General features: G+C 36.0%; 54 protein-coding genes and 1 pseudogene (1 of these 55 running past the window's edge). 27 read left to right on the top strand and 28 right to left on the bottom strand.

The window, feature by feature from the left end:
• From C6H08_RS06650 to C6H08_RS06640, 3 genes are all read left to right on the top strand, one after another.
• On the top strand, positions 1-151 hold the end of the coding sequence (locus C6H08_RS06650; RefSeq protein ID WP_034580193.1) for a hypothetical protein. The gene continues 353 nt to the left of window position 1, outside the view; only the last 151 of its 504 coding nucleotides appear in the window; the start codon falls outside the window, past its left edge; its stop codon occupies positions 149-151.
• 208 nt (positions 152-359) lie between these two features.
• Positions 360-1,181 (top strand): septum site-determining protein MinD, encoded by an 822-nt coding sequence (minD, locus tag C6H08_RS06645; protein ID WP_004088580.1) that lies wholly within the window; start codon positions 360-362, stop codon positions 1,179-1,181.
• A gap of 9 nt (positions 1,182-1,190) precedes the next feature.
• Entirely contained in the window at positions 1,191-1,433 is a 243-nt protein-coding gene (locus tag C6H08_RS06640; protein ID WP_034565484.1) for a cell division topological specificity factor MinE, read from the top strand.
• A 266-nt stretch (positions 1,434-1,699) separates the two neighbouring features.
• Here C6H08_RS06640 and murA read toward each other — a convergent pair whose 3' ends face one another.
• On the bottom strand, positions 1,700-2,980 hold the full coding sequence (murA, locus tag C6H08_RS06635) for a UDP-N-acetylglucosamine 1-carboxyvinyltransferase (RefSeq protein ID WP_034565485.1): 1,281 nt from the start codon (positions 2,978-2,980) through the stop codon (positions 1,700-1,702).
• 230 nt (positions 2,981-3,210) lie between these two features.
• On the opposite strand from murA, the pseudogene C6H08_RS12560 reads away from it, so the two are divergent.
• The 4 genes and pseudogenes from C6H08_RS12560 to C6H08_RS06625 all read left to right on the top strand — a co-directional run.
• A pseudogene (locus C6H08_RS12560) lies at positions 3,211-3,978 on the top strand (methyl-accepting chemotaxis protein); the annotation flags it as partial.
• Positions 3,970-4,515 (top strand): CZB domain-containing protein, encoded by a 546-nt coding sequence (locus C6H08_RS12555; protein WP_411698102.1) that lies wholly within the window; start codon positions 3,970-3,972, stop codon positions 4,513-4,515. The pseudogene C6H08_RS12560 and the gene C6H08_RS12555, both read left to right, overlap by 9 nt.
• Before the next feature lie 225 nt (positions 4,516-4,740).
• Positions 4,741-4,959, top strand: coding sequence for a glycosyltransferase (locus tag C6H08_RS12315; RefSeq protein ID WP_267892888.1), 219 nt, complete (start codon positions 4,741-4,743; stop codon positions 4,957-4,959).
• A complete protein-coding gene (locus C6H08_RS06625) occupies positions 4,931-5,806 on the top strand; it encodes a glycosyltransferase (protein ID WP_324761517.1) in 876 nt (291 codons plus the stop codon). Before C6H08_RS12315 ends, C6H08_RS06625 begins: the two co-directional genes overlap by 29 nt.
• A gap of 109 nt (positions 5,807-5,915) precedes the next feature.
• On the opposite strand, the gene C6H08_RS06620 is transcribed toward C6H08_RS06625, so the two are convergent.
• Both C6H08_RS06620 and C6H08_RS06615 read right to left on the bottom strand, forming a co-directional pair.
• A complete protein-coding gene (locus C6H08_RS06620) occupies positions 5,916-7,070 on the bottom strand; it encodes a 4-hydroxythreonine-4-phosphate dehydrogenase PdxA (protein ID WP_080732270.1) in 1,155 nt (384 codons plus the stop codon).
• A 409-nt stretch (positions 7,071-7,479) separates the two neighbouring features.
• Entirely contained in the window at positions 7,480-7,998 is a 519-nt protein-coding gene (locus tag C6H08_RS06615; protein WP_034565489.1) for a hypothetical protein, read from the bottom strand.
• A gap of 107 nt (positions 7,999-8,105) precedes the next feature.
• Here C6H08_RS06615 and C6H08_RS06610 point away from each other — a divergent pair, with 107 nt between their 5' ends.
• Complete coding sequence (locus tag C6H08_RS06610) at positions 8,106-8,804, top strand: hypothetical protein (protein ID WP_034580194.1); 699 nt, start codon at positions 8,106-8,108, stop codon at positions 8,802-8,804.
• Between the two features lie 56 nt (positions 8,805-8,860).
• Here C6H08_RS06610 and C6H08_RS06605 read toward each other — a convergent pair whose 3' ends face one another.
• The 8 genes from C6H08_RS06605 to C6H08_RS06570 form a co-directional block, all read right to left on the bottom strand.
• Positions 8,861-9,298: a hypothetical protein gene (locus C6H08_RS06605; RefSeq protein ID WP_034565491.1), complete on the bottom strand. Its 438-nt coding sequence runs from the start codon at positions 9,296-9,298 to the stop codon at positions 8,861-8,863.
• Positions 9,299-9,538: 240 nt separating this feature from the next.
• Positions 9,539-10,513: an iron-sulfur cluster assembly scaffold protein NifU gene (locus C6H08_RS06600; protein ID WP_034565492.1), complete on the bottom strand. Its 975-nt coding sequence runs from the start codon at positions 10,511-10,513 to the stop codon at positions 9,539-9,541.
• 47 nt (positions 10,514-10,560) lie between these two features.
• Complete coding sequence (locus tag C6H08_RS06595) at positions 10,561-11,118, bottom strand: hypothetical protein (protein WP_034565493.1); 558 nt, start codon at positions 11,116-11,118, stop codon at positions 10,561-10,563.
• Positions 11,118-12,191 (bottom strand): hypothetical protein, encoded by a 1,074-nt coding sequence (locus C6H08_RS06590; RefSeq protein WP_034565495.1) that lies wholly within the window; start codon positions 12,189-12,191, stop codon positions 11,118-11,120. The genes C6H08_RS06595 and C6H08_RS06590 overlap by 1 nt, the downstream gene beginning before the upstream one ends.
• A 366-nt stretch (positions 12,192-12,557) precedes the next feature.
• Entirely contained in the window at positions 12,558-13,727 is a 1,170-nt protein-coding gene (locus C6H08_RS06585; protein WP_034580195.1) for a NifS family cysteine desulfurase, read from the bottom strand.
• Between the two features lie 234 nt (positions 13,728-13,961).
• Positions 13,962-14,540, bottom strand: coding sequence for a dCTP deaminase (gene dcd / locus C6H08_RS06580; protein WP_034565498.1), 579 nt, complete (start codon positions 14,538-14,540; stop codon positions 13,962-13,964).
• 72 nt (positions 14,541-14,612) lie between these two features.
• Positions 14,613-15,653 (bottom strand): radical SAM family heme chaperone HemW, encoded by a 1,041-nt coding sequence (hemW, locus tag C6H08_RS06575; protein ID WP_034580196.1) that lies wholly within the window; start codon positions 15,651-15,653, stop codon positions 14,613-14,615.
• Between the two features lie 186 nt (positions 15,654-15,839).
• Positions 15,840-16,547, bottom strand: a complete 708-nt coding sequence (locus C6H08_RS06570) for an alpha/beta fold hydrolase (RefSeq protein WP_034565500.1) — start codon at positions 16,545-16,547, stop codon at positions 15,840-15,842.
• Positions 16,548-16,650: 103 nt separating this feature from the next.
• Between C6H08_RS06570 and greA the strand changes: the two genes are divergently transcribed.
• The 5 genes from greA to C6H08_RS06545 all read left to right on the top strand — a co-directional run bounded on the left by greA (position 16,651) and on the right by C6H08_RS06545 (position 22,161).
• Positions 16,651-17,136, top strand: a complete 486-nt coding sequence (gene greA / locus C6H08_RS06565; RefSeq protein WP_004084148.1) for a transcription elongation factor GreA — start codon at positions 16,651-16,653, stop codon at positions 17,134-17,136.
• A gap of 75 nt (positions 17,137-17,211) precedes the next feature.
• Entirely contained in the window at positions 17,212-17,760 is a 549-nt protein-coding gene (gene hslV / locus C6H08_RS06560; RefSeq protein WP_004084149.1) for an ATP-dependent protease subunit HslV, read from the top strand.
• On the top strand, positions 17,757-19,094 hold the full coding sequence (gene hslU, locus C6H08_RS06555) for an HslU--HslV peptidase ATPase subunit (RefSeq protein WP_034580197.1): 1,338 nt from the start codon (positions 17,757-17,759) through the stop codon (positions 19,092-19,094). Before hslV ends, hslU begins: the two co-directional genes overlap by 4 nt.
• A 320-nt stretch (positions 19,095-19,414) precedes the next feature.
• Positions 19,415-21,910, top strand: coding sequence for a DNA topoisomerase (ATP-hydrolyzing) subunit A (gene gyrA / locus C6H08_RS06550; protein WP_034580198.1), 2,496 nt, complete (start codon positions 19,415-19,417; stop codon positions 21,908-21,910).
• Between the two features lie 29 nt (positions 21,911-21,939).
• Positions 21,940-22,161, top strand: coding sequence for a hypothetical protein (locus tag C6H08_RS06545; protein WP_004084153.1), 222 nt, complete (start codon positions 21,940-21,942; stop codon positions 22,159-22,161).
• Between the two features lie 189 nt (positions 22,162-22,350).
• Here C6H08_RS06545 and hemA read toward each other — a convergent pair whose 3' ends face one another.
• Together hemA and C6H08_RS06535 are read right to left on the bottom strand one after the other, a co-directional pair.
• Positions 22,351-23,826: a glutamyl-tRNA reductase gene (gene hemA / locus C6H08_RS06540; RefSeq protein ID WP_034565503.1), complete on the bottom strand. Its 1,476-nt coding sequence runs from the start codon at positions 23,824-23,826 to the stop codon at positions 22,351-22,353.
• A 13-nt stretch (positions 23,827-23,839) separates the two neighbouring features.
• Positions 23,840-24,916 carry a polyprenyl synthetase family protein gene (locus C6H08_RS06535; RefSeq protein WP_034565504.1) on the bottom strand — a complete coding sequence of 359 codons (1,077 nt, stop codon included), beginning with the start codon at positions 24,914-24,916 and terminating at the stop codon, positions 23,840-23,842.
• Between the two features lie 261 nt (positions 24,917-25,177).
• Here C6H08_RS06535 and C6H08_RS11965 point away from each other — a divergent pair, with 261 nt between their 5' ends.
• The 6 genes from C6H08_RS11965 (at position 25,178) to infB (ending at position 35,318) form a co-directional block, all read left to right on the top strand.
• A complete protein-coding gene (locus tag C6H08_RS11965; RefSeq protein ID WP_233708514.1) occupies positions 25,178-28,168 on the top strand; it encodes a Kae1-like domain-containing protein in 2,991 nt (996 codons plus the stop codon).
• A gap of 225 nt (positions 28,169-28,393) precedes the next feature.
• The gene (locus C6H08_RS06520) at positions 28,394-30,496 is read left to right on the top strand and encodes a TonB-dependent receptor domain-containing protein (protein ID WP_080745700.1); all 2,103 of its coding nucleotides are present in this window, start codon (positions 28,394-28,396) and stop codon (positions 30,494-30,496) included.
• A 250-nt stretch (positions 30,497-30,746) separates the two neighbouring features.
• On the top strand, positions 30,747-31,223 hold the full coding sequence (locus C6H08_RS06515; protein ID WP_034580199.1) for a hypothetical protein: 477 nt from the start codon (positions 30,747-30,749) through the stop codon (positions 31,221-31,223).
• Positions 31,224-31,314: 91 nt separating this feature from the next.
• Positions 31,315-32,208, top strand: coding sequence for a homoserine kinase (thrB, locus tag C6H08_RS06510; RefSeq protein ID WP_104686144.1), 894 nt, complete (start codon positions 31,315-31,317; stop codon positions 32,206-32,208).
• A 6-nt stretch (positions 32,209-32,214) separates the two neighbouring features.
• Entirely contained in the window at positions 32,215-32,478 is a 264-nt protein-coding gene (locus tag C6H08_RS06505) for a DUF448 domain-containing protein (RefSeq protein ID WP_052089079.1), read from the top strand.
• Complete coding sequence (gene infB, locus C6H08_RS06500) at positions 32,466-35,318, top strand: translation initiation factor IF-2 (protein ID WP_104686143.1); 2,853 nt, start codon at positions 32,466-32,468, stop codon at positions 35,316-35,318. The genes C6H08_RS06505 and infB overlap by 13 nt, the downstream gene beginning before the upstream one ends.
• Positions 35,319-35,460: 142 nt before the next feature.
• On the opposite strand, the gene panB is transcribed toward infB, so the two are convergent.
• A complete protein-coding gene (panB, locus tag C6H08_RS06495) occupies positions 35,461-36,255 on the bottom strand; it encodes a 3-methyl-2-oxobutanoate hydroxymethyltransferase (RefSeq protein ID WP_034562225.1) in 795 nt (264 codons plus the stop codon).
• Positions 36,256-36,311: 56 nt separating this feature from the next.
• Positions 36,312-36,950: a MarC family protein gene (locus C6H08_RS06490; protein ID WP_004084009.1), complete on the bottom strand. Its 639-nt coding sequence runs from the start codon at positions 36,948-36,950 to the stop codon at positions 36,312-36,314.
• Between the two features lie 151 nt (positions 36,951-37,101).
• Between C6H08_RS06490 and C6H08_RS06485 the strand changes: the two genes are divergently transcribed.
• Positions 37,102-38,481: an aminoacyl-tRNA hydrolase gene (locus C6H08_RS06485; RefSeq protein WP_034580042.1), complete on the top strand. Its 1,380-nt coding sequence runs from the start codon at positions 37,102-37,104 to the stop codon at positions 38,479-38,481.
• A 66-nt stretch (positions 38,482-38,547) separates the two neighbouring features.
• On the opposite strand, the gene C6H08_RS06480 is transcribed toward C6H08_RS06485, so the two are convergent.
• On the bottom strand, positions 38,548-39,639 hold the full coding sequence (locus tag C6H08_RS06480; protein ID WP_052100015.1) for a tRNA1(Val) (adenine(37)-N6)-methyltransferase: 1,092 nt from the start codon (positions 39,637-39,639) through the stop codon (positions 38,548-38,550).
• Positions 39,629-40,405: a glutamate racemase gene (gene murI / locus C6H08_RS06475; protein ID WP_034580043.1), complete on the bottom strand. Its 777-nt coding sequence runs from the start codon at positions 40,403-40,405 to the stop codon at positions 39,629-39,631. The genes C6H08_RS06480 and murI overlap by 11 nt, the downstream gene beginning before the upstream one ends.
• A gap of 53 nt (positions 40,406-40,458) precedes the next feature.
• Between murI and C6H08_RS06470 the strand changes: the two genes are divergently transcribed.
• Together C6H08_RS06470 and C6H08_RS06465 are read left to right on the top strand one after the other, a co-directional pair.
• Positions 40,459-40,980 (top strand): methylated-DNA--[protein]-cysteine S-methyltransferase, encoded by a 522-nt coding sequence (locus C6H08_RS06470; protein WP_034562232.1) that lies wholly within the window; start codon positions 40,459-40,461, stop codon positions 40,978-40,980.
• Between the two features lie 200 nt (positions 40,981-41,180).
• Positions 41,181-42,728 (top strand): peptidase U32 family protein, encoded by a 1,548-nt coding sequence (locus C6H08_RS06465; protein ID WP_034580044.1) that lies wholly within the window; start codon positions 41,181-41,183, stop codon positions 42,726-42,728.
• 128 nt (positions 42,729-42,856) lie between these two features.
• Here C6H08_RS06465 and C6H08_RS06460 read toward each other — a convergent pair whose 3' ends face one another.
• The 4 genes from C6H08_RS06460 to C6H08_RS11955 form a co-directional block, all read right to left on the bottom strand.
• Entirely contained in the window at positions 42,857-43,594 is a 738-nt protein-coding gene (locus C6H08_RS06460; RefSeq protein ID WP_233708513.1) for a hypothetical protein, read from the bottom strand.
• A gap of 36 nt (positions 43,595-43,630) precedes the next feature.
• Positions 43,631-43,927, bottom strand: coding sequence for a hypothetical protein (locus C6H08_RS06455; protein ID WP_034562239.1), 297 nt, complete (start codon positions 43,925-43,927; stop codon positions 43,631-43,633).
• Between the two features lie 405 nt (positions 43,928-44,332).
• Positions 44,333-44,752 carry a hypothetical protein gene (locus C6H08_RS11960; protein WP_034562242.1) on the bottom strand — a complete coding sequence of 140 codons (420 nt, stop codon included), beginning with the start codon at positions 44,750-44,752 and terminating at the stop codon, positions 44,333-44,335.
• On the bottom strand, positions 44,737-45,090 hold the full coding sequence (locus C6H08_RS11955; protein ID WP_034562244.1) for a hypothetical protein: 354 nt from the start codon (positions 45,088-45,090) through the stop codon (positions 44,737-44,739). Before C6H08_RS11955 ends, C6H08_RS11960 begins: the two co-directional genes overlap by 16 nt.
• Before the next feature lie 596 nt (positions 45,091-45,686).
• On the opposite strand from C6H08_RS11955, the gene C6H08_RS06445 reads away from it, so the two are divergent.
• The 4 genes from C6H08_RS06445 to acpS all read left to right on the top strand — a co-directional run bounded on the left by C6H08_RS06445 (position 45,687) and on the right by acpS (position 48,011).
• Entirely contained in the window at positions 45,687-46,415 is a 729-nt protein-coding gene (locus tag C6H08_RS06445) for an RsmD family RNA methyltransferase (protein ID WP_034562245.1), read from the top strand.
• A 10-nt stretch (positions 46,416-46,425) separates the two neighbouring features.
• Positions 46,426-46,980 carry a flagellar basal body-associated FliL family protein gene (locus C6H08_RS06440; RefSeq protein ID WP_034580046.1) on the top strand — a complete coding sequence of 185 codons (555 nt, stop codon included), beginning with the start codon at positions 46,426-46,428 and terminating at the stop codon, positions 46,978-46,980.
• Between the two features lie 66 nt (positions 46,981-47,046).
• Positions 47,047-47,460: a flagellar basal body-associated FliL family protein gene (locus tag C6H08_RS06435; protein ID WP_034562249.1), complete on the top strand. Its 414-nt coding sequence runs from the start codon at positions 47,047-47,049 to the stop codon at positions 47,458-47,460.
• A gap of 17 nt (positions 47,461-47,477) precedes the next feature.
• The gene (acpS, locus tag C6H08_RS06430) at positions 47,478-48,011 is read left to right on the top strand and encodes a holo-ACP synthase (protein ID WP_052100016.1); all 534 of its coding nucleotides are present in this window, start codon (positions 47,478-47,480) and stop codon (positions 48,009-48,011) included.
• Between the two features lie 246 nt (positions 48,012-48,257).
• Here acpS and C6H08_RS06425 read toward each other — a convergent pair whose 3' ends face one another.
• Genes C6H08_RS06425 through C6H08_RS06410 form a run of 4 tightly spaced genes read right to left on the bottom strand, consistent with a single transcriptional unit; the run spans position 48,258 to position 53,147 of the window.
• Positions 48,258-49,277, bottom strand: coding sequence for an LLM class flavin-dependent oxidoreductase (locus C6H08_RS06425; RefSeq protein ID WP_034580047.1), 1,020 nt, complete (start codon positions 49,275-49,277; stop codon positions 48,258-48,260).
• A gap of 10 nt (positions 49,278-49,287) precedes the next feature.
• Positions 49,288-50,364, bottom strand: a complete 1,077-nt coding sequence (locus C6H08_RS06420; RefSeq protein ID WP_034580048.1) for an ATP-grasp domain-containing protein — start codon at positions 50,362-50,364, stop codon at positions 49,288-49,290.
• 37 nt (positions 50,365-50,401) lie between these two features.
• Positions 50,402-51,685, bottom strand: a complete 1,284-nt coding sequence (locus tag C6H08_RS06415; protein WP_034580049.1) for an MFS transporter — start codon at positions 51,683-51,685, stop codon at positions 50,402-50,404.
• Between the two features lie 13 nt (positions 51,686-51,698).
• Positions 51,699-53,147, bottom strand: a complete 1,449-nt coding sequence (locus C6H08_RS06410; protein ID WP_034580050.1) for an LLM class flavin-dependent oxidoreductase — start codon at positions 53,145-53,147, stop codon at positions 51,699-51,701.
• A gap of 342 nt (positions 53,148-53,489) precedes the next feature.
• Here C6H08_RS06410 and C6H08_RS06405 point away from each other — a divergent pair, with 342 nt between their 5' ends.
• Positions 53,490-54,506 (top strand): glycosyltransferase family 9 protein, encoded by a 1,017-nt coding sequence (locus C6H08_RS06405; RefSeq protein ID WP_034562260.1) that lies wholly within the window; start codon positions 53,490-53,492, stop codon positions 54,504-54,506.
• Between the two features lie 348 nt (positions 54,507-54,854).
• On the opposite strand, the gene glmS is transcribed toward C6H08_RS06405, so the two are convergent.
• The 3 genes from glmS to C6H08_RS06395 all read right to left on the bottom strand — a co-directional run.
• Positions 54,855-56,651, bottom strand: a complete 1,797-nt coding sequence (glmS, locus tag C6H08_RS06400) for a glutamine--fructose-6-phosphate transaminase (isomerizing) (protein ID WP_034580051.1) — start codon at positions 56,649-56,651, stop codon at positions 54,855-54,857.
• A 513-nt stretch (positions 56,652-57,164) separates the two neighbouring features.
• Positions 57,165-57,257, bottom strand: a complete 93-nt coding sequence (locus tag C6H08_RS12550) for a hypothetical protein (protein WP_158656824.1) — start codon at positions 57,255-57,257, stop codon at positions 57,165-57,167.
• Positions 57,258-57,474: 217 nt separating this feature from the next.
• On the bottom strand, positions 57,475-57,671 hold a 197-nt coding region (locus C6H08_RS06395; RefSeq protein WP_199773192.1), incomplete at its 5' end, for a hypothetical protein.

Here is a 57,671-nt window from a genome sequence, read left to right as displayed (position 1 = left end):
GAATGTGTTAGAGTTAAATATCTTTGGGCAATCAAATGCAATGCAAGATTTTGATGAAACCAAAATACAAGAGATAAAATCAAATGAAGAAGAAGCATTATTAGAAAGCTCTAGAAATGCTATCCTATCAAATCCAAACAATAGATTCTAAAACAAATAAAGAGATTAACCCAAATTATGTAGAATCTAGTCATTATACATTCCAAAAAGATTCTATAACACAAGCTATAAGCTAACATATTTTAAGCATTTGTCAAGCTACAATATTTTCTCAAAGTTTCATAGTAATTTATATAAAGTATTAAAAGTTTAGTTAGAATACACTTTTCAATAATACACAGCAAGATGAAAGGGCATAAATGGGAAACAAGCAAGGCATTGTTATCGCTATCACTTCAGGTAAAGGTGGTGTTGGCAAATCTACTGCTACTGCAAATATCGGTGTTGGTTTAAGTGAGAGTGGTAAAAAAGTCATTGCAGTAGATTTTGATATTGGCTTGCGGAATCTTGACATGATACTTGGACTTGAACGCCGCATTGTCTATGATGTGATCGATGTGATGGAGAATAAATGCAATCTTTCTCAAGCCATAGTCAATCACAAAAGGGCAAAAAATCTCTACTTTCTACCCGCAAGCCAAACAAAAGATAAAACAATACTTGATAAAGATAAGGTCAAAGAGTTGCTTGAGAAGCTGAAACTAGAGTTTGATTATATCTTGCTTGATAGTCCTGCAGGTATTGAAAGTGGTTTTGAGCATACGATATTTTGGGCTGATAGGGCGATCATTGTGGTAACACCTGAAGTTAGCTCAGTAAGAGATAGCGATCGTGTTGTTGGAATCATAGATTCTAAAAGTGATAAGGCAAAGCAAGGCAGTGAGCTAGAAAAACATATTATTGTCAATCGTTTGCGACCAGAATTAGTCGCAAAACAAGACATGCTATCATGCGATGATGTTTTGCAGATCTTAGCCTTACCCTTGATTGGTATCGTGCCAGAAGATGAAAAGGTGATTGGGGCTACAAATAGCGGTGAGCCAACTATTTTTTCAAAAACAGAGAGTGGTTTAGCCTATGAGAGAATCTCGCGTAGAATCTTAGGGGAAGAAGTGCCATTTGAGACCTTTAAGCAATCAAATGGTTTTATCAGTAATTTAAAGAAATTTTTTGGTTTTTAGGGGGCTATTATGTTATTTCTTTTTAGAAACAAAAGTGAAAGTAGCGGTACCGCCACACTTGCAAAAAATAGACTAAATAATGTGTTAATGAATGAAAGAGGTTTGCAGATTAACTACCTTGATAATCTCAAAAAAGATATTGCAAACCTCATGAAACAATATGCCAAAACACCACATATCGTAGTCAATGCAACAGCACATAGGGATAATACCCTTGATGTTAAAATTTACATTGGAAAGGACGAACAATAATCTTTATTAGTTTTTAGAGTTTTAGACTATAAAATTGGCATACAAGTGGTAATTGTAATAAAAACAAGATTCTAAAAATCAGAATGTTATAAATTTTCTATATTTTCAACAGAAGTTTAGACAATATATTTCCCTTATACTGCAGAATAACTCTTAGTCTCCAGTACAAAATATTTAAAGTATTCTTTTTACAAGATATAGGTTTAAAAGAAGTGCCAAGGTAATACTACAACATAATAGCACTAACCCGATTGATTACTTTTTCGCTATTCGCTCAAGCGGCGTATTTTTGCACCAAGTGAGCTAAGCTTTACTTCAAGTTGCTCATATCCTCTGTCTAAATGATAGATTCTATGCACTCTAGTGATACCTTTTGCTACAAGAGCGGCAAGCACAAGGGCAGATGAAGCACGCAAATCTGTTGCCATCACATCTGCACCTATGAGTTCGCTTTTCCCATTAATCTGTGCGACATTGCCATCGATAGCTATATTTGCACCTAGTCTTTGTAACTCATTTACATGCATGAAGCGATTTTCAAATAAAGTTTCTTTAATAAAACTTGATCCATTACATTGTGTGCTTAAAGCCATAAATTGTGCTTGCATATCAGTCGGAAAGCCCGGATATTCTGTTGTTGTAATGCGGAATGCTTTTAACGGGGTCTTGCATGGATATATCGTTATCGCTTTGTTTGTATCACTAGAGCAAAACTCTGTCTCAAAACCTATTTCATGTAGCTTCAGCACAATGCTTTCAATATGGTCTTCACATACATCATGTAGCGTAATCTGTGAGTTTGTAATCGCGCCAATACACAGATAAGTCCCCGCTTCAATCCTATCTGGTATCACTCTAGTTGGTTTTAAATCAAGTAATTCCCCGCCCCTCCCCTCGATAATAATCTCTGAAGTGCCAATGCCTTGTATCTGCAATCCACTCTCTTGCAATATTTGACATAACTGCACGACTTCTGGCTCTTTTGCCGCATTAATAATACGCGTTTTGCCTTTTGCAAGGGCGGCTGCCATGACTACATTGCTTGTGCCTGTAACGGTTATCTTATCAAACACTATATCAGCACCTTTTAGCCCATCTTTTGCATGAGTGATGATATAGCCCCCTTGCACCTCTATATTTGCCCCAAGCTTTTGCATAGCTTTTATATGTAAATCAACGGGTCTAGCCCCTATCGCACAACCTCCGGGCAAACTCACCTCGCAATGCCCAAAACGCGTTAAAAGCGGTCCTAAAACAAGGATTGAAGCACGCATTTTACGCACAATATCATATACTGCCTTTGTGTCATTCACACTTGTAGTATCTATGATTCTATGTCCTTTGCCCTCTGTTGTAATATTTGCCCCAAGCATTGTAAGCAAACGCATAAAAGTATTAATATCAGCAACTTCAGGTAGATTATAAAACTCCATAGGCTGCCTAGAAAGCAGTGATAGAGCAAGTAGTGGCAATGCTGCATTTTTTGCACCAGAGATTCTCACACTCCCATGCAATGTGCTTCCGCCTTCAATTTCTAAATAATCCATAAAAAAGCCCTTTTGATTCCAATATGTATGATAAAAGTCGCTATTGTAGCATATTTTAATAGAATCTATAATACAAGTCTATTTGGAATCCAACTTGCAAAATAAAACAATCTCAAAGATAATATAATGAATGCTAAAGTAAAAAAATAAATATTTGTGTTGAAATTACACAAAACAATAAAATTGTGATAAAATGCGGGAATTTATTTTAATCTTTAAGGTAATTTTGTATGTTTTCATCTTCAAAAACATTGCGACAAGAGTTGCAAACTAAGGAACAAGAGAATAAAGCTTTGGCACAAGAGGTTGAATTTTATCGTCAAGTGAGCGCATTTGCATTTGAAGAGATTATTTTTGGTATCTCTCAGGGTGAAATCGTTTTTCGCAATACAAACGCAGAGTCTATAAAGGATACAAAGTCCTTATTGACACAATTAGCAAATAAAAGTGCGGTTATAACGCTAGATGATGTGTCCTACATAGCAAAACATAAGAGAGTGCAGGATACAGACTTATATTGTCTCAAAAAATGTTCGTTTAGAGATAAGGATTTAGGTGGGCTTGATATTATGCATTTGCATCATGTTGCCCTAAAGGGTGGGCTTGGTGCAGCACAAGAATCCTTTGTTGCAATCTTTAATGACTTAGGACAGATTCTAAAAAGCTCAGAAGCGGCAGCAGACATTTCTCAACAAGGGCTTGATATCACAAGAAAGTCTTTGTCTGACATTGGTGAGTTATGCGATAAAATGCAGCATGCACAGACCTTAGCACAATCTCTTAGCGGAAGAAGCAATGACATTACAAATGTTATTTCACTTATTGATGATATTGCAGAGCAGACCAACTTACTAGCATTGAATGCAGCAATTGAAGCAGCAAGGGCTGGAGAGCATGGCAGAGGCTTTGCAGTTGTTGCAGATGAGGTGAGAAAGCTTGCAGAGAAAACGCAAAAAGCCACAAAAGATATTGCAATCGTTGTAAAAGCAATGCAGCAAGAAAGCGGCGATATACATGTAAATACCGAAGAGATTAATACGATTTCAGAATCTATGCGTTGCAATGTTGATGATATAGTAGGTATGATGCAAGACTTATCATCATCTTCTGTTAGATCCAAATACATGCTTAGCATTATAAACAATCTTGTGTTCTGTTCTCTTGCGAAATTAGACCATGTGATTTACAAAAATAATCTCTACTCATTCATACTTGGCACTTCCGATGAGTTTGGTATCACAGACCATAAGGGTTGTCGTCTTGGTAAATGGTATTATGAAGGTGATGGACATAAAAACTTTAGAGATACTCAAGGCTATAAAGACTTGGAAAAAGAGCATGCAACCGTGCATTCTTATGCAAATGCAATTGCTGTGCCTATGAAAGAAAAACAAATGGTAAGCAAAGATTTTGTAGATAAAAATCTGAGCATATTTGAAGAAGGCACAAAAGGCGTTGTGCGTGAAATTGATAACATGCTTAATGAGAAAAATAGCGAGTTAAGAAATCTGTGTGGCTCAAATTGCAATGAGTAAAATTGGTGTCTCCAAGATAAGCACTTTTTACTTCTATCTTTCGTGTTAAATGCGGTGTAAATCTAATTTTTCTTTCAATATCAAGGGGCTATTTAGGATTGCGAAATCTGGCGTAATTGTTAAATTTCATAGCCTCGAATATATATGAAAATGTAGTAAAATTTAGAAGTTAATTTTAGTTGATACAACCAAGATATGAATAAATAAACCAAGTAGGATTAAAACATGGTGTTAGCAATAGTTATTCCCTGCTATAATGAAGAAGCGGTGTTGCAAGAAACTCATAAAACTATATCTAAAAAGTTAGAGCAACTCATAGATTCTAGAAGTATTTCTAAAAACAGCTTTTGTGTGTTTGTAGATGATGGTAGCAAGGATAACACTTGGTCTATTTTGAAAGATTTAAGCAGTAAAAATACAACATTTACCCCCCCCCCCCACTGATATAGCTAAGATCGATATAGGCAAACATAAAGATACTTTAAATATCTCTTTAGATAATACAGCAGAATCTAATCTTACAGAATCTACAACAAACAATAAGGTTAAAATCATCTCTTTAAAACTCTCACGCAACTGCGGACATCAAAACGCCCTTTTAGCAGGGCTAGAATATGTGGCGGATAAATGCGATTGTGCTATCAGTATAGATTGTGATTTGCAAGATGATATTAGTGTTTTTGATGAATTTGTAGCAAAGGCAAAAATGGGGGCTGAAGTCATTTTAGGCGTAAGAAAATCGCGGCAGAAAGATAGCTTTTTTAAAAAGCATACCGCACTTGGTTTTTATAGACTTATGGAGATTATGGGTGTGAAAATCACTTATAATCACGCTGATTATAGACTGCTCTCAAATAGGGCTATTAAGGCTCTGCTAAGATTCAGTGAAGTGAATCTATTTTTGCGTGGTATTGTGCCTTTGCTAGGCTTTCAAACGGCAGTAGTAGAGTATGATAGGCTAGAGCGTTTTGCCGGAGAGTCAAAGTATCCTTTAGGCAAAATGCTATCTTTCGCGTGGAATGGCATAACAAGCTTTAGCGTTGTGCCTTTGCGGCTTGTGAGTGTGCTAGGCATTGTGTTTTTTATACTTTCCATCGCACTTGGTTGTTACGCTCTTTTTGTGAAGCTTTTTACCGATGGTGTGGTGTATGGCTGGGCTTCTACGATTATTCCCTTATGCTTTTTTAGTGGGATTCAGCTTTTAAGTCTTGGGATTATTGGCGAGTATGTCGGCAAGATTTATGCAGAATCTAAGCGGCGACCACGATATTTTGTTGAAGAGATAATTTAGCCTATCTCTTTATTTTTGTAATCTAAACAATATATTGTGTCTAATCATATCTAAAGCACTATTTTATACATGGTAAAATCATCACGCAAACTCGTTTTAATCTTTACTTTTACACATTCCCCTGAAATAAGAATCTAAAACTTTCAAGATAGCTTTCCATGCTTATGTTATTATTTGATTGATAGGCTTTATCAAAGCATGTGCCATGATCTGGGCTTGTGCGTAATATGGGAAGATTTAGACTTACATTAATGCTTCTATCAAAATAGAGTGCTTTAAGTGGGGCTAATCCACTATCATGATACATTGCGATAAATATACTATATTTTTCTCTATTGTGCGGGATAAATGCAGAATCTGGGGCAATAGAGCCAATAAAGACTTCAGCACCAATCTCTTTATTTATAATTTCTATACATTCATTAATAATCATATCTTCATGTCCCAATACGCCATTATCACCTGCATGTGGATTAAGCCCTAAGACTGCTATTTTTAACTCTTTTTTAATTTGTGTTGAGTGATTATTCTGTATAGAATCTTGTGTTTTTTCTATTTTTTCTATAGTAGTTTTTTCATCATAAAGCAGTCGTTTAACTAAATTTGCATTAATCGCATTTTGCTTTAAAGTGTTTGAAGAGAGTTCTTGCAAGGATTCTAATTGAATGTTTTTAGAATCTTTAGTTTCTGTATCATTTTTTAATCCTTGCACCTTTTGTATTGGTGCAAAAAGCCAACTATAAGCATGATAAAAATCCCTAAAAAATTGCAAAAGCCTCTCTTTTTGTATCAAGCCTGAAACCTTGCTTAAGGGGATATGATCGGTAAAAAGTGCGACAAACATTTCCTTGCAGCCAAGCATCATAATCGCTTCTTTTTGGAATCTATGTCGCAAATACTGCGTATGCCCAGCATACTCTATACCCGCTAGCTGCCACGCATATTTATGTATAGGCAGTGTAACAAGACTAGCATTATGCTTTATGCAAAGCTCTAGTGCCTTCTCAAACGACTTAAAGCTATAAAGCCCACTTTTAGCACATATTTGCCCTGCTTTTATTATCTCATCATCAAAAATATCTTGCATATTAAGCGGGTGGATATACATATCTTTTGGAATCTGCAGGGCTAACTTTTTTGCCGCACACTCCAACACTTCAAAATCTATGCAATAAATAGGTTTGCAATACGCCGCAATTTCTGCATGATTGCGTAAAATAAGCTCTAGCCCAATGCCATTAATATCCCCAACTGATACATACACTAGCCTTTTTGATTCTATATCTTCATCTCGCTTTTGTGTATTTTTGGGATTTTTTGCTAAATCTTTTGCAGCGTTTATGTATGGATTTTTTGTGCTATGAATGAGTGCTTCTGTCTCTAATGAATGCAGGGTTTTTGATAGATTTATCGCTTTAGAATCTCTATCTTTTATTAAAGAATCTTTTATGGGGTGTTTTTGTGCTACACTAGTTTCTAATCTTTTTATGGATTCTATTCTATTGATAGAATCTTGCTTTTTAGAATCTGTATTTTGTTGCAAAGATTCTAGATTTTCAAGCGTATTTAAAGACTGCAAAGTCTCACTTATCTCATCACGATTTGCGTTTAAATCTAGGCTATCTGTATGCAATAAAGCGTTTAGATTCTGATCTCTCATACTCTTTCTTTAGTTAGAAACAATACTGCTCAAAGCTTGATTTTAGAATCGTCTGCCCTTTTTGCTCTTCAAACTCTAAGAGTTCTTTACCGCAAAGATTATCATCTTCTATCCTTGTATTTGTGATAGATAGCTTTCTATCCCCACTCCAAATATACATAAGCACATAGCCCATACGATCTTCATTGCTATCTGCCCTATAAGCCTTATTCATCTTTGGCAATTCCTTATGCAATATGCTAGACCCAAAGCTATCTTTTGGGTGTGCTGTGATATAGGCGTTATACACACTCTCTATTGTTTGATTTGGGAAGATAAAGGTCTCATACTCTTCACCAGATTTATAATGCTTTTTTAGAAAAGCCCTTTTTTGCTCCAATGTCTTTAGCTGCTGCGGATAGAGAATCTCAAATACTTTTGTGCGTGTAGCTTCTAAAGTCGTCAATTTATCACCACCAGACTCCGCAAAACTCGAAACAGCCAGCACGCAACATAAACTAAAACCACATGCAATTTTCTTAAAATACGACATAGACACACCTTTTTTTATTAAAATAAAGTTTTTATTATAACGAAAATAAAGCATTTTTGCAGTATTTATTGCTATGATTGCATTTTATATTTTGCGGAAAGGTATGTATGCAAACTCTACTTTTTTATAGTGTTAGAATCTCTCTTTTGTTTAGTGTATTTATATTTTGTGGTTGCACTTTTTATGTATTTGACCCGCAATATTACAAAGCTAGAAAATACTCAAAAGAGTATAGTGGCACTTATGTATTAAATAAAGCTCTATATGATGAAATCATGCAAAAACAAAAGGATTCTAAAGATACTAAAGCAGAAAATCTAAAACTAGAAGAAAAGATTTATTCGCAAATAAAGCATAATAAAAATGAGTTATGGTTACAAAAAAGGGAACATTACCTAAAACTTGCATATAAACATAGTGGCTATTATAGTGAGAAAAACGCTCAAAGGCTCTTTGTGCTTGATGTGATTAATAGTCAAAAAGATAGGATTCTAAGCAATGGATATGCCTATTATAGCGGTGCATATAGCACTGATATTGCAGTGGAAATACCACAATCTTTAAGGGAGAAAATCGGCGGCTTAACAGATAGAAATATGAAATTTCAGCAAATAATCTATCCGCAATTTCTCTATATTGATGATAATGGCAAAGCCCATATTATATCACTTGGAATCTTATATCGCTATGTCAATATAAATAGAGTGTATGGACTAAAAGAAGATTCAAATATTGAGAGTGTATTTGCAAATGGCGAATGGCTTTATTTGCGTAAAAATAAGGTGAGATATGTGGATTTTGAGTAGGTTGAGTAATGATATATAAAATTATGAAAAAAACAGATTTCATGATATAAGATATCTCACTTATAAAAAGTCCCAAGCAGGTGATATTCTCCAAGTAGTAATGCCATAGCATAAAAGGCAATATACGCACAAAGTGTGAAAGCTAGACGATAGTATTTCTTAAAAATAAGAATGGTAAGTATAAGGCTATATAAGAGCATTTGCACAGAAAAACAAGCCATAAAATTATAATTTCCCACAATACGAAGGGTGAATAATGGCACGATATACACAAAAGCAAAAATAAGGAAAGCTTTTATATTATTCTTATAGATTCCATTGCTGATAAAAAAGAGGCAAAAAATACCATAAGAGATTAAAAGACTAGCTTCTCCACAGAGATTGAAAACCAAAAGCCCACCCCAAAAGAGCGTAGTATAAAAAAGCCATTTAAGCTGAAAAATCGTGATAGAATCTAGCTTTTTTCTTTGCCCTTTCTGTGTGTTTGATGACATAGGAATCCTTTTGCGTTGATACAAGGTTATGTTTTGCAATGACTTTGTGGGCTAAATGCGTAAGTATAGCTAGAATCTTGTATAAGATTCTAGGAGTTTTTATTTTTTAAGGCACAAAGATTCAAGCGTATTTTGTTTAAAAGCGTCCTTAACCCTTATGCCTTAAATTCTATGCTTTAATATATTATTTGACAAACAAAATCCCAGCAAAGCAAAAGCCTTGCATAAGATTCTAGCCTATCATATCGGCAAAACGCGGATTTTAGAATCTAGCTGCTCTTGCAACACAGATTCTATGGCATACAATGTGCCTGTTGCCCCACTCGCACAGCCGCTACACGCCCCAAGATAGCGGATATACACATCAATGAATCCATCGCTTGTATCCTTAATGTCTAAAATCTCCATATCGCCCCCATCCATCATAAGCATAGGGCGGATATTGGCATCAATGACCTTATCAATCGCCTTTACCTTTTGCACCATTGTCATTTCAGCAAATGCGATTTCGCTACCTTTATCAGCGACTTTTTTCACAGATTCTTTATCCATTTCAGCCCTGACTTCAGCAAGTATATCTACCAAATAATACTCCCTTTCCTCGTGCCCGCCGGGCTTCACACAGCTTTTACAAAACGCCCCTGCTTTTGTGTAGTTTGTGATTTCTTCTACACTTTTTAAATCATTTAGTTTGATGACTTCTTTAATGGTAGATAGGCTAACTCTCGCACATTCACACACGATGATTTCACTCTCAAAGTCCGCTGCGTCCTTGCCTAGATAGATTCCCGCCGCTTTTTTAATCACATCATACGCCATAACAGAGCAGTGCATTTTCTGCCCCGGGACAGCCGGCGTATCAGGGTCATCACGCAAGGCGTGCTCTACATCAAGGTTTGTGATTTTTACCGCGTCCTGCACCTTTTTGCCAAGGCAGAGTTCTACCATCATATCGCTACTCGCAATCGCCGTGCCACAGCCAAAGCTTTTGAATTTTGCATCAATAATCACATCATTTGAATCTACAAGCCAATACAATCGCACCGCATCACCACACGCTTCCGCGCCATAGTCTGCTACGATGAGTTTTGCTCCCTTTTCATCAGCATCTTTTTGTGTCAAAACGCCTAAATGTGTGGGATTATCCATTCTCTCACTTACTTTGTTTGAATATGCGTCCCATAACGCACCACCGATTAAATCATTCTTTGCCATTTTCTTTTCCTTTCAAATTTATGTTTAAACAAAAAGTTAGTAACACTTTATCTTGTGTTGCTAAGTTTTTGTTTAATCTTTTTCTTATCTATCCCCATTTTGTCATAAAAAAGTTTTACAACATCTTCACGCGTAAAAATCTCTGTCATCTCGTCTGCTTTAAAATCCCATTTATATCCAGTCCCAGTGCCTCTTATACCCCTATTGTGTAGTTTGGTAAAGTCAATTTCATCTATTTTTTCAAGTCTCATATAAATGCTATTAGGTGCAACGCCTATAAAGCAAATATAATCGCATAAATCAGTCTGTTTAATATGTTCGTTTTGGAATTTCTTATTCACATCAAGGCTACTTGTTTTTACTTCCACTTTTACACCATTTATTTGTATATCCCAATCTCCTTGGTCTCCGTCCTTATACACAAGGCTAATATTTCTCTCCTTTGCAAAAATATCTCTTAGTAGCCTTTCTCCAAAACTCCCCCTTTTATCAATCTGCAAATACCTAATTGCAATATATTTAGAATCGCTCTTCCATTGTGTGCTTTGATTGACTTCAGATTCTATCTCGCTAAAAACCTCTCTAGCTATGTCAAAAATATCCATTATCTTGTCCCCTTATCATAGAATCCTTTTTGTATTAAAGCATCCTCTATCAAAGAAGTGCGTAAATTAAGACTAGAATTTGTGCCTAAAAAACTAGCCCTTACCCAATCAATACTTTGCAATGCCTTGCTTACTCTAGCCTTATCTTTTAAAATCACTATGCCATATCCCCTTCTGTGCGGCAGAGATTCAAAATCTTTATACAGCTTCATACTCGGCTTATTTTGAGAATGAAAACAAGTGCTAGGCAAATACGCATCGCAAATGTAGAGCATTTTTTTATTCCTTGTGCTAGAAGGCGTGCCACCATCGCTAAGGGAATAGACTTTGATATATTCCTTACAAGTCTTTTTAGATTCTCTATTAAATTGCATAGAATCTAAAAGCCTATGATTAGCCCAGATTTGAAAAAGTGTCGCAACTTCTACTTCCCTGCCATTAGGATAGATAAAGCTATTTAGGGGCAATTTTTCACTATGGACTAGCTGAAAGTTTTTTACTCTGCCTTTTGGGCTACCTTTACCATCGCTATCAAATAAAGGGGGTAAAATAAAAGCGATGAAATCGGCAAATTGTGCGTGATTGATAAACCGCAGGGCAAGATTCCCCCTTAGCCCAAAAGGTGGATTGCCAACGACTACATAATACCCTTTTTTTGGCGTGAAATCTAAAAAATTAGATTCTAAAATCTCTTTATTTTTAAACTCTAAGTCAATCCCTATTCGCCTATCCTTTGGCATTAAATCATAAAAGCTACAATCACCACAACTAGGCTCTATAAAGGTGTATTGCTTAGAATCTAGCTTGTATTTTTCTAAAAAAAGTAAAAAAGATTCAAAGCAGTATTTTGCCACTTCTTTTTTTGTAAAAAATTCATTATGGCTTCTGTAATCTTTTTTTGGAATCTCATACTTATTCCCAAGCAAAAAATTTAAGTCATACAAATAATCTTGCGGAATCTTATGCTGTGCTTCCCACCGCTTTAGCGTGCCTGTGTGCAAATTTAGCTTATGGGCTAACTGCACTAAAGAATGATTATTTTTTAACTCAAAATACATATCAGTTGCTGTCATTTTTAATCCATTGATAGTCTTTACTTTTTGGTATGTATCTCAAATATGCTGTTGATTAAATCATTCTTTGCCATTTTCTTTCCTTTTTTTGTTGTATAAATTTTACCGCTTAGATTCTAGAATCTAGCACATCAAAACACATTGCGGAAGTATCTTTATCTTTGAGATAAAAACATAAAATTCGCTTTTATTCAAAAACACAACACAAAACCCACATTCTAGCAGTTGCTGTATGGCTTTCTAAAGAAACTTCGTTTTGTGGGCTTTATGGGGATTTTAGGGTAGGAGTTACCTAAAGCGGTAATGACTATCCTAAAATCCCCATAATCGCACAAATCGCATACCCAAATGCGAATGTCTTAGAATCTAGCTTTCATAGCTACTAGAAATCGCCCTAAGTCTCCCCACTGCTTTCTTAAACACTTCAATAGTATAATCAATCTCTTCACTTGTAGTGAATCTGCTAAGAGAGATTCTAATGGCTGTATGGGCTAACTCTTTATCTGCGCCGATAGCTACCATCACAGGATTTGCCTCCAAGTCTTCACTCGCACACGCACTGCCCGTTGATGCGGCAATACCAGCCTTGTTTAAATCCCATAGCATTGCCTCGCCTTCAATCCCTCGCACACTGATGAGTGTCGTATTTGGCACACGATTTTCACGACTGCCTACAACAAACACATCAGGTATGCTTAAAAGCGCGTCTTCTAGCCTATCTCTAAGCTTTCTAACTTGTGTAAGCTCAAAGTCTAGGTAGTCTGTGGCAAGTTTCATCGCTTCACCCATACCGATGATATAGGGGACATTGAGTGTGCCAGATCGTCTGCCCCGCATATGCTCACCGCCGTGCAAAAGTGGCGTTAGCTCCACACCCTTTCTAATATACAAGCCGCCAACGCCCTTTGGTCCGTGAAACTTATGTGCTGAAAAGCTTAGAAAATCCACATTTGCCTTTTTCACACTCACAGGAATCTTACCGATAGCCTGCACCGCGTCAGTATGGAAAAGCACACCTTTTTGTCTGCATAATGCACCAATCTCTTCAATGGGGAAAATAAGCCCCGTTTCATTATTCGCCCACATTATGCTAACAAGTGCGGTATCTTCACGCAGGGCTTCACGCACTTGCTCGGTAGTGATTGTGCCTTGTGCGTTAATAGGCAGATAAGTAACCTCAACACCCAAAGATTCTAAAAAGCTACAAGTTGCCCTAACTGCGGGGTGCTCCACCTCTGTGGTAACAATATGCTTCTTGCCCTTTTTCACGATCTCATCAAAATACACGCCTTTAATCACCCAGTTATTTGACTCTGTCGCACAAGAAGTGATGATAATATCATCATTATCGTCCGCATCAATGCCCTTGTATAGCTTCTCTATGGCTTCAGCAATCGCTGGGTGCGTCTCTGTGCCGTATTTATGCAAACTATTTGGATTCCCAAACTTTTCGCAAAAATAAGGCTCCATCAATGCCTTAATGCTAGGGTCTAGCATTGTCGTGGCATTGTTATCTAAATAAATCCTTTGCACTATTATCTCCTACTTTAAAATTTCACACAAAGAAATATAGCAAAAGTGTGTTATTTTATCTCGCAAAATCGGCAGTTTTTAGGAAATATATTTAAATGTGTAAAATATTTACACATTTAAATTATGTCTCATGTTTGTCGTTAATGCAATAGAGATTCTAAATAAATTTTGTATGGCATTACAAGGGATAAAATCAAGAATTATAGAATTCTGTGTTAAAAAATCCTATAGTTGTATCTATGAATCTTTATTGTGTAAAACCTTAGGTAGTGTAATGCCCTTTTGTCCTTGATATTTGCCTTTTTTATCTTTGTAGCTTATCTCACAAGGCGAATCGCCCTCTAAAAATAATACTTGAGCTATGCCCTCATTGGCATAAATCTTTGCTGGAAGTGGCGTTGTATTTGAAATCTCAATAGTGATATGCCCCTCAAATTCTGGCTCAAAAGGCGTAACATTTACAATAATCCCACACCTTGCATAAGTGCTTTTACCAAGACAGATAGCAAGCACATTGCGTGGCATTCTAAAGTATTCTATCGTGCGCGCAAGGGCAAAAGAGTTTGGCGGCACAAGGCAGTAGCCCTTTTCACTCGCATCGACTTCTACAACATTGCGTTCATCAAAGCTTTTAGGATCAACCAAAGTCGCACCGATATTTGTAAAAATCATAAATTCACTACCCACGCGAATGTCATACCCATAGCTTGATAACCCATAGCTTACGATATTCTGCCCCACTTGCTTTTCACAAAATGGCTCAATCATACCCTTGTTACTCATCTCTTTAATCCACAAATCAGACTTTAAACCCATGATAACCTACCCATCAAAAATACCAAGAATTATAGCAAAAACAAATCTCATTCACTCTCAAAATGTGAAAAATCAAGTAAGATATAACGCAATGGAATCTGCAAGGAAAAAATCATTCGCATAGATTCTATTGTCATACTCATAGCATAAATTACTCTCAATCACATATTTTAGCTTTGCCTTATTTAGCAGACTTTTTTCTACACCGATTTCACTTCTAAAACCCATGAAAATAGACTCAAAATTGAGAGCATTTTGACTTAGCACTTCTTCTTTTCTTTGAAGTGGATTAGTGATATATTGCTCTAAATTTGGGGTAGCAAAATAACGCACAGAATCTACTCTGCCAACAGAACTCGCTCCAACGCCAAGATATGCCTCTCCATTCCAATAGCCTAGATTATGTTTGCATTTATTTTTATATGAAAAATTTGATACTTCATATTGCCTAAAACCTTTTTTTTGTAAAAAATCACGCACAAACACACCAAAACTCTCCCTAGATTGCAGGGAATAAGCCTTTCTATCGCCAAAACGAGAGTTAGAATCTATGCTTAAACTATACGCAGAAAGATGGCTAATAGGCAGTTTTAGGGCAGATTCTAACTCATATTCTATGCGTTTGTTTGTATCAAGTTTGCAATCATAGATTAAATCAAGGCTGATATTTTCAATATGTTTATAAACGATATCAAACGACCTACAAATATCATCATAGCTATGCACTCGCTCAAGCATTTGCAGTTTATCATCATAGAAGCTTTGCACCCCAATGCTTAATCGATTAGCCCCAAGCTCCTTTATCTCACTAAGCCAAGAGGGTGTAATTAAGTTTGGATTCATCTCAAAAGTAATCTCACAATCATTCACACACAATGGCGTTAAAAGCTTAAATATCTCTCTATAATGTTTAGAATCTACAAAGTTTGGTGTGCCACCACCAACAAAAATGCTTGTAATCTTTTTTACACTAAAATGCTTTAATGTGTGCTTTATATCCTTTAGTAATGCTTGAAAATATGGCGTAATCATATTCTCTTTATTGACTTGTGAGAAAAACGCACAATACCCACATTTAGAATCACAAAATGGAATGTGTATGTATAAAAGCAAAGAAATCCTTTTTTGTGTGAGTTGCAGAATCTAAAGATATGCAAATGTTTCTATCTTAAGATTCTAAATTCTTGTCATATTGAGTGCGTAAGCACGAAATATCTTTTTTAGATTCTGTATTAGATATTTCGCTACGCTCAATATGACAACTTGTTTTAGATTCTAAAACGCTCAATCATTTAGAATCTAGCTATGATATAAAGTATCAATCAATTCACCTTGTTTTAAAAAAAAGTAGTGATCACCATCTAAAACATGTGTTTTTGCTTGTGGCATGAGAGAGTAAATGATGTTAAATGCACTAAGCGGTGTGGCATTATCCTCTTTTCCCCAAAAGATTGTAGCCTTGTGTTTGAAAGATTCATAATGCGGGGCGTAGTCTTCTTGCACGACTTGCTTAAAGACTTCATACATTATAGGACTTAGCTCTTTTGCATCATCTGCCCTTAGGGCGTTTATATTTAAAGGTAGCTTTTTTAGCACCTTTGTGGTGGCTATTTTAAATTTTACTTTGAGTGGTTTTGGCAGTAAGATTCCCGCACTACTAAGCAAAATAATTTCAGAATCTAGCAATAAGGCTATCTTACCGCCAAAGCTGTGCCCAGCGATTATGCGATTTTCTTTAGCAATATTGCATGCTTGTAGAAAGAGTGAAATAATATTTGCATAATCTTGTGTAGTTAAAAAGACTTCATTAGGACTTGCACCAAATCCGGGCAGATCAATATAAAGATGATTATAGTTACAAAAAACTTTATTAAATGCTAATGCCATAAGTTCCTTATTACTTCCCCAGCCATGTAGAAATATGATATATTTTTCTGCGTTATTATCTATCATATTATAGGCGATATGAAACTTGTTATTATGATATAGAATCTCTTTTGCCGCCATAAATACTCCATCAATCTAAAAGGCTAATTTTAATATAAAAACATTTTTTCTATCTATTTTTTTGTATAATTATGCTTTTTATTTTTTGAAAAAGGTAATAAACATGACAGAACCAATGAGTAAATATGGATTTAATAAACTAACACAAGAATTAAAAGACTTAAAAGAAGTGCAAAGACCAAAAGTAGCCCAAGAAATAGATATAGCCCGCTCTCATGGAGATTTGAAAGAAAATGCAGAATATCATGCTGCAAAAGAAAAACAAGCATTTATTGAATTTAAGATTAATGAACTAAGCAAAATGCTATCAAACGCACAAGTCATTGACCCATCAACCCTGCCGCATGATAAAGTGAGCTTTGGTAGCACTATAACTATCCTTAATCTTAATACAGATAAGGAAGTCGTCTATACGATTGTAGGCACGACTGAAAGTAATCCTTCAAAAGGGCTTATATCCTTTAACTCACCATTGGCAAAAGAATTGATAGGTAAAGAAGAGGGTGATGAGGTGATTATAAATCTTCCAGCAGGTGAGACCGAGTTTGAGATTCTAAAGATTGAGTATAAACCTATTAGCTTTGAGTAGTTGAGTTAGGAATAAAGAATTTAATCGCTTATAGTATAATATTTGTTTTATTTTTAGAAAGCATAAAGGAAGAGTATGTTTCATGCGACGACGATTTTAGGGTATGTTGGACAAAAAGATGGTAAGCCCTATGGTGTGATTGGCGGAGATGGGCAGGTTAGCTTTGGTAACTGCGTAATGAAAGGCAATGCGACAAAAATCCGCTCTCTTTATAATGGCAAGATTCTAAGTGGTTTTGCTGGAAGCACGGCTGATGCCTTTAGCCTTTTTGATATGTTTGAGAGAATCTTGGAGGGTAAAAAAGGCGATTTATTAAAATCTGTGATGGAGTTTAGCAAAGAATGGCGTAAGGATAAGTATCTAAGAAGACTTGAAGCGATGATGATAGTTTTAAATGCTACACATATTTATGTGCTAAGTGGCACAGGCGATGTTGTAGAGCCAGAAGATGGTAAGATAGCAGCCATTGGTAGTGGTGGTAACTATGCGTTGAGTGCGGCTAGGGCTTTAGATAAATTTAGCGATATAGCACCAAAAGATCTAGTTTTAGAATCCTTAAAAATTGCTGGAGAGATCTGCATTTATACAAATACAAATATTAAATTATTGGAGATTACAGAATGAATGAATTAATTATTACACAAACGCCACGAGAGATTGTATCCTATCTTGATGGCTACATTATCGGGCAAAAGGACGCAAAAAAGGCAGTCGCCATAGCCCTTAGAAATAGATATAGAAGACTGCAATTGCCAAAAGATATGCAAGATGAGGTAACGCCGAAAAATATCCTTATGATTGGTTCTACTGGTGTGGGTAAAACAGAAATTGCAAGGCGTATGGCAAAGCTTATGGGATTGCCGTTTGTAAAAGTTGAAGCGAGTAAATATACTGAAGTAGGCTTTGTCGGTCGTGATGTAGAATCTATGGTAAGAGACTTAGTCAATGCAAGTGTAAATCTATTGCAAAGTAAGCAAAAAGAAGATTCTGCTGATAAAATAGATGACTATATCCTTAATAGAATCACACAAAAGCTATTGCCACCCCTACCAGCAGGTGTTACAGAACAAAAAAAACAAGAATATGATGTAAGCTTTGAGAAGATGAAAGAAAGAGTAAAAAGTGGGGCAATGGATGATACAAAAATAATGATTGAGATTGCCAAGCAAGAAGAAAAGATTGATGAAAACTTACCTGCAGAGATCATAAAAGTGCAAGAATCTTTAATCAAAGCCTTAAACATGAAAGGCGATAAAATCAAAAAAGAAATCACAATTAAGGAAGCAAAAGAGCTGTTACGCCCAGAGGCACAAAATGCTGTGCTAGATTCTGATATGATAAAAACTGATGCATTGAAACTTGCAGAGCAAAGCGGCATTATCTTCATTGATGAGATTGATAAAATCGCAGTGGCTTCAAAAGATTCTAGCAAACAAGACCCAAGTAAAGAGGGTGTGCAAAGAGATTTATTACCCATTGTAGAGGGTAGTGTCGTGCAAACTCGCTATGGACAGATTAAAACAGATCATATTCTATTTATCGCTGCGGGGGCATTTCATTTTAGTAAGCCAAGTGATCTTATACCAGAATTGCAGGGGAGATTCCCATTGCGTGTAGAATTGCAAGTGCTTGATGAAGAAGCACTCTATCAGATTCTAACACAGACAAAAAACTCGATTATAAGGCAGTATGAGGCATTGCTATCAGTTGAAGGCATTACCTTGAAATTTGAAGATTCTGCATTAAGGGCATTAAGTAGATTATCCTTTCATGCGAATGAAAAGACTGAAGATATCGGGGCTAGAAGATTGCATACAACAATTGAGAGAGTGCTAGAAGATATTAGCTTTTGTGCGGAAGACTATAAGGGGCAAGAAGTGGTTATTACAGAATCTCTTGTAGAAGAAAAGCTTAAAAATTTAGTAGAAAATGTGGATTTAGCTAGATATATTTTGTAGAATCTGCTGAGTTAGGATAGCGTATTTTAAATGTGTTATGTAGGATTTAAGATTCTACAATAAGTTGTCATATTGAGCGTAGCGAAATATCTAATATGGAATCCAAAAAAAGATATTTCGTGCTTACGCACTCGCACGAGCCTCTTGCCCACACTTGCAAATATGACAAGAATTTTGGATTCTATGGGATTAATGTATAAAAAGAGTTCGTATCAAAACAAGCTATTTTTATCATATAGAATCTCATCATATAGATTTTGAATTTCATAGGATATTAAGCAAGAAATTGATACAATTACAGCTTTTAAAGGAGCAAATATATGGATAATTTACTAGACAATACGATAATTAAACCTGTTCGCATTGATGATTCTATAAAAGAGAGTTATCTTGATTATTCTATGAGTGTTATTGTCGGTAGAGCCTTGCCTAATGCAAGAGATGGATTAAAGCCTGTGCATAGACGCATACTTTACGCGATGAAGCATAATCTAGGGCTTACAAGTAGTGCGAAGTATAAAAAGTGTGCCAAGATTGTGGGGGAAGTAATGGGTAACTATCACCCACATGGCGACACGGCAATCTATGATGCACTTGTGAGAATGGCACAAGATTTTTCTATGCGTTTAGAGTTAGTTGATGGACAGGGTAACTTTGGGTCTATTGATGGTGATAAAGCCGCTGCTATGCGTTATACTGAAGCAAAGATGACAAAAGTCGGCGAAAGCATGTTATTTGATATAGAAAAAGACACGGTGGATTTTGTCCCAAACTATGATGGCTCTGAAAAAGAACCAGCTATACTGCCTACTAGATTCCCAAACTTGCTTGTAAATGGCTCTAATGGTATCGCTGTGGGAATGGCTACTTCTATCCCGCCACATAGACTTGATGAAGTGGTTGATGCACTGATTTATAGAATCGATAATCCACAAAGTGAAATTGAAGATATATTGCCTTTAATTGAGGGACCAGACTTTCCAACAGGTGGCATTATACATGGCAGACAGGGCATTATTGAAGCCTACAAGACAGGACGCGGTAGGATTAAGATTCGAGCAAAAGTGCATGTAGAAAAAACTAAAACAAAAGATGTTATCGTAGTTGATGAGATTCCATATCAAGTGAATAAAGCAAGGCTTTTTGAACAAATTGACACATTAGCAAAGGATAAAGTAGTAGAAGGTATCGCTGAAGTAAGAGATGAGTCTGATAAAGATGGTATGAGACTAGTTATCGAGCTAAAACGAGAAGCTATGAGCGAAATCGTGCTGAATCATCTCTATAAATCCAGTGCTATGGAGACTACTTTTGGGATTATACTGCTTGCTATTGAGGGCAGAGAGCCAAAGATATTTACGCTTTTAGAATTACTTGATATTTTCATCTCTCATAGAAAAACAATTGTTATCCGCCGCATTATATTTGAGTTAGAGAAAGCAAGGGCTAGAGTGCATATTTTAGAGGGATATAGAATCGCCCTTGAAAATATCGATGAGATTGTAGCCCTTATCCGTGCGAGTGAGAACCCAGAAAAAGCACAAAGTGAGCTTATGAGTCGCTTTAGCCTTACAGAGATTCAGAGTAAAGCTATATTAGAAATGCGATTGCAACGCTTAACAGGACTAGAGCGAGATAAGATAGAGAATGAATACAGGGAGCTTGTAGCCCTTATCGCTGAGTTAGAATCTATTCTAAGAAGTGAAGATAAGATTAATGGTGTGATTAAAGAAGAGTTGCTAGAAGTGCAGAAGCAATTCTCAAGCCCCAGAAGAACGCTTATTGAAGAAAATTATGATGCTATTGATATAGAAGATTTGATCCCAAATGAAGCAGTGGTTGTTACCATGAGTCATAGGGGCTATGTGAAGCGAGTGTTGCTAAAAACTTATGAAAAACAGCATCGTGGCGGTAAGGGCAAAATCAGCGGCAATACGCATGATGATGACTTTATACAATCTTTTTTTGTAGCAAATACGCATGATACCATTATGTTTATCACAAACCGCGGACAGCTTTACTGGCTAAAAGTGTATAGAATCCCAGAAGCAGGAAGGACAGCAATCGGCAAAGCAGTGGTAAATCTCATAGGCTTGCAAGATGGCGAAAAGATTATGACGACCATTACCACAAGTGATTTTAATGAAGATAAATCGCTTGTATTCTTCACAAAAAATGGCATTGTAAAACGCACAAATCTAAGCGAATATAAAAATATCCGCAATAATGGCGTAAGGGCAATCAATCTTGATGAAGATGATGAACTCATCAGTGCTAGCATTATAGATTCTAGTGTGAAAGAGCTTTTTATCGCTACAAAAGAGGGGCAGTGTATCCGCTTTGCCGCAGATTCTATACGCGATATTGGCAGGGTTGCTAGGGGCGTTATTGGCATTAAATTTAAAGTAGCAAATGATAGCGTTATCGCGGCGACAACGATTAAAGGCGATGAAGATAAGCTATTAAGCATTAGTGAATTAGGCATTGGTAAGCAGACATTAGCAGGAAGTTACAGCACGATTAATCGTGGTGGAAAAGGTGTCATTGCTATGAAGCTTACAAATAAAACAGGTAAGCTTGTAAGTGTTTTAAGCGTAAATGATTCTAATATGGATTTAATGGTGCTAACCACTTCAGGCAAGATGATACGCGTGCCTTTAGAATCTATAAGGGAAGCAGGACGCAATACAAGCGGTGTAAAAATCGTTAGCCTTGGGAATAAGGATAAAGTGGCATTTGCAAGTATTTGCAACAAAGAAGAGAGTGAAGAAGACAGCGAATCTAGCACGGGACCAACGCTTAATTTTCCAGAATGATTATAAGATTCTAAACACAGGATTTAAGAATGAACTTTTTTAGCGAAACACAAAACACAATAAATGAAGATATTTTTTTAGAAAATTACAACAAAGCCCTTGCGGCATTAACACAATGTCAAAGCAGTAAGAATATAAACTCATGCTTTACATGCAGTATGCTTTTTGATTGCACGATACGAGAGCAATATGTAAGTGCCACTTATGAAAGCATGAGTAAAGGCGAGGAAGGGGCATTTGACTTTAATTAAATCATTCTAAGAATGAGTTTATAATCTAGCTTTTAAGGATTTTTATATCTTTATTTGGTGTTATCTTTATCAAAGGCTATAAGCATTATTTTTCATATCTTTAAATTAAGACTATTAGCATGAAGATGTAAAGCCACGAGATTTCATACAAGTAAATACAAACTAAATAAGTTTCCATCAATAGCAAGTCTATTGCTTTGTTATGTCATATTCACATTTATAGCGGTTTAATAAGATTCTATCTTGTGCGCCAAATACATTTGCTATTGCCTCTAGCATGGAATCCGCCTTCTCATCATCTGCCATTGCTTTGATTTTCATTGTTGGAGCGTGCAGAAACTCATTAAATGTGCTATGCAATAATTTCTCAACATTCTCTCTCAAAGCTTCTGGGATAAAGCCTTTTTTAATCGCACGATTAATCTCTTTATAACTTGCAAGTTTTGCTTGTTCTCTCATCGCCTTAATCACAGGATTTACGCCAAGCCCAGATAGCCAATGTGTAAAATCAAGCACAAACTGCCCGACTATACCCATCGCCATTTTTGCACTCTCTTTTCTTGCGTTAATGTGTGTAGCTGCTTTGCTTTTTAAACTATCCACATCAATCACCTCTATATTATCATAGCCTAAAGCCTGCAATTTAGCAGTGTCAAATGAGAGATTTCTAGGCATTGAGAGATCAAAAAATATGCGTTTTTTCTCCACTTTTTCTAGCATTTCATGCGTTACAATCACACCACCTGCCACCGCAAAAAAGATGACATCATACTCATTTATATGTGTTTGCAATAGAGTAAAATCAAGCAAAGAAACATGTTCTAAATTATGTGCTTGTAGCAATTCTTGCGCCTTTGTTTTTGTGCGATTACAAAGCGTGAGATTTACATCATGTTTCGCTAGATTCTTAAGACATAAAAGCCCCATTTCACCAACACCTACAACTAGAATCTTTGCATTTTTAAGCGTATTGTCTAAATATTCAAGCCCAAGATTCACAGCGATTGAAGCAACTGATACGGGATTTTTAGAAATATCTGTAAGCGTTCTCACTTGTGCAGCACATCGAAACGCAAAATGCAGCAGCCTTGTGAGTGCTTTCGCACATAGATTATTGTCATAGCTTAGTTTATATGCGGCTTTCATCTGTCCGCTAATCTGCGTCTCACCAATAACTACCGACATAAGAGAGCTTGCTACACTGAATACATGATGCACCGCATGGCTTTGCAATGCAATATGTGCGTTATCCTGCAAAATGTCCTTATTAATGCCCTTAAAATTTGCAAGTTTTGCGATGATTTCATGGCAGATTGTTAGAGCGTGATAGTTAGAATCCCGATTGTCATTACTTTCTAAAATAGCTTTATCTTGACAAGAAGTTACATGCAGTGTTTCATCATGTCTTAAATGGTAATGATTAGATTCTGTAGTCTTAATCTCATTTTGTGTTACAATGAGATCTTTAGAATCTTTTGTTGCTATACCTTGCAAATACACATAGATTTCACATCTATTGCAAGTCGCAAGCAGCATAGATTCTAGGATACCATCGATATTATTTAGTTGTTTAAGTAGCGTAATGGTATCAGTATCATCAAAGTGCAACTTCTCTCGCAAAGCCACACCCACATTTTTATGCGAAAAGCTTATAACCGCATACATCATATCCCTTTCATTAAAAATCTCGCTCAATCATAGCTTGCATAATGGCATAGAGTTTTTGATTATTCAGCACAGAAGCGATATGTAATGCCTTATTGCCATACTCCAATGCTTTTTCTCGTGCTTTCTGCAATGGGGAATCTAGTAGCAAATCTTTTAGTTCTTGTGCGTCTTTTGCGTTTAAATCTTGTTTAAAGAGTGATTTTAACCACGCTTTTTTTTCTTTTGAGAGTGCATGATAAAGGTAGATATAAGGAAGTGTTGTCTTACCTGATTTAAAATCGCTTAGGGCTGGTTTGCCAAGCTTTGTGCTATCTTGTGTAATGTCTAAAATATCATCTATGATTTGAAATGCCATGCCTAGATTAAAGCCGTAGTCGTAGTAAAGTTTGTGTATATCTTTGCTAGAATTTAGAATCTTGTAATATTGCGTGTCAAGCAAAACATCTTTATTTAAGCTATTTTTAGATTCTATACTAGAGTTTTTTGCACACTCAACATGGTAAGCCATCGTAGAATCTAGTATCCCTCCATTTTGTCCGCTAGATTCTGTATCCATATTTTTAGAATCTAAATTCACTTCATCTTTTAATAATGCCGCACATTCGGCACTTGCAGCAATCAAACTCGCACTTTTATGTCCTATCATGCTAAGATATTTTTCTTCATATTCATTAAAACTTTGTTCTAGATTTACATCTTCTAGCTCACCAACGCTTAATTCTACAACACTTTTTGATAGCGATTGTGCGATGCTTTTTGAAAAATGTGAGAGTTCAAAAAACGCACGAGAATAGAGAATGTCTCCTAGCATAATCGCATTTTTATTGCCAAATTGTGCATTAAGGCTAGGCTTTCCACGCCTCAAATCACTTGAATCTATCACATCATCATGCAATAACGACGCACTTTGTATAAGCTCAATAATCGCACAAAGCCGATATGCCTCATCGCCATCAACAATGCTTAACACAAGCTTAGATCGAAGCATTTTCCCACTTTCTAAATGCTTATACAAAGTAAGCGCTTCATCGCTATTAATATCTGCAATCATCTCTGTGGCAAGCTTTGCAATCCTATCAAGCTCCATTATATTCCTTTATATGTGTGCCATGTTTTTAAAATTCTAAATGCAAACTATTATTTTAACATGAAAAAGGCTATTTTTGATAATTTAGATTCTAAAGCTATGTGTTTTCCTCTGTTTGCTTTTGTGTTTATATGGCATAAATTACTTAAAAAACACAAAGTTTAGAACATGCTTACAAAATCTGTATATAATCCAAAACTTCTGACATTATGGAACTCATTTTGTTTCACATATCACAAACTACACAATACAGAAGGAAGTATGCAGCAAAACATTTACACAATACATGATAAAAAAGATTCCATCGCAACGCTTTTGCATATTATAGAATCTAATATGCAAAGTATGCAAGAAAAAAATGTAGCACAATACAGCATTCATGCTGAAGTATTTGGCATGATACAAGGCGTTGGGTTTCGCCCATTTGTAGCAACTCTAGCTCATGCCCTGCATTTACATGGCTTTGTGTATAATCAAAGTGGTAGCACACTTATAGCCCTGCATATATCCACACAAAAAGAATGCAAAAGAGAATCTATCCTGCTTTTTTACACCGCATTGCTACTTGCTTGCAAATACACTATAAACCCTAGCACACAAGAGCTTTCTATCATACAAAAAGCACATAGTATTTTAGAACACCTACACATACCAAAACAAGCTTATATCACCTCATTGCATATCACAATGAATACAGATACAGCCCACACACAAGGCTTTCATATTTTAGAATCAAATGTAACGCAACATGCAATACAAGCCCATATCCCCCTTGATACAAAAGTGTGTGAATCTTGCCTAAAAAATATGCGTGATGAAAACTCCAGATTCCATAACTATCCATTTGTTGCATGTGTGAATTGCGGTGCGAGATATAGCATATTACACCAGCTTCCTTATGATAGGAAAAATACAAGCATGAGTGATATGGCACTTTGCATAGATTGTGATAAAGACTATAAGAATCTAGCTAATAGACGCTTTCACACAGAACCATTAAGCTGCAATAACTGCGCTATTAAAGTGGAATTTTATCGCTATAATCACCATGAAAAACACTATGATTTAGACGCTATAAAAACCCTTGCTAAAGCGCTTATGCAAAATAATATTGTATTATTTAAAGGGCTTGGTGGCTTTGCCTATATCGCAAATGCAAGAAGTAAAGAAGCATTGCAAAAGGTAAGAAGCATTAAAAACAGATTGCATAAACCCTTTGTCGTTATGGCAAATATGCCTACTTTACGCACAATATCCCTGCTTACCCCACAGCTTGAATCTTTACTCACATCAAAAGAAGCCCCGATAGTCATTGTCCCAAAACACCCACAATATAACCTTAGCGATGAGGTGAGTAGTTTGCAGACTATTGGCGTTGTGATTCCATATACGGCTATGCTTACGCTACTATTTTCATATCTGCCGCCTGATTTTGCAATGATTTATACTTCAGCGAATAATAAAGGTGAGATGATTGCTACCACACTGCATAATCTAGCCCTTGATAGAATCGTGGATATTGCAGAATCATTATATATACTTGACTATAATCGTGAGATTCTAAACTGCGTTGATGATAGCATTTTGCTAGGTATTGATACGACAGAGATTGTGGAAGATCATGCGTTTGAGTGCGGCAATGAGCTTTTGGAGCGAAATTTACAGAATCTAGAAACTATGATAGCGTGTCATATTGAGCATAGCGAAATATCTAACACGGAATCTAAAAGAGATATTTCGTGCTTACGCACTCAATATGACAAGATTCTAGATTCTTATCCAAATGGGTGGGTGCAGGGCGTAGGGGTGCAAAATTGCAAGAAACTAGATTCTACAAAAACGCACCCTAAACCCTGCACCCACCCAGATTCGGTAGAGAATCTAGATTCCATAAATCTAGCACATAACACACAAATCAACTCACATTCTCTAAGCATAAGGGCTATGCGTATATCTCGTGGATTTGCACCATTGCATATTACAAGCGATACGATTAACTCAAACAACTTTAGTTCAAATGTAAGCCATGCAAATGCCACTTATTTAGAGAATATTCACACAAATACCCCCCATCAAAGCATATCTCATACAAACACTCTTCAAACAAAGAATCTCAACTCAAAGATTTTCCACCTAAACACACTATCCGCTGCATTTGGTGCAATGCAAAAAAGCTCAATTGCCTTTGGATTTCATAATCATATTATAGTAAGTCCTTATATGGGCGATTTATTTACCCCCTATAATGTAGCAAATTTTAGAAAAACTTATGATTACTTCAGCACAATCTATGGCACACCACAAGCCCTAATCGCTGATAAGCATAATCAATATATAAGCACACAAATCGCAAAAGAGATAGCAAAAGATTCTAAAATCCCACTCTTTCAAGTCGCACATCATCACGCACATTTTAATACCCTTTTGCTTGAATCTAGCATGAAAAAAGGGGTTGGCGTTATCTTTGATGGGAGTGGAATGGGTGATGATGGCACACTTTGGGGCGGTGAGTTTCTATGTGGAGATTCTAAACAGGTAGAGAGAATCTTGCATTTCAAACCTTTTAAAATACTTGGTGGTGAAAAGCATATCAAAGACTGCAAAAGGCTTGCTTATAGCTATGCCATCTGTAATGATATAGCCCCACTTAAAGATTTTATAGAATCTAGCTATGATGAGAATGAACGCAAGGCACTACAAGCACTGCATAACACAGGTTTTAATAGCCCTTTGTGTAGCTCTGTTGGGAGGTTGTTTGATATAGCTGGGTTTATCTTGGGCTTAGAAAGGCTATCCTATGAGGCACAAAGTGGCGAACTCATCGCATCAAATACACTCAAACTCGCCTATGATATACTCACGCATAAAAACCAGACAATCAACTATGATACCCTTATGCGAACTTTCTCTAACATGTCCTATAATCCATATCCCTTTCATATCACACAAAATATGATCGATATGAATGAGTGTATAGAAATGATGTTTAAAGATCAGCAAACAAGTAAAAATAGAGACATGATAGCTGCTAGATTCATAGATACACTTGCGTATTGCATTTTAGAATCTTTAAAGCATATTGGCACAGATTATGCCTTTTTTGGTGGCGGTGTATTTGCAAATTACGCCCTTTGCATACGAGTAAAAAAGCTTTTGCAAGCACATAGTATAAAAGCCTTTTTCCCAAAACTGCCATGTAGCGATTATAGCATTAGCATAGGACAACTTATGTATTTGCAACATTTTGTGTAGGGGTGTGTTGTGAAACTTCGCATAACTACTAAATATGTGAAAACTTACTTAGTACAAATGAAGCATAAATTAAATAATGAAATTAGAATCTACAACGGGGCATACATGCTTCATTAATCAATATAATTTTTAGTTATAATGCTTAAAGCGTTTTTTGGATAGATTACTCACAGATTCACATAAGCAAAAATATGTTTTATATGCTGCAGCAAATAAGGAAACAATATGACAAGAATTATATGTGCTTTACCAATGATATTTTGCATTGGCTATGCACAAACTAGCACAATAGATTCTAATACTGAAGCATTAAACATACAAAATAATAACGAAACACAAAATACCGCACAGAATAACAGCACGATACACAATCTCTCACAAGACACACACAATGATAAAACAACACAAAGCATACAAAAAAGGGCGAGTTTATCTCCCGTTGTGGTTGTATCGCAATGGAAAAAGGATAGTCTAAATTCGCCTTTAAGCATTGAATTATATGGTAAAGACACGATGCTTCATAATGGCGATATAGCAAAGTCTATGCTATCTATCCCCGGGTTTTCTATGACTAGAAAAGGTGGCGGGGGCAGTGAGATATTTTTCCGCTCCCAAGGGGCTTCAAGGCTTCCTATCTTTTTAAATGGTGGTAGCTTAAATGGTGCATGTGGTGGCAGAATGGATACGACAATCACCTATACTTTTCCAGAGAATTACAATAGAATCAGCATCTATAAAGGACCACAAGATGTGCGTTATGGGGCGTTAGTTGCTGGTGGAGTGCTATTTGAGAGGGATATAACAAGGCTAAAAAATCCAAGCTTTCATGCGGAAGCAAGTGGGCTTTATGGGAGTTTCAATCGCCTTGATATAAACGCAAATGCCATTATAGGCAATAAATATGGCTCACTTCAAGCCATACTCTCGCATTATTCTGCTGATGATTATAAAGCAGGGGGTAATAAAAGTGTGCATTCAGCATATAATAGGGAATCTATTAGTCTAATCGGCACGATAACGCCCACAGAAAATGTGGCAATAGAGCTTGATATAGATATGGGCAGGGGCTTTGCATCGTATGCAGATAGGGGCATGGATGCTCGCACTTTTGATAGAATGTCTTATAATCTCAAGTATCAGCAACACTTCAATGAAACCTTTGATTTGCTTGATATACGCGCTTGGTATAATGAGATAGATCATATTATGGATAATTTCTCTCATCGCTCTGCTAATGGGGTGTATAAACTAAGCAATCCAAAAAGGACAAATATCGGTGGTAGGATTGAGAGTAAGTTCTATATTAATGATATGTTTGAGTTATATGTTGGATCAAGTTATGGTAATGATTCTCATGCGATAAGAACGTCTGGATATAAAAATAGTGAAAATGAAGCAAATGCTACGCTAAATACGCCTTATAAAGCAAACTTTCTTTTTGAAAATGTGGGGGTTTTTACACAAGGGGCGCATTTACCAGATTCTAACTTTGCTATTTTCTTTGGTGCTAGATATGATTATGTTTCTACACTCAAGCATGGCACAAAGACAAGGCTACACAATAATCTTTTCAGTGCTTTTAGTCGCTATGAGCAGTATTTGGGTAAGGCTACAATGTATGCGGGGCTTGGTGTAGCACAGAGAGCACCAGACTTTTGGGAGAGAAGTAAAAGTGGCGGTATGAATCTAGCCGCTGAAACAAACACGCAAATTGATATGGGGATAGTCTATAAAGATACAAACTATAATGGAAAGGCAAGTCTCTTTGCTTCATATATGCCAAATTATATTGCCCTGTATTATGGGACTAGCACGAGTGTGTTTAATACAAATGCTATGCTTTTTGGAGGCGAGATTGAGGGGGAATATATCTTTTTAGATTCTATCCATCTTTATGGTTCTCTAGCTTATACTTACGGACAGAATCTTACTTCATATTATGGCATAGATTCTGTATTAAAAGCTGGAATGCCTTTGCCACAGATTGCACCATTGCAGGGGCAATTCTCCCTTTTTTATGATAGTAATAATTGGTTGTTGCGTTTTGATGTCTTATTTAATGCAGCACAATATCGCTATGCGCTAAATTTTGGCAATGTAGTTGGCAAGGATTTTGGAGAAAGCAAAGCCTTTGCTACACTCAATCTTTATGGTGGCTATACTTTTAAAAATGTAACCCTACTTGCAGGTATAGATAATATCACAGATACACTCTATGCTTATCATCTCTCAAAATATGGGAGTGAAGCTAGTCTTGGTGTAGAGCCTACGAGTAGAATCTATGAACCCGGCAGAAGCATTTGGGCGAAGCTAAGGGTGAGATTGTAAAGTTTAAAGTGGCTACATGATATTTTAAAAACAGAAATTTATCATTCATGAAAAAACATAAAATCATTATCTTGCTTACTCAATGAAATACAATCTCACTAAATTCTAAGATAAAGCATATAGGGTTAAGAAGTTGATATAAAATTTGGATATAATGAGGACTTATAAAGCATGTTTTAAAGATTCTAAGTCTAGTTTCTTTACTTAGTTAAATACAACAATATTTTATCACATATTCTCAAGGAAATATATGGATTTTTTAACAAATATTTTTCAAACTATCACTTCACTCATTCATATAGACCAAATTGTTTTTTTATTGCATGACTCACCATTTATTTATATTATTACGATTGCTTTATTTTGCTGTGTGATGCTGCTTATGAGTGTGTTTTCATCATATAAGATTCTAAATTTACAGATATTATTTGCTTGGATTCTCTCTTGTGTTATAACCTTTATCTATCTTGTCAATTCACACACAGATATGGAGCAGATAAAGCTTAGTGCTGCACTTCACTCACAAATTATTTTATCATTTTCTAGCATTATTATATTGCTTGTATTTTATCTCTTGGGATTAGTTAGCACAAAGCCTTTTAAAGCTAGGAAAAATTTTGGACGACATACATGGTGGGTTAGCATTGTCCGCTTTATTGTTGTGCTTGCATTTTGTTGCGTGTTTAATATCGGCTTATTTGTAGCTTCTGCTTTGTTTTATTTGTAGTAAAATAGAGAATCCTTTGCTATAATACCACGATATTTTTACAAAAGCCTTGTAACCTTAAAAACAGATTAAAAATATGGAGAATTGAAGTTTGAATTTTTCAGTGCCTGCTACCAGTGCAAATTTAGGACCGGGATTTGATTGTCTAGGCATATCATTAGGGTTTCGCAATTATTTTAGCATAGAAGAAGCAAAAGAACAGCATATTACTATCAGCGGTGAAGGGAAGATGAATCCACATTTCACGCAAGATAATACATTTGTAAGAATCTTTATGCACACATATAAAAAGCTTGGCGGCAAGTCCCAATTTCACTTTACATTTCAAAATAATATACCTGTGGCAAGAGGTATGGGATCATCGAGTGCTATTATCGTTGGAGCGATTTTTAGTGCGTTTAAAATGGCAGGAAAGATACCAAATAAAGATGAAGTATTAAATCTTTCTTTACATCATGAAAATCACCCTGATAATATCACACCAGCGACTATGGGCGGCTTTAATGCAAGTTTTTTAAAGACACATAATAATAAATCAAAAGTAGTCTATTTGCGTCAAAATATGCCAAAGAATCTTAAAGCTGTAATGGTAGTCCCCTATCAGCCTATGTCTACCAAAAAAGCAAGAGGCATATTGCCAAAAGCTTATAGTGTGCAAGATTGTGTCTTTAATCTCTCTCATGCTTCGGTTTTAAGTCTTGCCTTTGGTATGCAAAGATGGGATTTATTGCGTGAGGGCTCACTTGATAGAATGCACGAGCAAGTCCGTATGGCAACCTTTCCTATACTTTTTGAGATTCAAAAACATGCTTTGCAAAATGGTGCGCTTATGAGCACACTCTCTGGCAGTGGCTCTTCTATGTTTAATCTATGTCATAGCGATGATGCAAGGCGATTAGCAAGGCAACTTATTTCTAGATTCTCAAAATTTCGCATTTTAACATTTGATTTTGACAATGATGGTGTTAAGATTGAGAAAGGATAGGTGCATGTGAGTAAGGTTACACGATACTATGCTACAAAAAGTGTGCGTATGTGTGTTGCATGTAGGCAGAGGGATTTACAAAGAAACCTCATACGATTTAAAGCCCTAGAATCTGCATTGCAACTTTATGATGGTAGCGGGCGAAGTTTTTATGTATGTTATATGTGTTTGCCACAACGCAAAACACAGCAAATTGTTAAGAGGATTGTTAAAAAAGCAGGGAATCTGCAAGAACAAATCGAGGAGATAGTGCAAATATGTCAAAAGTAAGTATTAAAGAAATCGCAGATGAAGCTGCAAAAAATCCAAAAGATATACTCGATAAAGCTAAAGAATTGGGCTTTAAGGTGCGAAATGTATCAAGCACTATTACAACAGAAGAAGCAGAAATGCTTTATAACTACATTACAACAGGAAGTTTGCCAGAAGGTTTTGTGCCAGCGACTGAAAAAACAAAGGCTAAAAAAGATTCTAAGGCTAAACAAACAGATAAAAATGATGACGCACAAACTGAAGCAGAAACTGACATTACAGCACAAAAAGCCACAAAAAAGCAAAAATCAACCAAAAAAGATACACAAGAAACATTAAACGAAGATGAAACACAAGCTACACCAAAGGCGGTGCAAACAAGTGATATTAAACCTAAAAAATCTATCCAGATTGTAAGAAGGGGTGATGAAGAGCCACAAAAAGTAGTAGCTAAAACACAAACAGAAAATACAATAAAAAAAGAGCAATCCAGCACAGCCATCATCGAAACAACAGCTAAAGAAACCATACACACAGAAACAACTTTAAAAGAAACAAAGCAAGAAGCACCAGTAAAGCCTATAGAATCTACACCAAGCACAGAGGAAAAAAGAGATTCTGAACTCCCACAAGGGATAGACCCAAGTCAATTAAGAAAGCCACGAATAAGCGCAATCCGTGTAATCAGTAAAAATGACGAAGCCCAAACAACGAGCAAAAAGAAAGATGATTCAAATTCTAGTTTGCGTAGTGCTACACAAATACTTGATACCTTAAAGAATGTTGAACGCAAAGAAAAGGTAAAAAAGAAAAAGGACAAAAACACAAATAAACCGCAGCAAAAGCACTCTTCACACATTATCAGCATGGAACGCGATATGGGTGGCTTTGGCTATGATGATGAGCAAGATGAAATCATGCTTATTGATTTATACGAAGATAGTAGCCCAAAAGAGAGTTTTGAAGAAGAAAGGGTAAAGAAAAATGAGTTAAACGATAAGATTAAAGTCAATCGTTATAGCCCATGGATGAAAGAAGGCTCAATTGCTAGACCTTCAAGAGGCAAGGGTAGAAAAATGCGTAATAATAAGGGTAAAGAACAAGCAGAAGCCATCACTTCCCTTGTGTTGCCTGAAGAGATACGCGTATATGAGTTTGCTGAAAAGGCAAATCTAGAGTTAGGCAATGTGCTTGGCAAACTCTTTTTGCTTGGTGTGAAAATGCTGAAAAATGACTTCCTTGATAAAGATACAATCGAGATTCTAGCGAGTGAATATAATATTGATGTAAGTATTCAAGCAAATGTGCCTTTAGTCGAAGAAGAAGAGATTATAGAATCTGATTTAGAGCATAGACCGCCTGTTGTTACGATTATGGGGCATGTAGATCATGGTAAGACTTCACTATTAGATTATATTAGAAACTCACGCATCGCAAGTAGCGAGGCAGGGGGAATCACCCAGCATATCGGTGCATATATGGTGCAGAAAAATGATAAATGGATAAGCTTTATTGATACACCCGGACATGAAGCATTTGCACAAATGAGAAGTCGTGGCGCACAAGTTACAGACATAGCTATCATTGTAATAGCAGCAGATGATGGGGTAAAGCAACAAAGCATTGAAGCCCTAAATCATGCAAAATCTGCGAATGTGCAAATCATCATCGCTATGAATAAAATGGATAAAGAAGGTGCAAATCCAGATAAGCTAAAAGCAGAGTGTGCAGAGCTAGGTTTCACGCCTATGGATTGGGGCGGTGAATATGAGTTTATCCCTATCAGTGCAAAGACAGGTGAGGGCGTAGATGTGCTTTTGGAAACAATCCTTATACAAGCAGAGATTCTAGAATTGAGGGCAAGTAAAAAGGCTAAAGCAAAAGCTATCGTGCTAGAGGGCAGTCAGCAGGTAGGTAAAGGATCTGTGGCAACTATTATCGTGCAGCAAGGTGTGCTAGAAATTGGGCAAAGCATTGTAGCAGATACTGCCTATGGTAAGGTAAGGACGCTAAAAGATGATACAGGCAAAAGCATTACCAGACTAGAGCCAAGTGGTGTAGCCCAAATCACTGGATTATCAGAGGTGCCAAGTGCTGGTGCATTATTGCAAGTGGTAGAAAATGATTCTATCGCAAGAGAGATGGCAAACAAAAGAAGTGCGTATTTGCGACAAAAACAACTCAGCAAAAGCACAAAAGTAACCTTTGATGAGTTAAGCTCAATGGTAGCAAAAGGACAGATTAAAAGTGTGCCAGTTATCCTGCGTGCTGATACGCAAGGAAGCCTTGAAGCAATTAAAGCAAGTTTAGAGGGATTAAATAATCAAGAAGTAGAAATCAATGTTATCAGCTTTGGTATCGGTGGAATCACACAAAGCGATTTAGACTTAGCAAATGCAAGTAGTAATTGTGTCGTGTTAGGCTTTAATGTCCGCCCAACAAATGAGATTAAGAATCTTGCGAAAGACTTAGGCATTACGATTAAAAGCTATGCGATTATTTATGATTTAATCGATGACATGAAAGCCTTATTAAGCGGGCTTATGTCGCCTATTATCGAAGAAGAAGTTGTGGGCAATGTGAGTGTAAGAGAGACTTTTGTAGTAGCAAAGCTTGGGACTATTGCAGGTTGCATGGTGCTTGATGGCAAGGTTGAAAAGAATTTAAGTGTGAGAGTTTTACGCAATGGTGTTGTATTATGGAGTGGCAAGATAGCAAGTCTCAAACGATTTAAAGATGATGTAAAAGAAGTGAGTAAGGGCTATGAATGCGGTATTATGCTTGAAGGCTTTAATGATATTTTGGCACAAGATGAATTTGAAATCTACAAAGAGATTGAAAAACAAAGGGTGCTGTGAGATTTGGATTCCATATATGCTTAGGTGCTATAAACTTTGACTCCCCCCCCCCCCATTTTTTTAAAGCCCTGCAGCCACAAATGAAATAGATTTTAAAGGTAGTATGAGGGTAATTGTTTGTTATAGTAAAATACCCAACATTCTAATAACTCTCACTCTCACTAGGAAAAACTGCATTTTTTACATCATTAGCATAGTTACGCACAGCTTCTTTTAACATACTTTTACCATCGCAATACTGCCTTACAAATTTAGGCTTAAACGCATCAAAAAAGCCAAAAGCATCACTCCATACAAGAATCTGCCCATCACAATGCACCCCTGCACCAATGCCAATAGTAGGCACTTTCACTGCTTGTGTAATCTTTCGTGCTACATTTGCTTTTACTCCCTCACAAAGTATGCCAAACACACCTGCTTCTTGCATAGCAATAGCGCTCTCTATTAACTCATTTTCTTCTATTTCATTTTTGCCTTTTACCTTAAATCCGCCTTCAAAACGCATAAATTGCGGCTTTAAACCGATATGAGCCATAACTGCGATCCCCTCACTGCAAAGGGCTTTTACAATATCAAGTTTATTAGAATCTACTTCTATTTTCAGTGCATCAACACTGCATTCCTTATAATATTTAAGCGCATTTTTTAATGCCATTTTCTTTGTCGCATAAGTCCCAAAGGGCATATCTCCAAGAATGAAAGAATGCTTTGCTCCAGCACACACCGCCTTTGTATGATAAATCATCTCATCAAGGCTTGCACGCAAAGTCTCACTCTCACCGCCAAAACTCATTTTAAGACTATCGCCGACTAAAATCACATCGACTTCACCATCAAAGATTCTCGCCATAAGTGCATCATAAGCCGTGATTGCTACAATTTTTTCCTTACCTTTTTTTGCACGAAGTGCATTTAGCGTTACTTTTTTGTCTAGCATTCTTATCTAACCTTGTATGAATTTTAGGGCTTTATTGTAGCATAACTTTCATAAAATCAAGTCGTAATAACGCCTATTCCACGAAGCCCAGAAATAATCATTTTAACCCCCATAGCTATGATAAACACAAGGGCTATGCGTGAAAAAATATATAAAATAAGTTTGCCAAATATCTTTTCAATAGTCGCTGCATAATGAAATAATGAAAACATAAATAAGAACGCACACATAATCGCCCCAATAGCAACTAACATGCTTTTATCTTCTGCGATAACAATGATAGTCGCAAGTGTGCCCGGACCCACAAGCATGGGGAATGCCATAGGGATAATGCTTTTGCGGAATAATTCATCAAACTTTAGATTCTGATAGCTTGAAAAATCTTGTATCGTGGAAGAAAAAAGCAGGTTTTTTAAACTCATAACAATAAGGATCAAACCCCCTGCAATACGCACATCATCAAGGCTTACACGAAACAAATATTTCATAATAAAAGACCCAGTAAATAAAAACACAAGCACAATGCAAAAAGCAGTAAAAACGATATTTCTAAACAGCTTTTTCCGCATGGGCTTTTTTACGCCCTCTGTCATTGAGATAAATTGCGGGAGATTACCAAAAGGATTTAAGACTGCAGTTACAGCGATCGCCCCAACAAACAATGCGTGTAAATCAGATTCCATACCGCTAAACATTTTACGACCTTTATTTCAAAATCTTGCTATTATATTCTAAAATTACATATTTTCATAGATATGACTTAAGAAAGTGTTTGGAATCTATTATTTATAAAAGCTACTTTGAATGTCTGTTATAATTACTGCGGAAAATAACAAAAGGATAAATATGCAAACAATAGCTATCGTAGGTCTAGGCAATATCGGCACAAAATATGCGATGACACGGCATAATATAGGCTTTTTAAGCTTGTATGCCATCACGCAAATACTAAATAATCCCTATATACTACACAACTCTTTGGACTATCAAAATACCAAAACTTTGCTTGGCGATCTTGAAAGCCTTGTGGATAAAAAACAAAAAGGTATAATGCAATGGCAAAATCAAAAAAGTATGCAAAGCTTTCAAGCAAAAATTAGCCTCAAAGACTTTGTATCGCCTTTAGAGTATTTTCCATTTTTCTTAACTCAACTCAAATGTCTAAATCCACATAAAAAGCCCTTAGATAGCCTAGAACTACAAAAAAAATTTAGAGAGAAATTAGGAAGTTTATCAAATGAATATGAGATTGTATGTATCGCTCCAACCACCTTTATGAATAGAAGTGGTATCGCACTTCAAAGCATTGAGAAGAAATGTAATATCGCCCAAATGATTGTTATTTATGATGATTTAGATACTCGTTTTGGGAATCTTAGCTTTCGTTATAAGGGCGGAAGCGGCGGACACAATGGCTTAAAATCAATCCATGAATATGTGAAGAGAGATTATTTGCGTGTAAAGCTTGGGATTGGCAATAATATCATATTGCATGACATGCTAGATTCTCTTGTAGCGCATAATACACAAGTAAGTATAGAATCTTTTAGGACACTTTTTTATGAAACCTATTTAGAAAAGCTATGTATGGCAAAAATCTTTAAAACAAAAAGCCTTTTTAAAGTTATGGAATCTAAAAATTTTATGGATAAAAATTTAGATTCTAATGATTTTAATATTAGATGTAAGCAAATGTCTAGCATGGATTCTAATCCTTGTCATGTTGAGTGCAGCAAAACATCTAACAAAGATTTTGAAAAAGATATTTCAACCACAACTCAATATAATAAGATTTTAGAATCTCAACCATTTGGGCGGGTGCAGGGCGTAGGGGTGCAAGATAATGAGAATTTAGAATCTACCCAAAGCACAGATTCTATAAATAGCGTTACAGCAACACAGAATAAAGATTCTAAAACTTCCACCCCAAACACAGACTTAACACAAAAAATAGATTCTATAAAACAAGAAGACTACGAAGCTATTATGAATCTCTTTTCTTCATATCAAAAAAGCGGTGATAAAGAAGTGGCAAACTATGTTTTATCGCCATTTAATACGCATGAAAAAACTCTTTTAGCACCGCTACTAGCATATAATGGACTAATCGTTATGGCTACATTATTTGAATGGGCACATAGAAATCACAATACTCAAACAAGCACAGATTCTACACAAACTCAAACTTTCATGCCCCTTGTTCCTTTTTCTGTGCTACTCAAATAGATGAATGGATACAGGATCTTAAATTTCATACACCATACATACTTGCAATGTAATAATTCTATTTATCTATATATAACGCAATAAATTTTCCCATACAATATCATCATAAGCAACTTTAATGCTTTGTGTATGTGCGGCTTTGTAAATAGACAACACTTCATCTGTATTATCTTGCTGGGCTAGTCCTTTGTGTGTGATTAATGGGGGTAAAATGCGGGTTTGAGCCTTACTATTAAACTTCGCACAAATTAATACAAGGCTAGAATCCTTTTCTATGCGGGGATATACAAAGCGTAAAAACTCAACTCCAAAGCCATACGCCCTTAAAGATTCTAAAACCTCTGGAAGCATAGCAGGAGCATAACAAAAGATAAATTTACCATGCGGTTTTAACACTCTTTTTGCTAGTTTTAGCATTGTAGAAAGCGGTAAAAAGTGGCTTTGTGTGGCTTGTGCTTTAAAGGGATTGTTTGATTGCAAAGTTTGCGTGTGATAAAAGGGGGGATTACTTATAATAAGATCAAAATAAGGCAGTGAAGTGATATCTGCATATTGTGGTGCTAAATGTTTTGTGTCTTCATTATGGTGGCCCACTTGACTTTGAGTGGGATTTAGATTATTCTTATTTTGAGTTATCATTGAAAAATCTCTTTTAGATTCCATATTTGATGTTTTATTTCGTTCAACATGACAAACCTTAGAATCCTTAATCTTAGAACATAAAAGCGGTGTTTCTAAAGATAAAGAATCTAGCGATAAAACTTCTTTAAACTGAGTTTCTACTAGCATAGATTCTAACTTCTTTTTATTACACAGCATATTTTCATACAGTTCTTTTAATAGATCTTTAGACTGGATAAGCATATTGCAATCAGCATGGATAACGATAGAATCTATATGATTTATCTGTGCGTTTTTTGCATTCATAAGTGCATATTCTCTTTGCTTTTCGATTTGATACAGCGTTATGGCTTTTGATTTCGCACAAAGCAGCCCGATTATACCGCTTCCACTCCCAAGCTCAAGCACTTTTGCCCTAGATTTTATGTGTGGCAGTATAAAATCCCATAAAAACAAACTATCGCTATTATAGCAATAGCCCTCTGCTATTTGATAGATTTTTAATCGCCCTTTCATTGCTACTTGATTATCTCTCATTCATTATATATGTGCCTTCTTTAAGCCATAATTTTGCGGTGCTTTTTAGCCTTGCTACATTATCACTTGCAAAAAAGTCAATGAGATTTTTTGAGTTTTTCTCTATTTTGAAATGCTCTCTTACATAACATGCGATCGCCTCACCAGAGTGGATAAACTTCACATCACTGCCAAAATATCTTTGCATGGGCAGCAATAAAAGTGGAAAATGCGTACAACCTAGTATCACCACATCAGGCTTTAAAGTCGGTGGGAAATAATGTCTTAATACAGAATCTACAACCTCACCGCTAAAAACATGTTCTTCAACTAAGCTTACAAAAAGATTTGTCGCAAGACTTGTGATATTTGTGTAGCCTAGATTCCGCAAACTTTTCGCGTAATTATCTGATTTTATCGTGGCTTCTGTGGCTATTACGAGTATGTGCTTATCCTTTGCTATGTGCTGCTGTGTGAGTGCGGCAATGCCAGATTCTATAACGCCTATAATGGGGATTTTAGAGCATTCTTGCATTGCATACAAGGCATGGGCTGAAGCAGTATTACACGCTACCACAAGTAAATCAAGCCCAAAATTTGAAAAAAACTCCAAAGCCTCTAGCGAAAAGCGGCGGATAGTCTCTGTATCCTTATTACCATAGGGCACTCGTGCTGTATCGCCATAATATACAATGTGATTAAAGCCAACTTCTTCAATGAGACTTTTTAGCACGGTTAGCCCCCCCGCACCACTATCAAAAATGCCAATATTATTAATTGTTTGCATATATTGCCTATATTTAGAATCTAAAATGTAATTGTAGCGTAAAAGGACAGAGTATGCTAAATCACTATGGCGGACTATATAAAAGTGTAATCGGCGATATAGGCATTATGATATATAAAGATAGGATTGTGAATATAGAGCTTTTTGCTAAAGACGCAAAACCGCTGCATAGCATTGAAACATATAAGAATTTAAAAGAAAATCCTATAAGCAAACAAACAATCAAGGCTTTAACACTTTATCTATCAGGCAAGATTCCACTTGATATGCAACATGAAAGCAATATTGCATTACAATTATTTCTCAATGGAAGTGTGTTTCAAAAAGATGTATGGAATGCACTCTTACGCATTCCCTATGGTGAAACAAGGAGTTACAAAGATATTGCCAAAGAGATTGGAAAGCCAAATGCTATGCGTTCCGTCGGCAGTGCATGTAAAAAGAATCCTATATTATTTTTTATACCTTGCCATCGTGTTATAAATAGTAATGGAAATATGGGCGGTTATCGTGCGGGACTTGATATTAAGAAACATTTGCTTATGCTTGAAACAGGGGTAAAATTTACAATTTAAGCAGGGAGGATATGGAGAAGATTTAATTTATGTAAAAATAATCTTATGAAGGCTTATTATCACTTTTACTGCTTATCGACTTTCTGCAAATCAAGCTAACTCTACTTATTATATTCCACATTTCACACACAATACAATACATTATTTAGTTTTAGATAGAATATCACAGATAAAAAATGATTCAATAAAAAGGCAAAACTATGCAAAAAGATGAAGTCACAAAAGAAACAACACTAGGTTTCACACAAACAAATAGCACCAAACATAAAGTCCAGCTACTCTCACCAGCAGGTAATCTCACAAAGTTAAAAATCGCATTGCAATATGGAGCAGATGCGGTATATGGCGGTGTGAGTCATTTTTCACTGCGTAATCGTGCGAGTAAAGATTTCACTTATGACGACTTTAGAGAGGGTATAGTCTATGCGCACAATCTTGGCAAAAAAGTCTATGTTACTATTAATGGCTTCCCATTTAACTCACAGATAGAATCTTTAAAAACTCATATCGCAAAAATGCGTGATTTAGAGCCAGACGCTTTCATCGTAGCAGCACCCGGCGTTGTGAAACTTGCAAAAAGCATTGCCCCAAATATCCCTATACACCTTTCCACACAGGCAAATGTATTAAATGTGCTTGATGCAGGGGTGTTTTATGATATGGGCGTGAAGCGGATTGTCGCGGCAAGGGAGATAAGCCTCAGTGATTGCGAAGAGATAAAAAAGGTGCTGCCAGACTTAGAGATTGAGATTTTCGTGCATGGGAGCATGTGCTTTGCGTTTTCTGGGCGTTGTTTGATTTCTGCCTTGCAGCATGGCAGAGTGCCTAATCGTGGGAGTTGTGCGAATGACTGCCGCTTTGATTATGAATACTTTGTGCGTGATGAGACAAGTGGGGATCTTATCCGCTTTAATCCAAATGAATTTTATGCAAAGAATCCAGACAATAATGTATTTTTGCGTTTGCAAGAAGAAGAGGGTGTTGGCACACATATATTTAATGCAAAAGATTTAAATCTAGCAAGTCATCTGCACCATATTATGCAATCAGGCGTGATTGATGCCCTAAAGATTGAGGGTCGCACAAAAAGCACATATTATGCGGGTATCACAGCGCGCACATATTGCCTTGCCCTGCAGGATTATGAGAGGCAAGTTTCTCGTCCAACTCTCTATCAATACGAGCTGCATACACTAAAAAATAGGGGCTTTACTGATGGATATATCATTCATCGCCCATTTGTGCGGCTTGATACACAGAATCATTTTAGCGCGATAAGTGAGGGCAGCTATCAGGTATGTGCAGAGGTTGATTCTAGTGGGCTTTACTGCCTTTGTAAGCATACGATAAGAAAGGGCGATTTACTAGAGATTATCGCTCCTTTGCATTACTATCCAAATACGCAATTTGGGATACAATCTCATGCAGTGGCAAAACAAAATGATGTAGAATCTATGGGGCTAAATGAATTATCGCATATACAAGATTCTAAAAGCCCAAATAGTATAGAATCTAGTTTAAATACACAAGATTCTATCTCATTGGATTCTAATGAGATAGAAAAGCTTACTACACAAAGTAATGAAAATGGCATTATTTGTTGCATTGATGGTAGATATTATTTGCGATTACATAGAATCTTACTGCAAAATGGAAAAGAAGTGGATTCCATACATAGTGGCAATACAAACCCCATTGCATTACCTTTTAGGTTACCGCCTTTTAGTTTTTTGCGTGTAAGGTTATAAAGTTCAGATTCTAATAATTGTCATGCTTGACAAAAACCAACGCCTAAGAACACAGACATCATACCTTGTGGGTGAAATCTTCTATCATCTAAAAGCTAAGCTTAAACTAACCTTTTGGTGTAAAAACATTAAAATGCAATACCAGCTTCTAATCCAGCCTGCCAGCCATTTGATTTTGGCATACTTACACTATTTGCTGTGTTACTTGCATTGAGATTATAATACTTACCAAAACCTTTGAAATAAAGACTTACATGCTCACTCACTTTAGCCTGTGTCCCAAGACTAAACATAACGACATGACTTTTCTCATTAATATCAGCATAAGATTTACCAAAAGAATACGCCCCATTAAACACATAGCCATATCCAGCACTATATATAAACTTTATTTTTTCACTTAAAGCGATTTTTCCATCAAACCCCGCTCCAATTATCATAAAATCCCTACCGACACCGCCATTTGTCTTTGCCATATCATAGCCTAAAAGAAAGTTGATAAACAAAGGCGAATTTACTCCCGCTACATTCACACCAAGTTTAGCAATCCCATCGATTTGAAACAATCTATTATCCTTGCTAAGTGTTCCAAGACTATTCCCACTCACACTATTGTTACCATAGCCAATCTTTGCATCAAGACCAAATTGCACTCGATTAAAAAATATATCAGCCCCACCTATTGAGAAAAGACCGCCTACATTCTCTACATTTGCTCCTTGTCCCGCTATCTTTTCATAGTATCCACCAGCACCTATATAGAAATCTATGCAGTAATTCTCCGTTAAGCATATTGCATTCGCACTCACTCCTAAAGCCCCAACTAATACAAAACTTAAACCCAATTTTTTATACACATTTACCATATTAACCTCTCCTATTACTAAGATGACAAAAAACCATTAAAACAATTTATTTGCAAACCATTCACCGGCTTTTACTACTACAGGCGTTAAAAATGATACCAACAAACCAGCAAGTATGCCCTCACCCTTAGTCTCACTCATCTCTACATTACTCAATGCAACAACATCACCACTCTTAACATCATTAAATAGCATATTCATATCATCATTACTGATACTTGCTACTTTATGTGTTTCAATAATATTTTGCACATTATTTGCATGAACTTGTGCTTGCAGGGCAGTAAAACTTAAAACAGAACCCAAAACCAAAACTGAAATCATCTTTTTCATGATTTCCTCCTTTATGTAAAATTTATTTCGTTTATATTTCATTGACCAATTGTCAAAAAATATAAACTTGCTCGTATTGTAAATGAAAAAAATTTAACTCAAACTTAAAACCAAAAAAAAAAAAACAAAAATAACACAAAATTCTTAAATTATCGTTACTTTAAGTAAAAAACTACATAAAATGTAATGATTACTTTACATTTTATTACCATATTAATAATATTTTATGCAATGCGATAAACATGCTTTCAATATATTTATCATATTTGTAGAATAGAATCTAAAACCCACCATTTAGACTATGAAAGTATAAGAATCTCATATAAAACTAGATTCTAAATTAAACATAGCATAATAAATCATTATGTGTTTCTGCGTTCAGCTAAACGCTATCATATAACTATATTAAAAACTAAGCCCTGTTTCTAGCATAACACTCCACGCATTAGCTGCAGGAAAATTTACTTGTTTGCTATTAATAGTTAGAGTATTACTTTGTGGGACATTATAATATTTTATAATGCCTTTTACATATATCCCAAGCATACTTGTTAAACTCACATCTACACCAAGTGAGCCAAAGAGACCATACCCAAGTTTGTTTTCACTAAAGCTTTGTTTGCTTTCCTTAAGCACATAAAATGGATGCACAGCACCACCACCAAAGCTATATAATAACTTTGCCTTTTGTGTTAATGTTTTCTTCCCCTCAAGTTCCGCTCCATATAATCCAAAGCCATGTCCAATCGCACCAGCATGTCCATCCATACCAAGAATAAGATTTATGTATAAAGGTGAATTAAGACTTGCTACATTAAAGCCCATTTATATTGAACATTTGCAAAATAACCTGTGTTACCTGCAATAAATCTATTAGACTCACTTGGAGCATTTGTGCCAAATACACCCATTGAACCCGAACCAACTTTAAAACCTAAGCCAAATTGCAATCTTCTTAACACTAAAAAATCAATATCAAATGCACCATAGCCACCCTTGAAGTTACCATCTAAACTGCTATTACCACCAAAGTCGCTATATACAGCACCAACACCGACATTACCACCAACGCAAAATAGGGAATCACATGCGGCATTTGCACTCATCGTCAATGAACCAGCTAATACGATACCTAAACCCAACTTTTTATACACATTTACCATGTTTTATTCTCCATTTATGACATAATATTTCTTAAACAAACTATTTGCAACTCACTCTCTAAGTTTAGAGAGTGAGATTTCACACTACACATATTGTTTTTCATAATGCCCCCTTTTATGTAGATTATAATGAGTTTCTATTTGCCTTATTGTTGTCAAAATAGAAACTGAATAAATTCTATATCAAGCAAACTGAAACAAAAATTAAAATCAAAAAAAACGAAAATAATTAAAGATTACCATATTATCGTTACTTTAAGTAAAAAACTACATAAAATGTAATGACTACTTGACATTTTATTGCGAATATTGAAATTTTTATATCATGACTATATAGAATGGATTTTATATTGCAGAAATCCTATTGATCTAAAAAATACATTATAATATTTGTCATACCGTGTAAAACTTATAAGGGTTTTTGTAGGGATTTCGCCCATTATTCATAATTATAAGATTCATAAGGGCTTATGTAAGTCTGCTTTTGTATTGCACTGCTTCACAAGAATCATAAAAACTTGTGTTCTAAATTATGCTAAGATTACAAATTAAAATTCCATAAAAACCCCCCAAAACAAGTTACTACAAGGAAAAATATGCGTAAGCAAAACAAAGCAAAGCAAAACCGCACACAAAATAAGAAAGAAAAATTTATGATTAATAGGGGACAATACAAAGGTTTAGGACTTTTTTTAGAATCTAATGATATAACACGACCTACAAAAGCCCTTGTGAAAAAGTCCTTTTTTGATACCATGCAACATAACCTTTATAATAAAGTCTTTGTTGAGTGCTTTGCAGGGAGTGGTCAAATGGGCTTTGAAGCCTTATCTCTTGGGGCTAGCTCGGCTGTATTTTTTGAGAAAAACATGGGGGCTTTTAAGAATCTATGTGAAAATATCAGTCTATTTTGGCAGAAACATAAGAACTATCATAGAGACACAAACGATTCTATAACCACGCCTTTTAGCATAAATGCACACTATAAAGATTGTCTGCAATCACAGGATTCTATAATGAATTTTGTAAAAAACACAGATTTTCAAGTAAAAAATGATATAATTCCAGCTTTAAATTCCACAATGCAAACAAATCAATTTGTATTATATATGGACCCACCCTTTGCATGTCGAGAAGGTTTTGGGGATATTTATACAAAGATTTGGCATTTTATAGAATCTTTTGATGAAAATTTTACGCAAAAAGTCGATATGATAGTCATTGAAAGTATGAGTAATATCCAGCTTGATACGCAAATAGGGATATTTCAGCTTGTGAAAAAAAGTAAGTTTGGACAGACGACTTTGATGTATTTTACAAAATAAAGGAGCAAACATGGCAGAAGAAGAAAAACCAGCCACAGAAGAAAAAAAGGGCAAAGGACTTATTTTTATCATTGTAAGTGTGGTTGTTGCGGTGCTTATACTCGTTGGTGTAGTTGTGTTTCTTTTTATGGGTGGCGATGAAGAGGGCGATCATGGTGGGGGCAATGCAGCGCCACCACCACAAATCGCAAATCTAACGCCAGAGCAGCAAGCATTATTGCAAAATGAAGCATACAAAAATCCTGTTGCTATCACACCTTTAGAGAAACCTTTTATTATCAATCTAAAGTCACCAGATCCAGAAAATATGCGTGTTGCGGGTTTTGCGAAGTTTAGTGCTACACTTTTACTTGCCGATAAAAATGCAGTCAAAGAAGTGGAGGCAAAGATTGACATTGTAAGAGGTGTTATCGCTGATGCTACGAGTGCTTATCTTGCTACCGAGTTGCAAAGTGCGCAAGGTAGGCAAAAACTTGCTAATGCGATTACGGCAAGTCTTAATTCCGTGCTTACAGATGGCAAGGTAGCAGCAGTTGTATTCCCAGATTTTATTATACAGCCTTAGGTTTTCAAGGCTAGAATTGTTAGATTAAAAGATTCTTAGAATCTTATACAATGTATAAGGAAAATTATGAAGCATATATTGTTTATGTTATTGTGTATGTTTGGTTTTAATGTCGCGTATGCTGATGATAATGCCTATTATGGCGTGTATCGCAATGCAAAGGATTTATATCCGATTGAAAAAGAGTTTGTGATGATGTTAAAGCCATCAAATCCAGATGATTTACGCACTGCTGGCTATGCTAAGTTTAATGCGACAATTATTATGAGCGATAAGTCGGCGGCTAAAGAGCTTGATGTAAAGATTGATATTGTGCGTTCCGTTGTCGTTGATACTGTGAGTGGCTTTATGAAGACAGACTTGCAAGGCGCACAAGGCAAACAAAAACTTGCTGCAACACTTACTGCGAGTGTGAATGCAGTTTTGACAGATAGCAGCATAGTAGGCTTTGTCTTCCCAGACTTTGTAATCCAGCCTTAATATAATATAGCTTCATTATGAATCTTGAAATTGGCGCAGATATTATTGCCACATCACGCATAAAAAATGCCATTGCAAAGTTTGGCTTGGGCTTTTTAGAGCGTTTTTTACTACCAAGTGAGATGTTACTTGCTTATAAAAATAAAGAGAAACTAGTGCTATATAATAAAGATTCTAAAAGCTTGTCTCATGAATTTATATCCACTAAAACACATTTTTTCACACAAGAAAGCCTAGATTTATATACCACGCAAATGCAGGATATTTTCAATGATTTACAAGCAAATTTCACAATAGAATCATATAAGATTGACACAATAGCAGGATTTTGGGCGATAAAAGAGGCATGTTCTAAAGCACTTGGTATTGGCATTGGCAAAGAGCTTGGATTTCATGATATATGTATATATAAGGATATGTATGGAAAGCCGCACTTAGCCCTACATGAAAATAAATATAATAATTTTAGAATACAAAAAATTGCAATTAGCATGAGTCATGACTGCTTAAATGTTATTGCTGTGTGTGTTATTACTTTTAATGAGGCATGATGTTTATAATTAAAAAGCATGTTTTAGGTGTTTTCCATATTTGTGAGTTTGCCAAGCCTTAGCTTTTTAGAATCTGCATTCTAACTTTTACAACCCAGATTTTAAAACAATACTTCAAGTGATTAGTGGCATTGATATACTTTAAAAAACACAGATCACATAATAAGTCATAGCAAGAGAATCTAATTCTTTGCAACGACTAAAGTGGTGATCATTCACGCATTTTCTATCAATATGCTTCCACTCTCACACTAAGGGCATAACCTTTTTAGCGATATATTCTAGCTCCTTTTGCATATTAGCACACTGAATGATAAGCAAATCTAGCCCTGCTTCTTTATAGGCTCTAATCTTTTGTGCTACACTTTCGGGTGTGCCAACTAGATTTGGTCGCAAACCACGATTAGACACGCTATATTCCTGCTTGCTAATCTCTACATCAAGCTGTGAATTGTCTGTGAAATTCTTATAAGAGTTTTCATAATCGGCGTAATTTTTAATGGTAGTAATCCGCTTTAGCTCATTTTGTGCCTCTTCTTCGCTATCACGCACAATCATATACACTGCCATACCAAAGCCCTTAAATGGCGGCAATCCCGCTCTTTTCTTTCGCTCTTTCATATCAGCGATTTTCACTCTCACTTCTTCAAGTGTGCCGCCGTGCAAGAGATAAAAATCCGCAAATTGTGTAATGGCATTTCTGCCTATCTCACTCTCACCTCCGGCATACACAAGCGGAATCTTAGGCGGTTTTGGCTCATTATAGGAATTTTCAAAGCTAAAATATTTACCCTTGTGATGAAATGGGCTTTGCTTCCAAAATCCTCGCAAAACATCGGTGTATTCGTGTGTGAGCGTATATCTATCATCGTGTGCGTCAAAGTTTATGCCATACTGCCTAGCCTCCTCTTCCCACCACGCTGATACCATATTGATAGAAAATCGCCCATTACATATTTGTGAAATGGTAGCAATCTGCTTTGCCGTGAGTGCTACTTGATGATACTGCGGACGCAAAGCCGCTAGAATCTCAATGCTTTGTGTAACCGCCGCCAAACCATTAGCAATAGCCCACGCATCAAGGGCTGGGGCTTTCTCACCTTTAATATCATTTAAATACAGCTCTGGCACAAGGGTGAGCGTATAGCCTAGATTCTCCGCCCTTATTGCTAAATCGCGGATATACTCCCAAGAACACTGTGTGCTATCATCATCTACATTCCTAAGCCAACTGCCAAATACCGGACTCCAATATCCAAACTTCATTTTCACTCCTTTATTGTTTGTCAAACTGCTCTTTTAAAAAGCTAACTAACCTATCCGCCGCCGCCACTCCGCCACTAGAGCGGATTTTAGATTCTAGTGTGGAGTTATAATTTGTGTTTGTGTTTATATCATAGACCACAATATCCCCACTCACACTTTCAATAAATTCAATCCCTGCCACAGCGATATTATGCAGTGCCAAAAACTGCTCCAAACACCGCACAATAGGGCTTTTAGAATCTATCTCTTTTCTTAGGCTAAATTTATCCCCAGCTCCCACTTCACACGCTGCCCCAGCAAGAGCAGGTCGCTTTGTAGATTCTGCTTTAGAATCCGCCGACTTAGAATCCCTACTAGAATCCGGTTTAGAATCTAAAGAATCTATTTGACACGCATCAGCAGGGCATAGCTCAAAAGCCCCATTACTCGTATCCACTCGCACCGCATAGTGAAACTTCCCGCCGATAAACTCACATCGTGTAATAAAAGCTTCCCTAGATTCTACATACTCTTGTAAAAGTGTAATACCATCAATGGGTAGCTCAAACTCAGCTGATTTCACATAGCCCCTAAACTCATCAACATTTTCAAAAAGTCGCACACCTAAGCCTTTGCCGCCTTGATTATGCTTTGTGATAAAGGGCTTGTGATTTAGATTCTTAGCAAAGCTACTTGCCGCATTGATTAAATCAGTTTTCCCAAATACCGCAAGTGTTTTTGGTGTTTTAAAATCCACGCCTTGAGACTTAAAAAAAGATTCTAAAAGTAAAGCCTGTTTAACCTTGCTGACTTCAAGCTCTAGCACAGAGCTGCCATTTATCACTTTTCGCCCATAGCTTTCTAGCCACGCTAACAACGCACGACCATATTCCTTAGAAAAGGCATTATCACGCGTATGACTTGAGGCACTAAGCCTACTCCAAAACACCCCTTGCGGTGGGATAGAATCTAAACTAATGCCCCCTTGTGTGAGAAGGATTTCATTGAAATTAACCCCAGCCCTATCAAATGCCTCCTTAAAAGGCGGTATCCACTCATTATTTTCATGGATAATATAAATTCCATCCTGTAGCGTGTTATATAACATAATATGTCTCCTTTTAGTTTGATTAATTACAACAGAGTTAATCTAGATTTCTATTTTTTGGAATCAAAATAACACATACGGTTGCTATGACCATTAATGTGCCAAGATAAATAAAGAAACCTTGTTCAACTCCGTATTCCTTAAATTGTAAAGCTACATAATTTGCACTTCCTCCAAAAAGTGCTGCCGCAACTGCATAACTAAACCCAGTTCCAAGAGCACGAATATGTTGTGGAAAAAGTGTAGTCTTAAAAATACCTGCCACTGCACTATATAATCCAAGCATAAAACACATGGATCCGATTATAGCGAACAACGCAAAAGGGTTTGTAAATGTTTTCATTGCCATAAAAGCTGGATAGATACCAAAAATAGTAAAAATACAGAATGCAAGTAGACAAGTTTTTAACCCTATTCTATCAGACAATATTCCAAAAAATGGAACAGAGATAAATAGTATAAAAATTGCTCCTAGCATAATATTAGAAGCTATTTGTGGATCAATGCCATTATTTATCATATATATCTTGCTGTATGTGGTAATAATATAGTAAGCTGGAGAGCATCCTGCGGTAATACCAAAAACAAGCAATACAGATTTATATGATTTTAATAATGCTTTAAAGCTACCTCTATCTGCATGACATTTTAGTTCCTCTGCAGAATTGTCACTCATAAACGAACGTATAAGTAAACTAAATAAGGCAAACATACCACCAATGAAAAACAATACCCTCCATCCCCACTCAGACATTTCTTCATGTGAGATAAATAAAAACATACAACTAATACTCGCTATAGCAAGTAATTGACCACCAATAAGAGTAAAATACTGAAAACTTGAATAAAATCCTCTTTTACCATGTGGTGCCACCTCACTTAAATAAGCCGCTGCAATACCATATTCTCCACCAACAGCAAAGCCCTGTAAGAGTCTTGCCAAAAGTAAAAAGATAATTGCAGCATCTCCTATGATATTTTTGCCAGGCAAAAATGCTATCAAAAACGAACCTATAGCCATTAAAACAATAGAAAAAATCATCGAGCTTTTACGTCCTATTTTATCAGCGATAGACCCAAAAACCATACTGCCAATAGGAAGCATTAAAAAACCAATGGCAAACACACCAAAAACAGATATTTGTTGTATAACTGAGGATTGTGCATCAGAAAAGTTACTCGCAAAATAAGGTGTCGCAAATGCATAAATATAAAAATCAAACCATTCCACAAGATTGCCGCTACTTGCTGCAATGACAGAATGGATTGTCTTTGTTTTTGAAATGTCTAATTCAGACCTATTCCTCTTAAATAACACCATTGTCATAATCCTTCTATATAATATAGTCTTGCTCCTTATTGTGTTTAAATCGCCCTGTCCCCGCAAAGTCGTTTATCGTGCTTTTAGCCCCGCCCACACGATAGCGTGAAGCGATATGACTAGAATCTAGCCTATCGCCCTTACCAAAGAGTTTATGCCGCAGTGAGCCTTGTGCGTATTCTCTTTTATACACACCGCGATTTTGAAGCTCTGGCACGATGAAACGCACGACATCTTCAAAGCTCCCGGGCGTTGTCGTGTATGCGAGATTAAAGCCATCAGCATCGCTATAAGCAATCACTTCTTGCAAAATATCGCAGACTTGCGTAGGTGAGCCTACAAACTTTGGTCCTTGACAGCCTAGCCCTGTGAGCTTGAGTAAGTCTTTTAGTCGCCACTCCCTGCCAGATTCTGTTGTGGAGTTATCCAAGGCTTCTACTTGTGCGAGCATGGCGTTTGATTTAATGTTGCTTAATGGATCTTCTAAGTCATAGCGGCTTAAATCCACGCCTAGCCAACCAGAATTTATCACTAAAGAGCCTTCCTTGCTAGAGTAAGATAATAAATCGTTATACTTAGCTTGTGCTAGATTCTCATTCTCATCAGTGATGATTGTAGCTAGAATGTAGATTTTCGCACTATATGGATCGCGTCCTGCTTGGATTAGGGCTTCTCGCACTTGTTTTACGGCGATTTTGGCGTATTCTTTTGTAGGAGGGGCGATGAAAATCGCTTCTGCGTGAGTAGCGGCAAACTGCCTACCACGCGTAGAATTCCCCGCTTGAAATAGTAGCGGTGTGCGTTGGATACTTGGCTCACACAGATGAATACCCGGGACATCAAAATATTTGCCGTGATGCCCTATGTGATGAATCTTACTAGGATCGGCAAAGTCCCCACTCTCTCTATCTAAAATCACCGCAGAATCTTCCCAACTCCCCTCTAGCAATTTATAAATCACTTCCATATATTCATCAGCCACATCGTAGCGTTCATTGTGCGGCAGCTCACTTGAGCCCATATTTTTATTGGCACTTGGCAGATAGCCTGTAACGATATTCCAGCCGATTCTACCTTTTGTTAGATGATCGAGTGTGCTAAGGCGTCTAGCAAATGGATAAGGATGCTCAAAAGGCACACCAGCAGTAATCCCAAAACCTACATGTTTGGTAACCCCAGCACCGATGACAGCAAGTTGTGTAGGGTCATTGACAGGCACTTGCAGGGCAGTCTTTAACGCCCCACAATCATTGCCCCCATAAATATCATATACGCCCAAAACATCAGCGATAAACACCGCATCAAACAGCCCTTTTTCAGCGATTTGTGCGATATTTTGCCAATATTCAATGTCTTTATATTTTAGGGCTTGATCGTTAGGGTATCGCCATAGCCCCGGACTTAAATGCGAAATACAATTCATCTCAAAAGCATTAAAGCTAATTTGTTTTGTTAATCCCATATTGTTCTCCGTTTTAGAATCTTGTGTTGTGATTTATAAAACGCATTATATCAGTAAATTTTTAAAAATACAATATGTAATTTTAATTTTTTACAATTTTTTAAACTTTTTTGATAGATAAACTATAATATATAATTATTAAATAGCCATTTTTATAATTAAAATTATATAAAATATAGTTTTATACTGATTTTATTGTAATAAATAGTAGGCTATAAAACTCTGCTGATAATACAAAGACATAGAATCTAAATCGATATAAGAGATTCCAGAAACTCGTAACTATGCTATAATCTTGCTTTTAAAAATATGATACAAAAAGTTTAAGTGCAGGGAAATTACATGAAAGTTGGTTATATACATTTTTATGGTTTAGGTGATAATATTTTCGCACTTGAGCCACTTTTTGTATTAAAAGCAATATTTAATTGTGAAGTGATTGTCTTTGGTAATGCGATTATGAAAAATCTATTACTACATTGTGATTTTGTGGATTTCGTGCATGATATACAAGGTGATATTGCAAGTCATATTGATTTATTTAACTCATATAATCTTGATTATGCGATTCTTACAAATTGTAAGCGGTGTTATCTCTATCCCCTGCAAGCAAGCAATGTTAAAACAATTATCACAACCACGAAGATACCAAGTCTCTTTTCCATGCGTTGCAAGACTATACCAATGCATCTTTTACCAAAGTATCGCAACATGACACGATATGAGCAGGGTCTAAGCTATGTGCGAAAGATAAACCCAAAGTTATTTGACACAAAAATAAAGACAATCTGTCTTAATAATGCGAAAGTAAAAACTACACAGGAACAAAAAGAAAGGGTAAAATCTTTTATTGCTAACCATGCAAAAACGAGGGGGGGTAATTCTAAACTCATTTTAATTAATCCCTTTAGTCATACAGCCACACATACGCTTCCTTTAGAATCTTACATAGAGATTATAGCCCATATCAGCAATATGCAAAATTGTATCCCAGTAATTGCTACCTATCCACAAATACATGACTACTTTTTAGAAGCGCTATCTACATGGAAAAATGAAACTAAGCAAGAAATTTCAAATCTTATTATCTTTCAAAATGATGATGATATATTAAATCTTGCTGCATTGATAGAAGAAATGGATTATGTCATTAGTCCAAGCACAGGCACAATACATCTTGCTTCAAATCTAGGTGTGCCAACGATAGGTTTATTTTCGGCGTATGACACAAAGAAATGGGGGACAAAGAGTAAGCAATATGTGATTTTACCTTATGAAAAAACGCAAATGAATGAAAATGATATACAACAGGCTATAACACAAACATTGCATATATTGCAAGAAAATATTAATAATTAATAATAAAATGTAGTTATGTTTTATTAAAAAAAGTTTTAGCATAGAACCTACGAGAGAAAGCATAAATTTTTCTAGATTCTTTAAGTCTTTATGCAATTCTACATACAAAAAAGATTCAATACAAAGCTAGATTAAAATACAAGTAGAATTTATAGAATCTCTAAAAAGATTCTAAGTATAGCATTACAAAAGCGCTTAATAACAGAATCTAAAATATAGCTTTAATAGCCAAAACAGATTCAATATAAAATAAGATTCAAAACGACAATAAATCTTTAAAAACTACAAAACAAACCTTAACAACCACACCAAAACACCACAGAATCTCTATAAAGATTCCGTATAAAATCATTCAACCGTAACGCTTTTAGCTAGATTTCGTGGCATATCCACATCATTATTAAGCCGCACTGCTATCTCTAATGCTAAAAGTTGCAAGACAACCATCATGGAGAAAAACTCTTCCATATAGCTTTCAAATTGCGGAATCTTTACTATATCATCAGCGAGTTCAAAATCAATGGGGCTAATCGCACAGATTGTAGAATCTCTTGCAATGAGTTCTTCTACATTGCTTTTATTTTTTTCATATAATAAATTCTTAGGCATAAGTGCAAGAGTGAATAACTCACTATCAGCAAGGGCTATAGGACCATGCTTCATCTCCCCGCTAGGATAGCCCTCTGCGTGTAGATAGCTAATCTCTTTTAGCTTCAATGCCCCCTCTAGTGCGAGTGGATAAAAAATATCTCTACCAATAAAGAAAAAGCCATGTCCATGCAAATATCGCTTTGATAATCGTTTGATTTTTTCATGCAGATTCTGGTTTATATGTGTAGCACTTCTTGCATGTAGCATAGCCCTTGTCTCACTCTTTAAGCCAATAGAATCTATACAGCCCCTTTTATGCCCAAGCAACACAGAAAAAATCCATAGCACCATAACTTGTGTTGCAAACGCCTTTGTGCTTGCCACGCCTTTTTCCGTCCCAGCCCTTGTAAGCAGACAATAATCAGCTAAACGCACCATTGAGCTATTATCCACATTGCATATTACAAGTGTTTTTAATCCCTTTTCTTTTGCAAGTTTTAGGGCTTGAAGTGTATCAGCAGTCTCACCACTTTGTGAGATAACGATAAAAAGTTCATCAGATTCTAGCATGGGCTTTGCATAGCGAAACTCACTTGCAATATGCGTTGTCGTGCGGATTCTTGCCTTTCTCTCTAAGAGATATTTGCCGACTAATGCACTATGATAGCTCGTCCCACACGCACAAATCGCAATGCTTTTAAAGGCGTTAAAAAAGTTAGAATCTAGCTCATCTAAGCATACACCTCCTTCACGCACTCGCCCCACCATTGTCTCAAGCAAAACGCTTTCTTGCTCATATATTTCTTTTTCCATAAAATAGCGATAGCCATCTTTTTGTGCCTTCTCTTTATTCGCATTAAAGGGCTTTATCTCATATTTTAGCCCCCCTATCTCATCTACACTAAGACTTCCAAAGTCCCCATCATCAAGGTAAATCACACTATCTATAAGCCCTATAAGTGCGGCATCACTACTTGCAAAAAAGACTTCATCTCGCTTTTCTTTATTAAAACCGATTAGAAGCGGGGAGTGCTTTTTCACATAAAAGATTCTATTAGAATCTAGTTTTGTAATAAGTAGAATTGCAAAAGAGCCTTGTAGTCGCTTAATCGTTGCTTCAAAGGCTTCCTTTGGCGAGAGAGTTTGCGTATAAGATTCAAATAAATGCACGATTGCTTCTGTATCTGTTTGACTTTGAAAGCACACACCTTTTGCTTGCAACTCTTCTTTTAATTCCTTATAATTTTCAATGATTCCATTATGAATAATCGCACTTTGTGTGCCACTATGCGGGTGTGCGTTGCATTCTGTTGGCTTCCCATGTGTAGCCCAACGCGTATGCCCTATGGCTAGTCCATAGCCCTCAAACGACATGCTTTGTAATTTTTCACTCAAATTCTCTAACTTACCCACCGCACGAAAAGACTGAATCTTGTCATTTTGCAAAACCGCCATACCAGCACTATCATACCCACGATACTCTAACTCTTTTAAACCATTTAAAATCACACTTTTTTTATCTCTATCACCGATATATCCAACGATACCACACATTGCTAACTCCCTATAATAATTATTTTTATAATACTACCCAATCTATTTCAACTCTGTTTTAATAGACTATTGGTTTTAAATGCTTAGATATTCGCTGTATGTAATGCAACAACATTCTAAAATCTCTCATCTACCTCAATGCTTTCAAGTAAATATACAAAATCTTTCTTATATATTTTCACATTATCTTTTGAAAAAAATACAACCATTAACAATATTTTTTCTTTTTTGAGAGAAAAAAATTATTGCCAAAAGGCATGTTAAATCACCTTTTTTATTCACTCTAAGTTGTTGTGAAAAAGCAAAAAACATGAGCGTATAAAGGTCAAGGGGATTTTTATTTTTTATTAAAGCCGTCTCTAAACGATGATAGGATTTTTTGCGATATTCAATCTCTTGCCTATCACTAAAACATCTAACTGTTGCTTTTTGAGGTAAATCAAATTCTAAAAATTCTTGATTTGATATACTCGACTATATCCTCATTGGTAAATCTAGCAAATATTTGTATAGTTATGTTTGCAAAGTTTCATCCATATCATTCAATATGTAAGTTTTTGCCTCAGTATTCATCGCAACAGTTGCACTACCAGCAAAAATATCCACAAAAGTACCAATTAGAATATGGAAAAATATTTACTAAACCACACCTAATTAAGCGACTTTTATTGCCCATATAAAAAATTAGGGCTAAAGATAATATTTTTTACTCATTCGTTAATTCTAGCAAAATTAGTCCCAAATTATGCGAAAAATACCCCCCCCCCCCCTTAAACCATAAAAAATTAAAAAAAAATAAAAAAAAAAATACCTTTTTAATTTTTTATTCTTTTCTTTTTTTTTTTCTTCTTTTATTTAAATTTAGTCCTTTTTTTTTTTTATATTTTTTTTTTTTTTTTTTTCGTTTTTTTTGGGAAGGTTTAATTTTCACTTTTTTTTTTTTTTTGGGGGGTTTTTTTTTTTTTTTTGGTTTTTTTTTTTTTTTTTTTTTCCCCGGTTTTTGGGGAGGGGGGGGGTTTT

The sequence above is a fragment of the Helicobacter bilis genome (assembly GCF_900198365.1).
GTDB lineage: Bacteria > Campylobacterota > Campylobacteria > Campylobacterales > Helicobacteraceae > Helicobacter_A > Helicobacter_A bilis_B.
The sequence above is the reverse complement of the archived record's forward strand: the minus strand, read 5'-3'. Positions and strand labels throughout refer to the sequence as shown.

Excerpts from the sequence above, each read along its gene's own strand:
- C6H08_RS06440 (WP_034580046.1), top strand. The coding sequence starts at position 46,426 with ATGGCAGAAGAAGAAAAACCAGCCACAGAAGAAAAAAAGGGCAAAGGA.
- infB (WP_104686143.1), top strand. The coding sequence starts at position 32,466 with ATGTCAAAAGTAAGTATTAAAGAAATCGCAGATGAAGCTGCAAAAAAT.
- hslU (WP_034580197.1), top strand. The coding sequence starts at position 17,757 with ATGAATGAATTAATTATTACACAAACGCCACGAGAGATTGTATCCTAT.
- C6H08_RS06480 (WP_052100015.1), bottom strand. The coding sequence starts at position 39,639 with ATGAGAGATAATCAAGTAGCAATGAAAGGGCGATTAAAAATCTATCAA.
- C6H08_RS06410 (WP_034580050.1), bottom strand. The coding sequence starts at position 53,147 with ATGGGATTAACAAAACAAATTAGCTTTAATGCTTTTGAGATGAATTGT.
- C6H08_RS06570 (WP_034565500.1), bottom strand. The coding sequence starts at position 16,547 with ATGGCGGCAAAAGAGATTCTATATCATAATAACAAGTTTCATATCGCC.
- C6H08_RS11955 (WP_034562244.1), bottom strand. The coding sequence starts at position 45,090 with ATGGTAAATGTGTATAAAAAGTTGGGTTTAGGTATCGTATTAGCTGGT.
- dcd (WP_034565498.1), bottom strand. The coding sequence starts at position 14,540 with ATGGGTTTAAAGTCTGATTTGTGGATTAAAGAGATGAGTAACAAGGGT.
- C6H08_RS06605 (WP_034565491.1), bottom strand. The coding sequence starts at position 9,298 with ATGTCATCAAACACACAGAAAGGGCAAAGAAAAAAGCTAGATTCTATC.
- greA (WP_004084148.1), top strand. The coding sequence starts at position 16,651 with ATGACAGAACCAATGAGTAAATATGGATTTAATAAACTAACACAAGAA.
- C6H08_RS06405 (WP_034562260.1), top strand. The coding sequence starts at position 53,490 with ATGAAAGTTGGTTATATACATTTTTATGGTTTAGGTGATAATATTTTC.
- C6H08_RS06485 (WP_034580042.1), top strand. The coding sequence starts at position 37,102 with ATGCAAACAATAGCTATCGTAGGTCTAGGCAATATCGGCACAAAATAT.
- murI (WP_034580043.1), bottom strand. The coding sequence starts at position 40,405 with ATGCAAACAATTAATAATATTGGCATTTTTGATAGTGGTGCGGGGGGG.
- C6H08_RS06425 (WP_034580047.1), bottom strand. The coding sequence starts at position 49,277 with ATGAAGTTTGGATATTGGAGTCCGGTATTTGGCAGTTGGCTTAGGAAT.
- C6H08_RS06460 (WP_233708513.1), bottom strand. The coding sequence starts at position 43,594 with ATGGTAAATGTGTATAAAAAATTGGGTTTAAGTTTTGTATTAGTTGGG.
- C6H08_RS06595 (WP_034565493.1), bottom strand. The coding sequence starts at position 11,118 with ATGGATATTTTTGACATAGCTAGAGAGGTTTTTAGCGAGATAGAATCT.
- murA (WP_034565485.1), bottom strand. The coding sequence starts at position 2,980 with ATGGATTATTTAGAAATTGAAGGCGGAAGCACATTGCATGGGAGTGTG.
- C6H08_RS11960 (WP_034562242.1), bottom strand. The coding sequence starts at position 44,752 with ATGGGCTTTAATGTAGCAAGTCTTAATTCACCTTTATACATAAATCTT.
- C6H08_RS06610 (WP_034580194.1), top strand. The coding sequence starts at position 8,106 with ATGCAAACTCTACTTTTTTATAGTGTTAGAATCTCTCTTTTGTTTAGT.
- gyrA (WP_034580198.1), top strand. The coding sequence starts at position 19,415 with ATGGATAATTTACTAGACAATACGATAATTAAACCTGTTCGCATTGAT.
- C6H08_RS06490 (WP_004084009.1), bottom strand. The coding sequence starts at position 36,950 with ATGTTTAGCGGTATGGAATCTGATTTACACGCATTGTTTGTTGGGGCG.
- acpS (WP_052100016.1), top strand. The coding sequence starts at position 47,478 with ATGAATCTTGAAATTGGCGCAGATATTATTGCCACATCACGCATAAAA.
- C6H08_RS06465 (WP_034580044.1), top strand. The coding sequence starts at position 41,181 with ATGCAAAAAGATGAAGTCACAAAAGAAACAACACTAGGTTTCACACAA.
- C6H08_RS06615 (WP_034565489.1), bottom strand. The coding sequence starts at position 7,998 with ATGTCGTATTTTAAGAAAATTGCATGTGGTTTTAGTTTATGTTGCGTG.
- C6H08_RS06435 (WP_034562249.1), top strand. The coding sequence starts at position 47,047 with ATGAAGCATATATTGTTTATGTTATTGTGTATGTTTGGTTTTAATGTC.
- C6H08_RS06420 (WP_034580048.1), bottom strand. The coding sequence starts at position 50,364 with ATGTTATATAACACGCTACAGGATGGAATTTATATTATCCATGAAAAT.
- C6H08_RS12555 (WP_411698102.1), top strand. The coding sequence starts at position 3,970 with ATGCAGCAAGAAAGCGGCGATATACATGTAAATACCGAAGAGATTAAT.
- C6H08_RS06590 (WP_034565495.1), bottom strand. The coding sequence starts at position 12,191 with ATGACAGCAACTGATATGTATTTTGAGTTAAAAAATAATCATTCTTTA.
- panB (WP_034562225.1), bottom strand. The coding sequence starts at position 36,255 with ATGCTAGACAAAAAAGTAACGCTAAATGCACTTCGTGCAAAAAAAGGT.
- C6H08_RS06640 (WP_034565484.1), top strand. The coding sequence starts at position 1,191 with ATGTTATTTCTTTTTAGAAACAAAAGTGAAAGTAGCGGTACCGCCACA.
- C6H08_RS06445 (WP_034562245.1), top strand. The coding sequence starts at position 45,687 with ATGCGTAAGCAAAACAAAGCAAAGCAAAACCGCACACAAAATAAGAAA.
- glmS (WP_034580051.1), bottom strand. The coding sequence starts at position 56,651 with ATGTGTGGTATCGTTGGATATATCGGTGATAGAGATAAAAAAAGTGTG.
- minD (WP_004088580.1), top strand. The coding sequence starts at position 360 with ATGGGAAACAAGCAAGGCATTGTTATCGCTATCACTTCAGGTAAAGGT.
- C6H08_RS06545 (WP_004084153.1), top strand. The coding sequence starts at position 21,940 with ATGAACTTTTTTAGCGAAACACAAAACACAATAAATGAAGATATTTTT.
- C6H08_RS06415 (WP_034580049.1), bottom strand. The coding sequence starts at position 51,685 with ATGGTGTTATTTAAGAGGAATAGGTCTGAATTAGACATTTCAAAAACA.
- hemA (WP_034565503.1), bottom strand. The coding sequence starts at position 23,826 with ATGTATGCGGTTATAAGCTTTTCGCATAAAAATGTGGGTGTGGCTTTG.
- C6H08_RS11965 (WP_233708514.1), top strand. The coding sequence starts at position 25,178 with ATGCAGCAAAACATTTACACAATACATGATAAAAAAGATTCCATCGCA.
- C6H08_RS06600 (WP_034565492.1), bottom strand. The coding sequence starts at position 10,513 with ATGGCAAAGAATGATTTAATCGGTGGTGCGTTATGGGACGCATATTCA.
- C6H08_RS06535 (WP_034565504.1), bottom strand. The coding sequence starts at position 24,916 with ATGGAGCTTGATAGGATTGCAAAGCTTGCCACAGAGATGATTGCAGAT.
- C6H08_RS12315 (WP_267892888.1), top strand. The coding sequence starts at position 4,741 with ATGGTGTTAGCAATAGTTATTCCCTGCTATAATGAAGAAGCGGTGTTG.
- C6H08_RS06520 (WP_080745700.1), top strand. The coding sequence starts at position 28,394 with ATGACAAGAATTATATGTGCTTTACCAATGATATTTTGCATTGGCTAT.
- C6H08_RS06455 (WP_034562239.1), bottom strand. The coding sequence starts at position 43,927 with ATGAAAAAGATGATTTCAGTTTTGGTTTTGGGTTCTGTTTTAAGTTTT.
- C6H08_RS06470 (WP_034562232.1), top strand. The coding sequence starts at position 40,459 with ATGCTAAATCACTATGGCGGACTATATAAAAGTGTAATCGGCGATATA.
- C6H08_RS06515 (WP_034580199.1), top strand. The coding sequence starts at position 30,747 with ATGGATTTTTTAACAAATATTTTTCAAACTATCACTTCACTCATTCAT.
- hslV (WP_004084149.1), top strand. The coding sequence starts at position 17,212 with ATGTTTCATGCGACGACGATTTTAGGGTATGTTGGACAAAAAGATGGT.